Consider the following 56,335-nt stretch of genomic DNA (forward strand, 5'->3'; position numbering starts at 1 on the left):
CTTGGCCCGCCCAAACCGTCTCTATGGTGGCCCCGTCGGCCCCTCGCGACGCTAGGTCGAAAATCCCGCCAGGGCCGGAAGGCAGCAACGGTATCGATCGACGCGGGCGCCGAGGTCAGCCGGCGGGGTCGCCACCCTTTCAGCCTTTGAAAAAGTGACGCCGCTGCCGAAGCAGTGGTCGCGCCCGGCTACGGCTGTGACTGACTGGAGCAAGCCCGGCGTGCAGGACCAGGGCTGCGTGAGTCCGGCCGCTTCTGGCTTTGATCTCCGCTCACCCCAACCCCCGCTCCGCGCCCCGGCCCTTGCGTTGCCGCAAAGGCACGCATCGGATCGCGAACCCATGGTTCGCAAACACGCCTCTTCGTCCCGCAGGCTACGGCTGGACGCCTGATGGACCTCTGATCGACTGAACGTCACCAACGCCTGTGGCTGCAGCCTTGCCGCGTATCCGGCGTAAATTCCGGGCGATGCCGGCTCAAACGTCTACCGGCTGCCGCATCACGGCAGGTCTTCCAGCGCCACCTGCGCTGCAGTGGGGGCTGCCAAGGCCACGCACTCGCCGGGCATCGCCACGCGGTGGCCGCGTGCGCGCAGTGCCTGGCCGTCGGCGGCGCTGGCGTAGTGGTAGAGCATCATCCGCGCCCGGGTTGCCGCGTCGTACTCGCGTTCAAGGTCATCCACGCCGGTATGCGACGGGTTGCCGTGCAGGCCGCAGTCGTGGGCGATCAGCTCATTGTCCGCAGCGTACCGGGCCAGCATTTCCGGAATCGGGCGGGTGTCACCGCTCCATACCAGCGCGCCCTGCAACCGCAGCCCATAAGCGGTCTCGGGCCAGTGGTGGCGCACCGGGAATACTTCCAGCCGTACGCCTTCATGCCAGAACGCATCGCCAACGACGATCAACTGGAAGGCATCCCAGAAGTTGGCACCGCCTTCGGCCAGCACATTCGGGTAATCAGCAACGCGACGATGCAGCAGCGGCACCACGGTCGCCGGCACATACAGCCGCACCTTGCCGCGCCGCTGGCGGTTGAAATAGGCATCCACGAACAGGCGCTCGAAACCGGCCACATGGTCCAGGTGGATATGCGTAACAAACACCGCATCGGGCAACGCGCCGTAGTGCGTGCGGTAGGCCGTCAGCCCTTCGCCACCGCAGTCGATGGTCAGCCACGGCCTGCCATCGCGCTCGATCACCGACATCGGCGACCCCAGCTCGACCGCCGAGGCATTGCCGACGCCCAGAAAACGCAATGCCCAGCGCATCAGGTGCCCCGGTTCCAGGCCAGATCATAGGCACGACGCAGCCGTGCGAAATCCTTCTCCACGTCCTCGCGGCTGCGTTCACCACGCAGTTTGAGCAACGAACGCAACAGGCGTTTGAGGTTGCGCTCGCGCCAGCGGGTGGCGGGGATGCGCAATACGCCGCGGTCGAAATCGATCAACCAGCCGTGGCCGGTGGCGTCGAACAGGATGTTGTGCGCGTTGAGGTCGGCATGGTCCAGCCCCGCGCGGTGGAAACGGGCGATCAGCCTGCCGGTTTCCTCCCATGGCGCACCACGGCCGGCTACCAGCGCGCGGTCGGCCAGCGAGCGGACGTTCTCCAGCCGCTCCATCAGGATCGCAGCGCGGTAGGTCACGCCTTCGCGCATGTAGAACGCGGCCAGCGGCCGCGGCACCGGCAATTTGTGCTCGATGAGTTTGCGCATGAGCCGGAACTCGGCAAAGCTGCGCGTGCGGTCCGCGCCCTGCCACAGGTAGCGGTCGCGGCTGAGCTTGGCGGCAACACCGCCGCGCAGGTAGTGCCGCAGCACGCATTGGCCAAACGGCGCATCGACAAACCAGGCGCCGCCGCGGCCACCCTCGCCCACCGGGCGCGCCCTGCCATCCCAGTGCGCAGGTGAGAACAGCGCTGGATCAGCTTGCCGCAGGCGCTGGCGGTCGAACAGAATGGCGCCGTATCCACGACCTTCGCGGCACGGCGTCAGGGCTTCATTGGCGTCGAATGCGACCATTCCCAGCGAGTCTAACAACACATGCCTGCATCGTCCTCCCCACTGTGCCTCTTGCGTCTCTCGGCGCTGGGAGATGTGACCCATGTCGTCCCGCTGGTTCACACGCTGCAGCAGGCACGGCCGGGGCTTGAGCTGCACTGGGTGATCGACAAGGCCGGCCACAAGCTGCTCGATGGCCTGCCCGGCATCACCTTCCATGTCTACGACAAGAAAACCGGCATAGCCGGCATGCGTGCGCTGCGCGCCGAGCTGCCCCCGGCACCGTTCGACGCGCTGCTGCAGATGCAGGTGGCCTTCCGCGCCAACCTGCTTTCCGCCTTCATCCCGGCCCGGCGCCGCATCGGGTATGACAAGGCCCGCTCCAAGGACCTGCACGGCCTCTTCATCAACGAACGCATCCCGGACCGCTCCGGCATCCATGTGCTCGATGCCATCGGCAGCTTCTGCGAACCGCTGGGCATGAAGCAGACCCAGGTGCGCTGGGACCTGGCAACACCGCCGGAAGCCCACGAGTGGGCCGCCGCGCAATGGGATGACGACGGTCGCCCGGTGCTGATGATCTCGCCCTGCTCCAGCCACCAGCGCCGCAACTGGTACGCCGACCGCTATGCCGCGCTGGCCGACCATGCCGCCGCGCAGGGCTGGCGCGTAGTGCTGTGTGGTGGCCGCAGCGAACTGGAGCGCAGCACCAGCGACGCCATCATCGCAGCGATGCAGCACCCGGTGCTGGACCTGGTCGGCAAGGACACGCTCAAGCAGCTGCCGGCGTTGCTGGCCCGCGCCTCATTGCTGGTCACGCCCGACTCCGGCCCGATGCACATCGCCAATGCGGTGGGCACCAAGGTGCTGGGCCTGCATGCGGCCAGCAACCCGGAGCGCAGCGGCCCGTACTCGGATCGCCGCTACTGCGTGGACCGCTACGACGACGCCGCGCGCCGCTACCTCAACAAGCCGGCCAGCCAGTTGAAATGGGGCACCAAGATCGAGTTCAACGATGTGATGTCGCTGATCAGCGTGGACGACGGCATCGCCGCATTTGAGCGTTATCGCGCCGATCACCCGCACTGAGCATCACCTGCCCCAACGTAAACGCAAAAGGCCGCCCGATGGGCGGCCTTTCAGCATCACAGCCTGCGCAGCGGATTCAACTGGCGCGGTAGTCCTGGTAGGACTTCTCTTCCACATAGCTGGAACCCAGCGCCAGGTTGATGGCCTTTTTGATGCGCGCGCGCTCATCGTTCTGGATGTAGACGCTGCGCGCCAGCTGCACGAAGGCATCGTCGAAAGCCTGCGCCTTTTCCTTCAGGCGGATGTCGTCCTCGATATCCCACAGCCGCTCGTTGACCGCCTTGAGGTCATCGCGCAAGGCGCTGATGTCCTGCGCGGCAGCCGGATGCGAGGCCCAGGTGCGGTCCAGTGCCGACAGCTCATTGCGCACGTTGGCCAACTTGGCCGCATCACTCATGCGCTCGGACTTGATCTGCAGGATCGAGATCTTGTCGAGCAGCTCGCCAAAGGAAACGGGGACAAGGATTTCGGACATGGGAAGTGCCTGGATGACGAAGTGCACAGTTTAGCCCGTCGCTGAGAACAACCCACGGCTTTGCCACCCCGCCTGACCGCCCTGCTCCGGCCCACCACGGGCAGGCATCACCCCTTCGGCCCCGACTATCGCCCCATGCCGGTGGCTGTGGCCTGGTTCTCCTGCTGGTGTTGTTCCTGCAGTTGTGTGGCCTGGGATTGCTGACCCGGCTCGCGACTGAGCGCCGCGTAGTTCTGCATCGACTCCGCAACCGGAGTTTGCGCCGCCTGTCCGGTGGGCATGACCGCAGGCAGGTGCGCAGGGTCATCCAGCCTCCCCTGCACCAGGAAAACGTTGTAGGCGGCTGGCCGTTCCGAAGTCGCGTTGCTCAGCAACACATGGTCCACCTGCTTCAGCCCGTTGCCCTTTGCCAACACCACCAGGCTGGCAGTCATCCGCTCGCTGGTCTCGTCGAATTCGCGCCCGTAACGTGCGTCCAGCGCGGCCACACCATCGCGGATCTGCCGATACAAAGGGTCGGCCTGCATGGCAGTCATTGCCGGGGACGGCACTGCTTCGTACCGAGGCGGCACCGGCGCGCCCGCGTGGGACTTCTCCATTGGCTGCTCGGCGGTGGTCCGCACGCTCTGTTGCAGGCCACCGTTGCCGGTGGAGGAAACCCGCCCCTGTGCCTGATCGATTTCCCCCGCGGTGGTCACAGCTGCAATGGTGTAGGTCTTGCCGTCAGCGCCCCGACACAGACTGGCAACAGGGCTGTCCACGTCGTAACCGCCGTTGGTGTTGCGCTGTACCAGCAGGCCAGTGGTATCGGGATCCAGCCCCAGCTTGGCCTGTGTGGCCTGGACTGCGAGCGCACTCGCCGCCAGTTGTTCCGCACTCGGGGCTACCCCCACGGCTGCATAGGCGCCCTGCAATGCGTCGCGCATGCGCTCATCGGCCGTCATCGGCGACGGCTTCTGTATGACCTGGGGCGGCGGCAACGTCGCCTCCATCACTTCGCGGGTGGCGTCCAACTCGGCGCGCAGGTTCCCGCGGGCAGTGGATACGTAAAGACTCCCCTCGCTGATCCAACGGCCGTCCGCCTGGCGCTGATAGCGCTTGTCGTCGGAGGCGGTCAATGCGTCCAGATCGGTGCGTGCCTGCTGCACAGCCTCGGGTATCGAGCCATGGGCCGCCCAGTCATTCTGGGCATAGGCTGCTTCATAGCGGGCCGCAATCGCCGGTCGGCTGTTGGCTGCATTATGTAGCACGACCTGGGCAGCGGCCTGATCGAGTTCGGCTGCTCGCTCCGGACTTGCCACATCAATGCGCGTCTGGTGATAGCCACGCTCGTATACGGCAGTGACCACTTCGCGTCGCCACTGCTCGCCATCGGCCGAGCGTTTCCACTGCGCCGGATACCAGCTGTGCGAGTCGCTGACATTGGCCGGTTGCGTGAACGGGTCGCGCTGACTGGGCGGGCTACCCAATATCAATTCCACTGACTCACTGGTTGCCTGGTAGTTCAGCCGGCTGGCAAGGGCCGGCGACGCTTGCAGTTGACCACGCGTCGGGTTGCCGACGCCGTCGTTGCTGCTGTCAACAGGCGCGGGGCGCCGCCAACCCTGATCAGGATGATCCGGATCATACGTCCACCTGTTTCCCTGGCTGTCGGCCTGGTTGTAGATGCGGCGGTTGTCCGTCCACTCGGCAATCTTATCGCCCGCGAATGCGCCCGCTATCCCGCCGATGGCGCCTGTGACCAGCAGACCGGGACCGGATTCGACGCCTGCGACCACACCGGCCACCATGCCCAGGCCTGCGCCCGTAAAGCCGCCTACACTGCGTGCGCCGAAGTGGATCAACCCTGACTCTGCGGCGGTGTCATTGCCCTCGCCACGCAGTCGGCTATTGGTCCGCAAAGTCTCAGCAGCGTCATAGGCTTCCAATGCCAGGCCAGCGATGCCCAGTGCAGCGCCCGCGCGGATACGGGTGGGGCGAACACGGACCGTGTGATCAATATCGACGATTTGCCGCACCTGGCGGTCAAGCCCCTCAACCAGTTGGGCTTCGCTGCGTTCTGTCAGCAGATTCCCTCGCGCGGGCGGAGAAACCTTGTCATTGTGGGACAGCGTCTGCGGCAGATCACGGTGCCAGGCCTGCTGCTCCTGCCAGCCATCGCGCAGCTGATGGGTGATGGCGGGATCTCTCAGCCGTGCATCGCGCGCCTCCTGCAATGCAGCCCCAGGCAACGTCGGGTTGGTATGGCTGTCGTACAACTCCTGGCCTTCGCGATTGAAGATGCGAATTTGCACATCGGTGCGTTCGTGCACCATGTTCAGGCTATTGGGCAGCTTCTCGTAGATCGCATCGCGAGCACCAGCGGGAACGTAACGACCATAGCCTTTGCTGTCGAGATTTCCAGAAAAACGTTGCTCAACCCCGAGTTCGCTCTCCAGCTTTGGAGATGCAATGGCGCGCACCTCCACCGTGTAGCCCTTCGACTGCAGATCGTTGATCAGTTCAGACGACCACTCGCCGTTGCTCAGCGTGGTGTCGAAGATCAGGTTTCTCTTGCCCGCAACGGTGGCATCCAACAGCTCGTCAGACCACGCACTGGCATCAGAATGGGTGTACGAGGACCACGTGTAGGGATGGTTATCCCGGAGTCTCTCAATATCGGGATGGTATTGGCGCAGTTCATCGGGGTCGACAAGAACAGCATCGCCCTTCAGCTCCTGAATCGCAGCGTTTACTAGCCCTCCCTTTCCCGAACCGGGCTGCCCCCCCAGAATGATTGCCCTTGGATTTTCATGCGAAATCGAGCTATTCAGACCACTGCCAGGAAGCACTTCCTGTTGAAAAATTCTTGTGTGGTTCTCGAAATCAAGTTCGCCGTCAGGAGAGCTCATTCAGGGAATCTCGCTCTTGGCCCGGAAATAATCTGAAAACCCTACGTCTCCAAGCCACACGATTTTTGACCGGGCGCGGAACATCAATGACTTCTTCGCTGCCGCCCGCTCAATCACAGCCGGATCGCCACTGGCTTCGGCCGTCCGCAGTTCTGCACGAGCTTCGTCGATGAAGGAATCCAGCGCACCTTCCAGTGCCCAAATTGCCTGTTCAAGCATTGGGGTGCCTTTGAACGGCTCTTCGACTACGCGATTCAAATCGGATTGCAAGGTTTGGATATGCTCAGGGTAGTCCTTGAGCATGTCGCGCAGCCGTTGCGGTACGGGAGGCAGAGAAGCGTGTCGCATGACAGATCCTTGGTGCGATGTGCGGAGCTTCCGTTTAGTTCAACGGACTACTCGATGAGTGGGCGGAGTATAGGCACCAGCGATCAACTGCCGCCGTGAAGGTGCGCTGCCACAAGGGTTGGCCAAGCTCGATCCGAGCCCTACCAGGCCCCTGATTCAACATCGCTTCTTCGTGTGTCAGCGGCCGCTGAAACCTGCCGCCACAGCGGTGATGGGCACCGGAAGCTCGGCCAGGGCCGCTGCACCGCCGGATAGAGGGCAGCGGCCAGTTTCGGCGATGCCCGAGATGCTGAAGAATCTTCACCACGTCCGAGCCGGTAACCGAAGCCAGCATCAAACGCATCGTCGACAAACCGGGGGTACGCCACGATGCCCTACCCTCTGCGTGCCGTTTGAACAGCAGCGCGCGCCAAACCCATTGAAGCGCGTGTACAGGAACCGGGGCAGATCGCCCCGACATTCAGGAGGACCCACATGGCGGTGCCGCAGAACAAGCAGGAGCTGCTGGAGGCGATCAGCACAACGCACCAGAAGCTGATGGCCGATCTCGCCAGCGTGCCTGCGCATTACGCAAGAGAAGCGACGCTCGAAGGCCACGCCCAGGGCACCTGGATGAGTGTTTCGGATCTGGTCGCGTATCTGATCGGCTGGAATCTGCTGGTTCTGAAGTGGTGCGATGGCAAAGCCAGAGGAGTGCCGGTGCACTTTCCCGAGGCGGGCTATAACTGGAGCGAGTTGGGCCGCCTGGCACAGAAGTTCTATGCCGACCACGCTGACATCGCCTATCCCGATTTGCTTGAGCTGTTTGCCAAGGTGCACGCCCGCATTGTGGCCCTGGTCGAGCAGGAAACCGACGCCTCGCTGTACGCCGCGCCCTGGTACGGAAAGTACACCCAAGGCCGCATGATCCAGCTCAATACCTCCTCGCCCTATGCCAATGCCCGCGGCCGGCTGCGCAAATGGAAAAAGGCCAACGCAATCACCTGACAGGCCCCCAGCCCAGGCAGCCGCGCATCCATCTTCAGGCGGTAGCGATGTGATGCAGGGTCTTTCGGGCCGGCTCCGCAGGGCTGCACTGCACAGAAGTGGTGGCAACACAGGCAGGCAAGGCGGCTGTGCAGCTGGTCGACCCGCCGGGGCTAACCCACTCTTCCCCCCGGACAAAAAGAAAAGGCCACCCGATTGGGCAGCCTTTTCTTCTTGATCTGGCGGAGAGGGGGGGATTCGAACCCCCGAGGCGCTATAAACGCCTGCCTGATTTCGAGTCAGGTACATTCAACCGCTCTGCCACCTCTCCAGATGGTCCCGGCGAACCGGGCCGCAAATGATAAGGGGCATTGGCAATGCCGACAAGCGCTTTTTCACGGTGACTGGCCAAATGCCTTGGCTGGCAACCTTTCCCGGAGCTGGCCGGCCTTGCGATGAGGCTTGCTGTCCTACTCCATGAACGCGATGATGCGTTGCCATCCTGCCGACTCCTTGGCCCATCCGGGCATCCATGATCGAATTCGGACACCTCAGCCACGTCGGCCTGCGCCGCCAGCTCAACGAAGACACCTACTACGGTGACGGGGAGCTGGGCCTGTGGCTGGTTGCCGACGGAATGGGCGGCCATGCCTGTGGCGAGGTGGCCAGCGCATTGGCGCGGGAAACCATCGTGCGTGAAATCCGCAGCGGCACCGCACTGGTCCAGGCCATCCGCATCGCCGACGAGGAAATCATCCGCACCTCACGCCGGCGCAACGACAGCCTGCCGATGGGCACCACCGTGGTCGCTGCACGCGTACAGGGCAACCGTTTTGAAGTGGCATGGGTCGGCGACAGCCGCGCCTACCTGTGGCGCGACGGCAAGCTGGCCCAGCTCAGCCAGGACCACAGCTATGTGCAGGAACTGATCGCACAGGGCAGCCTGACCGCCGAGCAGGCGCGCGCGCACCCACACCGCAACGTGGTCACCCAGGCGCTCGGCGTCACCGACCCGGCCCATCTCAATGTGGCTACGATGACCGGCGAGCTGCGCCCGGGCATGCAACTGCTGTTGTGCAGCGATGGCCTGACCGAGGAAGTGGATGACCACAACCTCACCGAAGCCCTCGCCCATGCCGACTGCAGCGCCCAGGAATGCGTGGACGCACTGGTCGCCGCCGCACTCGATGGCGGCGGCTCGGACAACATCACTGCCATCCTGGTCCGCTGCCACTGAGGCAAATCAGCGGCTGTAGGAGCGCCTTAAGGCGCGAAGCCAAGCATGTTTACGGCGGATCCGGCACCTGCAACTGCAACCGGATTACCGCAGTTGCTGATTGACTGATGCATCCACCGCATGCACTTCGCGGCCGTGGCCGCTCCTACACCAGGCAATCCACCGAGCCGCCTTTACGCTGTCCCGGTCGGCTCCGGTGCACGCTCGCCGTCCCACCAGGCGTGGCCACCCTTTTTGCGCAGCCGGGCCAACCGTGCCTCGTGCGCTTCCAGCTCCGATGCGGTAACCACCACGCGCGGACGCGGCAGCAGCGCGGAGGCATCGAACGTCTGCACACTGCCGGCAGCACGCGGGCGCTCCGTTTCCGGCTGGCCAAAACCAATTTCCTCCTGGCCGGAGGTCAACGCGATATAGACGTCGGCCAGGATCTGCGCATCAAGCAAGCCGCCGTGCAACTGGCGATGCGAGTTGTCCACACCCAGACGGCGACACAGCGCATCCAGTGAGTTGCGCTGCCCCGGGAAACGCTCACGCGCCATCGCCAGGGTATCGGTGACGGTCACACGCTCGGCCAGCCGCCCCCTGCCCAGCAGCGACATCTCGTTTTCGAGGAAGCCCATGTCGAAGGAGGCGTTGTGGATGATCAGCTCGGCGCCCTCCACATAGGCCAGGAAGTCGTCGACAACCTCTTCAAAACGCGGCTTGTCGGCGAGGAAGTCCAGCGTCAGGCCGGTGACTTCCTGCGCGCCGGCTTCAAACTCACAATCCGGCTTGAGGTAGCGGTGGAAGTTGTTGCCACTGGGGCGACGCTCAAGCAGCTCCACGCAGCCGATTTCGACCACGCGGTTGCCCTTCTTCCACTCCAGGCCGGTGGTTTCGGTATCAAGAACGATCTGGCGCATGCTCTACCTCAGTTGCTTGCGGCGCCGTCGCGCGCGCGGATTGCTGCATCACGGGCCAGTTGGTCCACCCGCTCGTTGTCCGGATTGCCGGCATGGCCCTTCACCCAGCGCCAGTCGATCTGATGCCGCTGGGTTGCCGCGTGCAGGCGTTCCCACAGGTCGCGGTTCTTGACCGGATCACCGCCAGCGGTCTTCCAGTTGCGCCGCACCCAGCCTGGCATCCATTCGGTGATGCCCTGACGCACATACTGCGAATCGGTAGACAGCACGATGTCACACGGCTCGCTCAGCGTTTCCAGCCCGGCGATGGCGGCCATCAACTCCATGCGGTTGTTGGTGGTGTGCGCCTCCCCTCCCGTTACCTCGCGCTCATGCCCCTTGTAACGCAGCAGCGCTGCCCAGCCACCCGGCCCTGGATTGCCGAGGCAGGCGCCGTCGGTATGTATTTCAATTGACTTCATGTTGTTCCGTTGCTGATTCAGGTCGCCATCGGCCGGCGCCAGCCCACTTGGCTGGCTTTCATCGGCCCGATGAGCGCCTCGGTTCTTTTTTCTGCTTCCAGCACGCACACCGCGCGCAATGCCGGCATGCTCGTCCCGGCCACGGCGCCGCGCGGGCTCCACAGCGGCCCATGATGGCCGATGGACTGGCACCGCAGGCCCTGCCGCTTCATCAGCACCCGGGTACGCGCCACCGACGCGGGCTGCGCGTCCTGCCATTGCCAATGCGCCCGGTAGGGGCTGTAACGGTTAAGTACGGTCATCCACAACCGTCCACCCGGCATCAGTACCCGCGCGCACTCGGCCACCAGCACCGCCAGATCCGCCGGAGCGGCATGCTGAATCACAATCGCGTTCAGGGTTTCTGCCGGCAACGGCAGGGACAAGCCGCAGCGCAGTTCACCCTGCCAGCCAGATCCCTGTGCCAGCCGGTGCAGGCGTACGCCGCGCCCCGGAGGCGCTTGATCCGGCAGCCAGGCGGCGCTGGGCGCCAGCCACAACCAGGGTTGCGCAGGCACGCTGCGCAGCCGTTCCAGCAGGTGCTCGTGCTCCCAATCGCGGATCGCCCGCGCAGCAGCCATCTCAAACCAAGGCGAGACTGACGCTTGACGGGGGGACGGGGCGGCAGGCATTTTCCAATTCTATGCGACTGACCGCCCTGCCTGCATTCCAGGACAACTACATCTGGGCGCTGCAAACGCCCGATGAGCGCACGATATTCGTCGATCCCGGCCAAGCCGGGCCGGTGTTTGAAGCCGCCGCCCAGGGCATGCAGCCGGCCGCGGTGCTGCTCACCCATCACCACGACGACCATATTGGCGGCGTGGCCGAGTTGCGCCAGCGCTGGCCACGGCTGCGCGTCTTCGCCCCGCACGATGAACGGATCGCTGTGGATTGTGAACGGGTGGCCGATGGCGACCGGGTACAATCCTCCGGCTTCGACTTTTCGGTGATGGCGGTTCCCGGCCACACCCGGAGCCACATCGCCTATTTCGGCCACGATCATCTGTTCTGTGGCGACATGCTGTTCAGCCTGGGCTGTGGGCGCATGTTTGAAGGTACGCCCGCCCAGATGCTGGCCTCGCTCAAGCGACTGGCCGCCCTGCCCGCACAGACACGGGTCTGCTGCGGGCATGAATACACGCTGGCCAATGCCGTCTTCGCGCGGCATGTCGATCCCACCAACGCGGCATTGCAACGCCGCCAGAAGGAAGTTCAGGACATGCGCAGCCGCTCTTGCCCCACTGTTCCCGCCGTATTGGCCAGTGAACTGCAATGCAATCCATTCCTGCGCACTGCTGATGCGCACATCCGTGACGCAGTAGCCGCCCGGTTGGGCCGAGCGCCCGCCGATGAGGTGGAAGTCTTCGCCGAATTGCGGCGGTGGAAAGACGGTTTCCGCGCGTGAGGCGGGCCACTCTCTGCCTCGCGCTGGGCATGTTGCTCGGCGTCAGCGCCGCCGCCAGTGCCCAGACGCTGCCCGCCAGCGCCGGGCTTGCCCAGAACATCGCATCCCTCGGCGCCCTGCCGATTGATCCCGCCTCGCTGCCGCCGGCCACCACCCGCAATGGCCGCGAAATCTTCGCCAACTTCCGTGAAGGCCTGGCCGCACCGCAGTGCGATGCCGACGCCACCAGCCCGCGCTGGCGCAAGCAGTTCGCCCATGCGCCGGCGCGACTGGGCAATGTCGAAGACGACGCCCTGCCGCTGTTCGGCTATGTGGTTGATGAACTGCGCGCCGCCGGCCTGCCCACCGAGTTCGCGTTGATCCCGTTCGTCGAAAGCGGCTACCGCCCGGGCGCACGCAACGCCAGCGGTCCTGCCGGGCTGTGGCAGTTCATCGCCACCACCGCGCGCAACCACCGCGTGCCGATGGAAAAGGGCTATGACGGTCGCCTCTCGGCAGTGGATTCCACCCGCGCCGCAGTGCGTTACCTCAAGACCCTGCATGGCATGTTCGCCGGTGACTGGCAGTTGGCGGTCATGGCCTACAACGCCGGCGAGTACCGCATCCTGCAGGCCTTGCGCCGCGGCGGCATGAACGCGCAGAACGCGCGTGCGGCCGAGCTGCCCGGTCTGTCGCCCATCACCTATGCGTATGTGGAAAAGCTGCACGCCCTGGCCTGTGTGCTGGAACAGGCAGAGCGCGAGCCGGACCTGATGGCCTCGCTCAACCGTCCGGTGCCGATTCTCAAGGGCCACACGCTGCCGGCCAATACTTCCCTGGCTAGCTGGTCGGCACAGAACGCGCTGGATCCCTCCCGCATCGCACGGCTGAACCCCGCGCTGACCGGCGCACGCGCCGGTAGCCGCGTACTGGCGCCAGCGTTCATCGGCAGTGGCAATGAAGCTGCGGCGGCTGCTCCGCTGATTGCCGCTACCGACAGCACGCCCACGTCTGCCCCGGCAGCCGGTACTGGCAGCCCCGCACGCGCGGCGACGGTGGCATCGGCCGGCAACACCCGCCGCCACACTGTCCGCAACGGCGAATCCGCGTGGACGATTGCCCGTCGCTACGGCATCTCGGTGAAGACATTGCTGTCGTTCAATGATCTCGACGCCAGCGCGATACTCCGCCCGGGCATGGTGCTGAGGTTTGAAGACGCCCGCTGAGTACATCCCCTATCGCTGCACTCACTGGAAAGCCCGGCCTCACGCCGGGCTTTCTGTTTGTCCCGATCACCGGATCGCCGCCACCTGCACAGAAATGGCGCAACGTCGGCACGCCCTTGCCGGCCTCGTCATCGCTGCAGACTGTGTGGTGCAGGCAGCAGCGCAGCAGAACGGTTTCGTGATTCGTGCGCAAACTCTGCAGGCTGCAGTTACGCCCTCGGCAACGCAGCCTCAAACCGTATCGACCGGCGCCACTTCGGCGGCGACCCAGACGCGGATGCCAGTGGCATCGCAGAACCAGCTGACACTCTCCGCTATGCGGCCGGTGCTGCTTCCGCCTCGGATCCGTGTATCCAAGACGCCCAGCCTTCATCGCTTCCGAAGCAGTACAGCCGCCCAAAAAGAAAACCCGGCCAAAGGCCGGGTTTTCATTCTGATCAACCGCACTCAGATCAGAGCTGCGATTCCTGCACCTGCACCTTGAAGTGCTTGCGCATGCCATCGACGTAAGCCTTGGCCGCCGCTGCACCGTCAATCTGGCTCAGCTGCTGCTTGAGCAGGGTCTGCTGCTGCTCCGGCACTTCAGCGATGTTGCCCGGCGTCACCTTGGTCACCGCGAATACGGCCTGACGCCCGTCTTCCATCGCAACCTTGCCGTAGATTGGCTTGTCCGCCGACACCGGCGGAGCTGCGGTGAACACGGCCTGGTTGGCGGCCGCCGTCGGCATCGGTGCACCGCGCGGCAAGCCCGGTACCGGCAACACCTGCAGCTTCTCGGCTGCCGCCAGGGCCTGCAGGGTCTGGCCGTCCTTCAACTTGGCCAGCAGCGCATCAGCCGCCTTGCTCTGTGCTTCCTTGGTGCGGTTGGCTCGCACCGCGGCAATCACCTGTTCCTGCGCCTGTGCCAGCGGCGTGGCCTGCTCGGGCGTATGCGAGGTAACGCGGATCATCACGCTGTGGTTCGGCGCGATTTCGATCGGATCGCTCACAGTGCCGTCTTCCACCAACGTATCGGAGAACGCAGCCCTCAGCACGGCCGGGATGGTCGCGATGCCATTTGCAGTGGCGTGGGTGAACGGCCCCAGCGTCTGCACCGGCAAGCCCACTTCCTTGGCGGCCGGCTCCAGCGCCGTCGGGTTCTTGTAGACCAGGTCAACCAGACGGCCGCTCAGGTCATTGAAGGCCCGCTCGGTGTCGGCCTGCAGCTGTTCGGCTGCCAGCTGGTCACGCACTTCCTCGAACGAACGGCCCTCACCGCCCTTGATCTCACGCAACTGCAGTACGTGGTAACCAAACTCGGTCTTGATCGGGCCGGCGATCTCGCCTGCCTTCATCGCGAACAGGGCATCTTCGAACGGCTTGACCATCACGCCCTTCTGCACCCAACCCAGATCGCCGCCACCGCTCTTGGAGCCCACGTCATCCGAGTTGGCACTGGCCAGCGCCGCAAAATCCGCACCCGGCTGCTTGGCTTCGGCAGCCAGCTTGGTGGCCTTGGCCTCAGCCGCCTTCTGCGAAGCCTCATCGCTGCCGGCAGAAATCAGGATGTGCGACGCCAGGCGCTCATCAGCGCTGACAAAGCGTGCCTTCTCTTCCTCATAACGGCTGCGCAACGTCGCCTCGTTGGCGGCCGCAACCGCCGGCATGCTCGCGGCATTGAGCTCGACGTACTCGATGGACACGGTTTCAGGCTGCAGGAAATCCTTCGGGTGGCTCTCGTACCACTGCTTGATCTCAGCCTCGCTCACCGGCGCGGTATCCGCCTCGGCCACCGGCAACAGGGCAAACTCGACATCGCGGGTTTCACCCAGCAGCTTCAGCAGCCGCTCGGCCTCGCCCTTGGTGGAAAAACCCGATTCGGCCAGCGCGGTCGGAATGATCGACTGCTGCAGGCTGGTCCGCACCACCTGCTCAAACATGGCCGGGGTACGCGGCGGCATGCTCTGCGCCAACACCATCTTGTACTGGTCCGCATCGAACTTGCCGTCGCGCTGGAAAGCAGAGATGCCCGCAATGTAATCACGCACGGCCGCATCACCGATGACGATGTGCGCATCTTCCGCCGCCAGGCGAACCACCTGCTCATCAATCAGCTGGTCCAGCACAACGCGCTTGTTTTCGACGCTCTCAAACTCACGCGGGTCGAAGTTGTCGCCCTGTTGATCACGGGCATCCATGCGCGCCTGCTCGAAGCGCGCGCGGAAATCTTCCACGCTCACTTCATGGTGGCTCCACAGGAAGGACATCGGCCACCACGACGGCGCCGAACGCCACCAGGATGGCGGTGCCGAAACCTTGGCCACGTTCTGCGAACCGACACCACCGAGGTAGCTGTTGTCGATCACGAACAGGAACGGGATCATCAACAGGCCCATGATCACCGTAACGATCCAGCCTGAGGTCTTGTCGCGAAGTTTCTGCAGCATGGGAAAAATCAGGGCCTATTGGCGAGCCGGGCAGTGTAACCCGCTTCTCCCCCGAGTCCCAACACGGCCTTGGCCGGGCACGGCCAAAAGAAAAAGCCCCCGGCTTGCGCCGAGGGCTTTTGAGACAACTGGCGGAGCGGACGGGACTCGAACCCGCGACCTCCGGCGTGACAGGCCAGCATTCTAACCAGCTGAACTACCGCTCCACGTTTTGACTCGTCCATCAGCGGTAACCCGGTGATGCGCATTCCGAAGAATGACTGGATAAATGGCGGAGCGGACGGGACTCGAACCCGCGACCTCCGGCGTGACAGGCCAGCATTCTAACCAGCTGAACTACCGCTCCGCATTTAACCTGTTTGTTCCCTCTCAGCCGAGGCCTTGAGAAAACAACGCCCCCGATTGCTCAGGGGCGTGTATGAAATGGCGGAGCGGACGGGACTCGAACCCGCGACCTCCGGCGTGACAGGCCAGCATTCTAACCAGCTGAACTACCGCTCCACTTCCAACACTGCTACCGATGATGCTTATTTGGTGGGTGCTGAGGGTTTCGAACCCCCGACCCTCTCCGTGTAAGGGAGACGCTCTACCGCTGAGCTAAGCACCCCTGGTGAGCCGCTTAGTTTACAGCGTCCTTCAGGGCTTTACCAGCCTTGAATGCAGGATTTTTTGCAGCGGCGATCTTGATCTCTTCGCCGGTCTTCGGGTTGCGGCCAGTGCGCTCTGCGCGCTCGCGAACCTGGAACGTACCGAAGCCAACCAGAGTCACCGTGTCACCCTTCTTCAGGGCCTTGGTGATCTCGGCGATGACTGCGTCAACCGCACGGCCAGCTTCAGCCTTGGACAGGTCAGCAGCGCCGGCAACGCCGTCGATCAATTCGGTCTTGTTCATTCTGTAAAACTCCCTTTGCGGCACATCCGCGGAATAGTTGGTGGTCACCGCACGTCTTTGAAGACCAGCGATGACCGGAAGATCATGCAAACACGTCATCGATGAGACAGCAGATGCGTGAGTCGCACTTTTATACCAGCGCCCCCCTACCCGCGCAAGCTGAAAAGCCAGCAATGACGCGGGTTTCAAGGCATTTTGCATTCACACTTCAATGCTTGACGCGCGCTGCCGGAACTGCCTTGGCCTTGCCTCGCACCGTGACGCGCTGCGCACTCTTACGTGCTTTCTTCGGTGCCAGCGGCGACTCCAGTGCGATGTCCAGCACTTCATCAATCCACTTGACCGGCACGATGGTCAGGTCGCGGGTGACGTTGGCGGGAATGTCGGCCAGGTCCTTCCGGTTCTCTTCCGGGATGACGACCGTGCGGATGCCACCGCGCAGCGCGGCCAGCAACTTCTCCTTCAAACCACCAATGGCAGTGACGCGGCCACGCAGGGTGATTTCGCCGGTCATCGCCACTTCGGCCTTCACCGGCACCTTGGTCAAGGTGGACACCAGCGAAGTCACCATCGCGATACCCGCACTCGGGCCGTCCTTCGGCGTGGCACCGTCTGGCACATGCAGGTGCACGTCGTGCTTCTGCAGGAAGTCCACATCGATACCCAGTGCTTCAGCACGCGAGCGCACCACCGACAACGCAGCGGTCGCCGACTCCTTCATCACATTGCCAAGCTGGCCGGTCAACGTCACCGCACCCTTGCCCGGGATCAAGGTCGATTCGACCTGCAGCAGCTCGCCACCGACTTCGGTCCAGGCCAGGCCGGTCACCAGGCCGATTTCGTTCTCTTCCTCGGCGCGGCCGAAGTCAAAGCGGCGCACACCCAGGTACTTGTCCAGATTGCCGGCATCCACCACCACCAGCGCCTTGGATTTCCTGGTGCCCTTCTTGGCCGCCTTCTTCACCGGCTGCGGGCCAGCCAGGGCGAGCTCCTTGACCACCTTGCGGCAGATCTTGGCCACTTCGCGCTCAAGGTTGCGCACGCCGGATTCGCGCGTGTAATAACGCACGATGTCGCGGATGGCGCTGTCCTCGATCACCAGCTCCTCAGGCTTCAAACCATTGGCCTTGAGCTGCTTCGGCGCCAGGTAGCGCGTGGCGATGTTGAGTTTTTCATCCTCGGTGTAGCCCGGGATGCGGATCACTTCCATGCGGTCCAGCAACGGGCCCGGGATGTTGAGCGAGTTCGAGGTCGCCACGAACATCACTTCGCTCAGGTCCAGGTCGACCTCGAGGTAGTGATCGTTGAAGGCATTGTTCTGCTCGGGGTCGAGCACTTCCAGCAGCGCCGAAGACGGGTCGCCACGGAAATCCATCGACATCTTGTCGATTTCATCCAGCACGAACAGCGGGTTCTTGCTGCCGACCTTGTTGAGGTTCTGCACGATGCGGCCCGGCATCGAGCCGACATAGGTACGGCGATGGCCGCGGATCTCGGCCTCGTCACGCACGCCGCCCAGGCTCATGCGCACGAACTTGCGGTTGGTGGCCTTGGCAATGGACTGGCCCAGCGAGGTCTTGCCCACGCCCGGCGGCCCGACCAGGCACAGGATCGGCCCCTTCATCTGCTTCACGCGCGACTGCACGGCAAGGTACTCAAGGATGCGATCCTTGACCTTGTCCAAACCGTAATGATCGGCGTCGAGCGTGTCCTGGGCGACCTTCAGGTCCTTGCGCACCTTGGTGCGCTTCTTCCACGGCACACCCAGCAGCCAATCCAGGTAATTGCGCACCACCGCCGCTTCGGCGGACATCGGCGACATCTGCTTGAGCTTGTTGAGCTCGGCCTTGGCCTTGGCTTCCACCGCCTTGGGCATGCCGGCCTCGGCAATCTTGCGGGCCAGTTCGTCCAGCTCACCCGGCGCATCGTCCAGATCACCCAGTTCCTTCTGGATGGCCTTCATCTGCTCGTTGAGGTAGTACTCGCGCTGGCTCTTTTCCATCTGCGATTTGACGCGGCCGCGGATGCGCTTTTCCAGCTGCTGCACGTCGATTTCGCCATCGACCAGGCCGACCAGCATCTCCAGGCGGTCGCCGACCAGCAGCGTTTCCAGCAGCTTCTGCTTGTCGGTCAGGCGCACGCCGATATGCGCGGCAATGGTGTCGGCCAAGCGCGAGGGCTCTTCAATACCCGCCAGGGTCTGCAGCAACTCCGGCGGCAACTTGCGGTTGGTCTTGACGTACTGCTCGAACAGCGACATCAGCGAACGGGCAATCGCCTCGATCTCGCGTGATTCGCGCGACTCGTTCGCTTCGATCTCGGTGCCGTGGCCCTGCAGCGCGCCGTCCTGCTCATAGACCTTGTCCACGTTCACACGCGACAGGCCTTCGACCAGCACCTTGATGGTGCCGTCGGGCAACTTCAGCAGCTGCAGCACCTGCGCCAGCGTACCGACGGCGTACAGGTCCTCGCCGCTCGGGTCATCGGTCTCGGCGGACTTCTGGGCCACCAGCAGGATGCGCTTGTCCGCTTCCATGGCGCGTTCCAGCGCCTGCATGGACTTGTCACGGCCCACGAACAAGGGAATGACCATGTGCGGGAACACCACCACGTCACGCAGTGGCAGGACCGGCAGGTCGAGAACTTCGAGTTGGGACTGGGCCATGGGGGCGGGCTCCGCAGGTATCAGGAAGGGCCAAATAAAAAAGCCGATGGCCCCGTTATGGGGCCATCGGCGAGGTGTTGCAAGAGGCGTTGGAAGCTGAACATGAACAGGCCTCAGCCCGATTCACGCCCCGCCCATACCGGCTCAGTCGCCAGAGGCGGCCTTGGCCGGTGCCGCCGGGGTTTCATAGATGATGTACGGCTCGGACTTGTTCTCGATGACCGATTCATCCACCACCACCTTGCTCACGTTTTCCTGTGATGGCAGGTCATACATCGTGTCCAGCAGCACCGACTCGACGATGGTGCGCAGGCCACGGGCGCCGGTCTTGCGCTTGAGCGCCTTGCGGGCGATGGCCGACAACGCGTCCGGACGGAACTCCAGCTCCACGTTCTCCATCTCGAACAGCTTCTTGAACTGCTTGGTGATGGCGTTCTTGGGCTCGGTCAGGATCTGGATCAGCGCCGCCTCTTCCAGCTCTTCCAGCGTCGCGACCACCGGCAGGCGGCCGACGAATTCCGGAATCAGGCCAAACTTGATCAGGTCTTCCGGCTCGACCTCGGCCAGCACCTTGCCCACTTCCTGCTTGCGTTCGGCGCTCTTGACCTTGGCACCGAAACCGATGCTGCTGGTGTCCGAGGAACGCTGCTGGATCACCTTGTCCAGGCCGGCAAACGCGCCGCCGCAGATGAACAGGATGTTCTTGGTGTCCACCTGCAGGAATTCCTGCTGCGGGTGCTTGCGGCCGCCCTGCGGCGGCACGCTGGCCACGGTGCCTTCGATCAGCTTCAACAGTGCCTGCTGCACGCCTTCGCCGGACACGTCGCGGGTAATCGACGGGTTCTCACTCTTGCGCGAGATCTTGTCGATTTCATCAATGTAGACGATGCCCTGCTGCGCCTTCTCGACGTCGTAGTCGCACTTCTGCAGCAGCTTCTGGATGATGTTTTCCACGTCCTCACCCACGTAACCGGCTTCGGTCAGCGTGGTGGCATCGGCCATGGTGAACGGCACGTTGAGCAGGCGCGCCAGCGTTTCGGCCAGCAGCGTCTTGCCCGAGCCGGTCGGCCCCACCAGCAGGATGTTGGACTTGGACAGCTCGACGTCGTCGCTCTTCTGACGGCTTTCGATGCGCTTGTAGTGGTTGTACACGGCAACAGCCAGCGTGCGCTTGGCACGGTTCTGGCCAATCACGTACTGGTCCAGGACCTCCAGGATCTCGCGCGGCTTGGGCAGCGAACTGCGTGCCGACTGCGCCTTTTCCTCAAGCTCCTCGCGGATGATGTCGTTGCACAGCTCCACGCATTCATCACAGATGAACACGCTCGGGCCCGCGATCAGCTTGCGTACTTCATGCTGACTCTTGCCGCAGAACGAGCAGTACAGAATCTTGCCGCTGCTGTCCCCGGAACGACCTTGCCGGTCTTCGCTCATGCTTCGCTTACCCAGTTGCGCCCCCTCTGAGGGGGTTCGAATTCGAGAATAGCACAGGGCCGGGAGGACATCAGTCCCGCTCCGACCCTGCAAAAATTGCCGTGTTTTCGGCCACTTGCACCATCAAGACGCTTGGATGGTCTCTTCCGGACGGCGTTCCAGCACCTGGTCGACCAGGCCGTAGGCCACCGCTTCGGCCGCACTCTTGAAGTTGTCGCGCTCGGTGTCGCGGGCAATGGTCTCCAACGGCTGGCCGGTGTGCTTGGCCATCACCTCGTTCAGGCGCGAACGCAGGGTGAGGATTTCACGGGCATGAATGTCGATGTCCGTGGCCTGGCCCTGGAAGCCGCCCAGCGGCTGATGGATCATCACCCGCGAATTCGGCAGCGCATAACGCTTGCCCGGTGCACCCGCCGCCAGCAGCAGCGCGCCCATCGAGGCAGCCTGACCGATGCAGGTAGTGCTCACGTCCGGCTTGATGTACTGCATGGTGTCGTAGATCGCCATGCCCGCCGTGACCACGCCACCGGGGGAATTGATGTAGATGTTGATTTCCTTTTCCGGGTTTTCCGATTCAAGGAACAACAGCTGCGCCACCACCAGGTTCGCCATGTGGTCGTCGATGGGACCGACCAGGAAAATCAGGCGCTCCTTGAGCAGGCGCGAATAGATGTCATAGGCGCGCTCGCCGCGGCTGGTCTGCTCGACCACCATCGGAACCATGTTCAATGCTTTGGTTCGGTTGTCCATTTCGTGAGGCACCTGTTCTGGGGAGGACACACCCCGCGCCGGAGCGCGGGGACGTAACGCCGCCTGTTACTGGCGGATGGCTTCCTGGAACGACAACGCCTGCTCGGTGTGCTGGGCACGCTCGGCGATCCAGTCGATGACCTGCTCTTCCATCACGCGGTTCTGCAGGCCAGCCATAAGCTGGGGATCATTGCGGTACATCTCAATGACCTGGTCCGGCTCTTCGTAGGTGGAGGCGATCAGGCGCATGGTTTCGTTCAGGCGCTTCGGGTCCAGGCGCAGTTCGTTCTTGCGGGCCACTTCACCGACCAGCAGGCCGACCAGCACGCGCTTGGAGGCCGCATCCTTGAAGCCTTCATGGGCATCGGCCGGGACCTGGCCCGGGTTGCCGCCCTGGCGGCGGATGGCTTCCACCTGCTGGGCCAGCATCGAACGGGCTTCATTCTCGACCAGACGCGGCGGCAGCTCCACCGAGGCGTAGGCGGCGATCAGCTGCTCGCCAACCTCGCGACGCAGGCGGTTCATCAGCGCGCCCTTGAGCTCACGCTCCAGGTTGGAACGGATGTCGGCGCGGAACTGCTCCACATCGCCGTTCTTGACGCCAAAGCTCTTGATGAAGGCCGCGTCCACTTCCGGCATTTCCTGCTCGGAAACCTCGGTGGCCTTGACCGTCACCTGGACCGTCTTGCCGGCCAGCGCGGGCACGCGCCAGTCCGCCGGGAACGCGACATCCAGGGTCTTTTCCTCGCCCTTGGCCAGGCCAACCAGGCCCTGCTCGATCTGCTCGAACATCATGCCCTGGCCGATGATGATGGTGCCCTTCTCGACACCTTCGGCCGGCAGGCGCTCTTCACCGGCCTGCGACCAGGTTTCCAGGCCGACCAGGTCACCTTCCTGGGCGCCGCGTGCCACCGGCTTCCAGGTGCGGCGCTGGGCGCGCAGGTTCTCGATCATCTGGTCGATGTCGGCATCGCTGATTTCAGCGGTGTGGCGCACGACGGTCAGCTTGGTGACGTCGACATCGCCGAAGTCCGGGATCAGCTCGACGGTGGCCACGAAGTCGAATTCACCTTCACCGGCCTTGTCGATGCGCGGGTTGCCGGCAATGCGCAGCTCGTGCTGGCGCAGCGCGGCATCGAAGGTTTCACGCAGCAGGCCATCCATCGCCTCGGCACGCACCTGCGGCCCGAAACGCTGCTCGATCACCTTGGCCGGCACCTTGCCCGGGCGGAAGCCCTTGATCCGTGCGGTGCGCGAAATCTCGCCCAGACGGCCATTGATGTGGCTCTGCAGACGGTCTTCCGGCAGCGAGAAGCTCAGGCGGCGTTCCAGGTTGCCGGTGGATTCGATCGAAGCTTGCATGTGGACTCCTGCCACCGGAGGCATCCCCGGCACGATGTGATGGTTGAAACGATTGTGAGTGCGCGGGTCTGCGCCGCAGCCCTTTAGTTTGGCCGATATCGCCCGTCACCGCCAGCGTTGGCGGGCATGCAATGACGACGGAGAGCGCCCCAGGAAGGCTGGGAAGACCGGGCAATGGTGCGAAAGGGGGGACTCGAACCCCCACGCCTTGCGGCACTGGAACCTAAATCCAGGGCGTCTACCAATTCCGCCACTTTCGCAAAGCCGGTTCAGGTCGCCATTGTTGCAGGCACGCCCACAAAGCGGAAGCCGGCAACAGGGCGGATAAAGAAAAGCCACCGGATCGCTCCGATGGCTTCAAACTGGTGGGCTGTCAAGGATTCGAACCTTGGACCTATTGATTAAGAGTCAACTGCTCTACCAACTGAGCTAACAGCCCTGAAACTTCGGTGCGGATTTTACCCCGGGAGGCTTTTCTGGCACCAGCCCAAAACACCGGGCTTACATTAATAAGGAAAAAGCCACCAGATTGCTCTGGTGGCTTTTTTGATTTGGTGGGCTGTCAAGGATTCGAACCTTGGACCTATTGATTAAGAGTCAACTGCTCTACCAACTGAGCTAACAGCCCTGAAAATCAGGGAGCGAATCTTACCGCACCCTTCTTTTTTTTGAAACCCCGGATTTCACTCCGTTGTCTCTTTTGTTCAGTGGGGTGGCTGAGGGGATTCGAACCCCCGACCACCGGAATCACAATCCGGTACTCTAACCAACTGAGCTACAGCCACCACTGAAAACAACAACTCACCTACCGCTTGCACCAATTGGCGCGCCCGACAGGAATCGAACCTGTAACCGCCGGCTTAGAAGGCCGGTGCTCTATCCAGTTGAGCTACGGGCGCTCTGAACCGGATCATCGCAATCCAACGCGCATTGAGTGCATTGGATGGTCGGGGTAGAGGGATTCGAACCCCCGACATCCTGCTCCCAAAGCAGGCGCGCTACCAGACTGCGCTATACCCCGGCGGTGAATCTCTCGGGTCACCCCGTGAAGTCGGCTATTGTCCAAACTGCGGCCGATTCTGTCAACGACAATTTTCACTTCCGTGGATACAGGTATGCTTTTGCACTGTACCCACCTACTCACCCCGCCACGGAGCACGGCATGCGCAGCGGTAATCCAGCCCTTTCAGAATCCACCTTCCTCGACCTTGGCAGCGGCAGCGTGGTCTCACGCGGCGCCGATGCGATGACCATCAACGGCACTGTCAGCAAGACCAGCATCCTGTTGCTGCTCGCCGTGCTGACAGCCGCTTTCGCCTGGAACAACACGCTCACCGACACCGGCGAACTGGCTGCCGCCGGCCGCCTGTATCTGTGGGGCGGCATGATCGTCGGCTTCATCCTGTCGTTGGTGACCATCTTCAAGAAGACCTGGGCGCCGGTCAGCGCACCGCTGTACGCGCTGGCGGAAGGCTTTTTCCTGGGTTCGATCTCGGCCATCTATGAGGCCCGCTTCAACGGGATCGTGTTCCAGGCGGTGATCCTGACCTTTGGCACGCTGTTCGCACTGCTGTTTGCCTACCGCAGCGGGCTGATCAAGGCCACCGAGAACTTCAAGCTGGGCGTGGTCGCAGCGACCGGCGGCATCGCGCTGGTGTACCTGGCCACCATCGTGCTTGGTTTCTTCAACATCAACATTCCCTTCATCCATGAGTCGGGCCTGATCGGCATCGGCTTCAGCCTGTTCGTGGTGGTGATTGCGGCGCTGAACCTGGTACTGGATTTCGACTTCATCGAAAGCGGCGTGGAAGCCGGTGCACCGAAGTACATGGAGTGGTACGGCGCGTTCGGCCTGATGGTCACGCTGGTGTGGCTGTACATCGAGTTCCTGCGCCTGCTGTCGAAGTTGCAGTCGCGCAACTGAGGCCGCTGCTGCAAGTTGTTTGCGAAGGGCGCCCGTGGGGCGCCCTTTGTTTTTGCGGGTGCTCGAAGCAAAAGCCCTGCCCCTCCCCAACCCTCCCCTGCTGCGCAAGGGAGGGAGCCGAGCTTGGCCCTCCCCTCCGCCTTCGGCGCAAGGGAGGGAGCAAATGAAAACGGAGCGCTTTCGCGCTCCGTTTCATGCACTACCAGAACTACCGCAGTCGCAATCAGATGCGGCTGGCGATGGCCTGGGCAAAGCTCATGGTGGTGCCGTTGCCACCCAGGTCGCCAGTCAGCGAATCCTTGGCTTCCATCGTGGCGACGATGGCCTTGCGCAGGCGCTCGGCATTCTCCGGCTGACCGACGTGATCCAGCATCTGTGCAGCGCCCAGCATCAGTGCAACCGGGTTGGCCTTGCCCTGCCCGGCGATGTCCGGCGCGGTGCCATGCACGGCTTCAAAGATCGCCGCGTCAGCGCCGATGTTGGCACCCGGGGCCAGGCCCAGGCCGCCGACCAGACCGGCACACAGGTCGGAGATGATGTCGCCGAACAGGTTGGTGGTGACGATGATGTCGAACTGTTCCGGGCGCATCACCAGCTGCATGCAGGCGTTGTCGACGATCATTTCCTGGAACTCGATGTCCGGGTACTTGGCCGCGACTTCACGTGCCACGTCCAAGAACAGGCCCGAGGTCGACTTGATGATGTTGGCCTTGTGCACGGCGGTGACCTTCTTGCGGCCGGTGCTCTTGGCCAGCTCGAAGGCGTAACGCACGATGCGCTCGGAACCCTTGCGAGTGATGCGGGTGCCGGAGAACGCGGTCTCGCCGTCGGCCGACACTTCCTGGCCTTCGGCCAGGTAGGCACCTTCGGTGTTCTCGCGCACCGTGATCATGTTGATGTTCTCGTAGCGCGACTTGGTGTTCGGGAACGAGATGGCCGGGCGCACGTTGGCGTACAGGTCGAACTGGCGACGCAGGGCCACGTTGATCGAGCTGAAACCGCCACCGACCGGCGTGGTCAGCGGGCTCTTCAGGGCGACCTTGTTCTTCTTGATCGAATCCAGCGTGGTGGCCGGGATCAGTTCACCGTGCCTTTCCAGCGCGGCCAGGCCTGCATCGGCGAACTCGTACTGCAGCCCGGTGCCGAGCTTGTCGAGCACGAACAGGGTTGCGTCCATGATTTCCGGGCCAATGCCATCGCCACGGATGACGGTGATTGTCTGCGTCATTTTCTTGGGATTCCGAACAGGGAGGAGAGAAAGCGCCCGTCCGGCCAGCTGCCCGGATACCGGCGCGATTGAAATGGTTTCAACTGGCAATTATGCCCGATCCAGCCCCCTCCTCCCAACTGGACCAAGGTATGGGTTCAGCCGTGGTCATGCCCGGCGGGCGCTTCGGCCGCGCCACTTTCCAGCTGGTCCAGGAAGTCCACCGCCCGACGCAGGTGCGGGATGACGATGGAGCCACCAACCACCAGCCCCACCGAGAAGGTCTCGAAGAACTCCTCGCGGCTGACCCCGGCGTCCTTGCACTGGGCCACGTGGTAGCTGATGCAGTCGTCACAGCGCAGCACCAGCGAGGCGACCAGGCCCAGCAGCTCCTTGGTCTTCACATCCAGCGCGCCGGCCTGGTAGGTCTGGGTGTCCAGCGCGAAGAAGCGCCGGACCACCTGGTTGGGCTCGGCGAGGATGCGCTGGTTCATGCGCTGGCGGAATTCGGTGAATTCAGCCAGGCGGTCCTTCTCGGCCGGGCCGCTCATGCCCCCTGCCCGGCCAGCAGCGGCTCCAGCTTTCCTTCGCGGTGCAGCGCCATCATGTCGTCGTAGCCACCGACGTGGACGTCGCCGACGAAGATCTGCGGCACGCTGGTGCGACGGGTGCTGGCCATCATCTTTTCACGCGCTGCCGGATCCAGGTCGATGCGCACTTCGGTCCAGGACTGGCCCTTGCTCTTCAGGAAGTTCTTGGCCGCCACGCAGTACGGGCAGACAGCGGTGGAGTAGATGGTGATCTCCGGCGCGCCGCTGGCGCCATTGCTTTCGTTGCTCACAAGGAAACTCCTGACTGGAAACAATGTCCATATATGGTAGCGGCGGACTGGTTTTTCGACGCCATCAACAGAACACTGCGGGTTAACCTGTGCTTCACATCGTTCGCCACATTCCCCGTCATTCTCCGCCCAGCCTTTTCCGGAGCCACCGCTTGCGCACGCTTCTGCTCGCCACCGCCGTCACTCTGGCCCTGGCCGTTCCACCGTCCTTCGCCGACGACACCAAGCTGCCGGACATCGGTTCGTCGGCCGGGGAGCTGCTGACCCCGGCCCGCCAGGCCGAGTACGGCGGAATGATGCTGCGCGAGCTGCGCAATTACGGCTACCTGCTGGACGACCCGCTGGTGAATGACTGGCTCGGCACCATGGGCACGCGGCTGGGCTCCAACAGCGCCCAGCCGCAGCAGAAGTACACCTTCTTCATGATGAAGGACCGGCAGATCAACGCCTTCGCCACCCTGGGCGGCTATATCGGCATGAACGCCGGCCTGGTACTGACCGCCGAGCGCGAGGATGAAGTCGCCGCGGTGCTCTCGCACGAAATCGCCCACGTCACCCAGCAGCATGTGCTGCGCGGCGTCGAGCGGGCACAGCGCGACCAGATCCCGATCCTGCTGGGCATGCTGGCGGCCGTGGTCGCCGCGCAGCAGGCCGGCGGCAACTCCTCCGGCGACGCGACGATGGCGGCCATCACCTCCGGCATGGGGCTGATGCAGCAGCGCCAGATCAACTACACCCGCTCCAACGAATCCGAGGCCGACCGCCTGGGTATCCGTACCCTGGCCCGTAGCGGCTACGACGTGGATGCGATGGCCGGTTTCTTCGAGCGCATGTCCGCGGCAATGCGTGGCAACCAGGGCGGTTATTCGACCCCGGATTTCCTGCGCACCCACCCGGTCAACATCACCCGCATCAGCGAAGCCAAGGCGCGCGCCGAGCAGATGAAGAAGGACACGGTGCTGCTGACCACGCAGACCCCGACCGGCGTGCGCCAGGAGCGGGTCAACCCTTCCGAGCCCGACGCCAGCCGCGACCCGCTCGGCAGCCAGGGCAACCCGCTGCTGCCCGCCGGGCTGCAGTTGAACCTGCCCGATGCCGGCCTGCCCCGCGGCGTGACCGGGGGCTTCGACTGGGCACGCGAACGCCTGCGCGTGCTCAGCGCGCCCACGCCGTCCGAGCTGGTGCGCGAATACGAAAACCTCAAGCGCGGCCAGAAGGACGGCCTCACCGACCCCCAACGCTACGGCGTGGCGATTGCCCGCCTGCGCGACGGCGGCCCGGCCGCCGCTCAGGCATTGCAGGAACTGCGGCAGTTGCAGTCCGAACACCCGGACAACCTGTGGGTGACGCTGGCACTGGGCGAGGCCGAATCGCGCAACGGGCAACATGCCGATGCCAACCGCCGCTTCGACGCCCTGCTCAAGCACCTGCCACAGAGCCGCCCGGTGGCACTCACCTACGCCGGCGTCCTCAACGAACAGGGGGGCGAGGCGGCCGGCAAACGCGCCCAGGCCATGCTGCGGCCGTTGTTGGCCAGGAGCAGCGATGATCCGGTCCTGCAGAGCACCTTTGCCCGCGCCAGCGAACTGGCCGGCGACGGCGCCAGGGCCAGCGAAGCCTACGCCGAAGCCGCCTACCTGAACGGGCGCCCGGAGCAGGCACTGCTTCAGTTCCAGGCCCTGCTCAAGCGCCCGGAACTGGATTACGTGAGCCGCGCACGGGTGGACGCGCGCATCGAATCAATCATGCCCACGGTCCTGGAGATGCGCCGCCTGGGTGTGCGTGACCCGGATATGTCACGCAACTGACGCCATCCTGCATGGTCGGCAACCACTGTATCCGGCCAATGTCACAAACTCGTCATCAAACCGTAGTCTACTGAGCGCACCCCCCGCTTGATGGGCTCTACGGTAGCTACGACGTGCTCAAACGCATCCTGATTGTCGATGACGAACCCGCGATCCGTGACATGGTCGCCTTCGCCCTGCGCAAGGGCGAGTACGAGCCGGTGCATGCCGGCGACGCCATGGAGGCACAGACCGCCATTGCCGACCGCGTCCCGGACATGATCCTGCTGGACTGGATGTTGCCCGGCACCAGTGGCCTGGAGTTGGCCCGGCGCTGGCGCAAGGAAGCACTGACCCGCGATGTACCGATCATCATGCTCACCGCCCGTGGCGAAGAAAACGACCGGGTCGGCGGCCTGGAAGCCGGTGTCGATGACTACGTCGTCAAACCGTTTTCGGCACGCGAACTGCTGGCGCGCATCCGTGCAGTGATGCGCCGCACCCGCGACGATGACGAAGATGGCAGCGTGGCCGTGGGCAACATCCGCATCGACGGTGCCGCGCACCGCGTGTTTGCCGGCGATGCCCCGGTGCCGATCGGCCCGACCGAATACCGCCTGCTGCATTTCTTCATGACCCACCCCGAGCGCGTCTACACCCGTTCGCAGTTGCTTGACCATGTCTGGGGCGGCAGCGTGTATGTGGAGGAACGCACCATCGACGTGCATATCCGCCGCCTGCGCAAAACCCTGGAACCCTTTGCCGCTGAAGACATGGTGCAGACCGTGCGCGGTGCCGGTTACAGGTTCTCGGCTTCAACTTGAGCCGGCCGGCCCGGCTCTCTGCTTGATGCTATAACTCAGGCTCCTCCGTCAGTTCCACTTGCAGCACGCAGAGAACGCAATGCCCCGCAAATTCCGATCCGCCTGGTTGAAGACACTGGCCACCGTGGCCGTGCTGTTGCTGTTGGCCGGGTTGTTGGGAGTGTTGGCCGGACACCCGGCATTGGCCGTGGCATTGGCAGCACTGGCGATACTGGCGTGGCATTACTGGCGGCTGCGGAAAGTGCTGTTGCGGCTCACCGCACGCCAACGCTGGGAAACCTCCGAAGGCACCGGCGTGTGGAACGAACTGGACCGACTGCTGTACCGCAACCAGCAGGAAATGCGCACCCGCAAGCGGCGCCTGATCGACATGCTGCGCAGCTACCGCGCCGCCGCTGCCGCCCTGCCCGATGCGGTGGTGGTGGTGGACCGCAACACGCAGCGCGTGCAGTGGTTCAACGAAGCGGCCACCAGCTTGCTCGGGCTGCAACACCCGGCCGACATGGAGGCCGCGCTGGTCGAGCGCCTGCAGCCGCTGCCGCTGGCGCATTGGCTGGCCGGCGGCCGCAATGCCGAGCCCATCCTCGATGCGAACTCCCCCGTGGATCCCAGCATCCGCCTGCACCTGCGGCTGATTCCGTATTCGGATCACCACTGGCTGCTGGTGGCGCGTGATGTCACCAAGCTGCTGCACCTGGAACAGGTGCGCCGCGACTTCGTTGCCAATGTCTCGCATGAACTGCGCACGCCACTGACCGTGGTGCACGGTTACCTGGACATGATGGACCCGGAAGATTTCCCCGACACCGGCCCGATGCTGGCCGAAATGCGCAGGCAATCGCAGCGCATGGCGCAGTTGGTCGAAGACCTGCTCACCTTGTCGCGGCTGGAATCGCAGCAGCACACCGAACTTGAAACCGTGCCGATGACCTCGATGCTGGCCTCGCTGCGGCGCGAAGCACAGGCGCACAGCCAGGGCCGCCACACCATCACCGTTGAAGACAACGCAGGCGTGGACCTGGCCGGTTCCAACAAGGAACTGCACAGCGCGTTCTCCAACCTGCTGACCAATGCCGTGCGTTACACCCCGGCCGGCGGCAGCATCTCGCTCACCTTCACCCGCGAAGGCCAGGGCGCCGTGCTGTCGGTGACCGACACCGGCTATGGCATTCCCGCCACCCACCTGCCGCGCCTGACCGAACGCTTCTACCGCGTGTCGAGCAGCCGTTCGCGCGAAAGCGGCGGCACCGGCCTGGGGCTGTCCATCGTCAAGCACATCCTGGGTTTGCACCAGGCACGGCTGGACATCCGCAGCGAGGTCGGCAAGGGCAGCACGTTTGCCTGCCACTTCGATGCCGAACACGTGCGCCCACGCAGTTCCACCTCCACGACCGCCCCCATGGAAGACTTCCCGGCATGAACCCTCCCGCCCCTGCCCCAGCCGTCATCGCTCCCGATCCGCTGCGTGACCCGGCGCTGTACATCAATCGGGAACTGTCTCAGCTGGACTTCAACTTCCGCGTGCTGGCACAGGCAATGGACGAACAGGTGCCCTTGCTTGAGCGCCTGCGTTTCCTGTGCATTTCCTGCACCAACCTGGATGAGTTCTTCGAGATCCGCGCCGCGGCGGTGCGTCACGCACAGGAGTTCGGCCTGCCGCCGGCACCGGACGGCATGAGCCCGCAGGCCATCCTCAGTGCCATCCACGACCGCGCCGCCGAACTGGTGGACCAGCAGTACCGCTGCTGGAATGAAGTGCTGCGGCCGGCGCTGGCCGAGGCCGGCGTCGGCATCCTCGCGCAGAAGGCATGGACCACGCGCCAGCACCGTTGGCTGCGTGCCTACTTCCGCAACGAGATCATGCCGGTGCTGTCACCGCTCGGACTGGATCCGTCGCATCCGTTCCCGAAGATCCTCAACAAATCACTGAACATCGTCGTCGTGCTCAAGGGCACCGACGCCTTTGGTCGCGCCGGGCACCTGGCGCTGGTGCGTGCACCGCGCTCGCTGCCACGCATCATCCAGTTGCCCGAATCGCTGGGCGGCCCGCAGAACTTCGTCCTGCTGTCGGCGGTGTTGTCGACCTTTGTCGATGAACTGTTCCCGGGCATGGAAGTACAGGGCGCCTACCAGTTCCGCGTCACCCGCAACTCCGAGCTGGTGGTGGACGAGGAAGAAGTGGAGAACCTGGCGCTGGCGCTGCGCGATGAGCTGGTGGACCGCGGTTATCGCCCCGCCGTGCGTTTGGAGATCGCGCACGACTGCCCCAAGCCGATCATGCAGACGCTGCTGCAGAATTTTGGCCTGTCGGAAAACGCGGCGTACCGTATCAACGGCCCGGTCAACCTCAACCGCGTCATCCAGGTGTATGACCTGCTGCAACGGGCGGATCTGAAGTACCCGCCGATGGTGCCACGCGTGCTCAAGACGCCCGAAGGCATCTTCGAAATGGCCGCACGCAACGACATCCTGCTGCACCACCCCTTCGATTCCTTCAGCACCGTGCTGGATTTGATCCGCGAAGCATCGGTGGACCCGAACGTGCTGGCGATCAAGCAGACGCTGTACCGCACCGGCAAGGACTCGGGCATCGTCGAGGCGCTGATCCAGGCCGCACGCAACGGCAAGGACGTGACCGTCGTGGTCGAGTTGCGCGCGCGTTTTGACGAAGAAGCCAACCTTGGCCTGGCCGACCGCCTGCAGGACGCCGGCGTGCAGGTGGTGTATGGCGTGGTCGGCTTCAAGACCCATGCCAAGATGCTGCTGATCGTGCGTCGCGAAGGCCGCAAGCTGCGCCGCTACGTGCACCTGGGCACCGGCAACTACCACAGCGGCACCGCCCGCGCGTACACCGACCTGAGCCTGATCACCGCCGATGCGGACATCGGCAATGACGTGCACCTGTTGTTCCAGCAGCTGTCCGGGCTGGCGCCGAAGATGAAACTCAAGTGCCTGCTGCAGTCCCCCTTCACCCTGCATCCGGGCCTGATCAAGCGCATCGAGCGCGAGACCACGCTGGCACTGGCCGGCAAGCCCGGTCGCATCATCGCCAAGATGAATGCCCTCAACGAGGCGCAGGTGATCCGTGCGTTGTATGCAGCCTCGCAGGCCGGCGTGCAGATCGACCTGATCGTGCGCGGCGCCTGCACCCTGCGCCCGGGCGTGGAAGGTGTGTCGGAGAACATCCGCGTGCGCTCCATCGTCGGCCGTTTCCTGGAGCACAGCCGCGTGTACTGGTTCGGCAACAACGGCGCGCCGGAGTTGTATTGCGCCAGCGCCGACTGGCTGGAGCGCAACCTGCTGCGCCGGGTGGAAACCTGCTTCCCGGTCCTGGACAACGACCTGGCCCGCCGCATCTACCGCGACGTACTGCAGAACTACCTGGACGACAACCTCAACGCCTGGGAGCTGCAGGCCGACGGCCGCTACCGCCAGTGCCAACCGGCAGCCGGCCAGCCGCCGCATTCGGCCCAGCAAACCCTGCTTGAGGGGCTTTGAAGCGGGAGTTTGGGGGCGAAGTGAGGGGCTGATAACAGCCAACGCAACAGCCCCCTTCCCCAGCCCTCCCCCTTGCCTGCGGCAAAGGGAGGGGGCGGTTGTGCATGTGCTTGGCAGTTCCCAGTAAAAGCCGCTCTTACCCCCTCCCTTTCGCGCAGCGAAGGGGAGGGCCGGGGAGGGGTGCCGTTGCTACCGCGGTTGCTATTGCTGGCAACGCAATCATCCCGTTATTCGCTCCTCACTCCTCATCACCCGCTCCTGGCATTACCATTCACCCATGCCACAGTCCTCCATGACTCCCCCGCCCTTGCAGGACGGCGACCTGCTGGCCGCCATCGACCTGGGTTCCAACAGTTTCCACATGGTCATCGCGCGCTACCTGCTTGGGCAGCTGCGGGTGGTGGATCGCCTGCGCGAAACCGTGCGCATGGCCGACGGCCTGGATGGCAAGGGCGGCCTGTCGCCCGAAGCCCGCCAGCGCGCGCTCGAATGCCTGGCCCGTTTCGGCCAGCGCATCCGCAATATTCCGCCCTACCGCGTGCGTGCCCTGGCCACCAACACCGTGCGCCAGCTGCGCTCGCCGCTGTCGTTCCTGATGCCGGCGGAAACCGCGCTGGGCCACGCCATTGAAGTGGTCAGCGGCCGCGAGGAAGCACGCCTGATCTACCTCGGCGTTGCCCATGCCCAGCCGCCCAAGGCCGGCCAGCACCGCCTGGTGATCGACATCGGCGGCGGCTCCACCGAATTCATCATCGGCGAAGGCATGCAGACACTGGAGCGCGAAAGCCTGCAGGCAGGCTGCATCGCCAGCACGCGGCGCTTCTTTCCCGGCGGCAAGCTCAGCAAGAAGCGCTGGAAAGACGCGCTGACCGAAATCGGCGCCGAGTTCCAGCCCTTCGCCAACAAGTACAAGGCACTGGGCTGGCAGGAAGCACTGGGCTCGTCCGGCACGCACAAGGCCATCAGCGAAATCTGCGCGGCGATGAAACTGAGCAAGGGCGCGATCACCGCCGAAGCCCTGCCGCAGCTGCGCGAAGAACTGCTGCGCGCCAAGCAGATCGACGACATCAACCTGCCCACGCTGTCCAGCGAACGCCGGCCGATCATCGCCGGCGGCGTGCTGGTGCTGGAAGCCGCGTTCCAGGCCCTCGGCCTGCAGAAGCTGCTGGTCAGCAAGGCCGCCATGCGTGAGGGCATCCTCTACGACATCATGGGCCGCGCCAGCGACAACGACCCGCGTGACGAATCGGTGGCCGCGCTGACCAAGCGTTACGGCATCGACGAAGCCCAGGCACAGCGCGTGGAAGCCACCGCACAGCGGCTGTTCGAGCAGGTCGCGGACACCTGGAAGCTGGATTCGGACGATGCCCGCATGCTCGGCTGGGCCGCGCGCCTGCACGAACTGGGGCTGATGATCGCGCACAGTGGATATCACACGCACGGCAGTTATGTGATCGAGCATTCGGACATCGCCGGTTTCTCGCGCCAGGAGCAGCAGATGCTGGCGGCGCTGATCCGCACCCACCGCCGTGGCATTCCGAAGAGTGCCTTCGAGGCCTTGCCGGACCGCCTGCTGCTGCCGGCCAAACGCACCGCCGCGTTGCTGCGATTGGCCGTGCTGATGCACCGCGCACACGAGCCGGACCCCATCCCGACGCTGGAGTTGTCTGTTGACGGCAACACGCTGTCGCTGGTGCTGTCCAAGGACTTCATCGATGCCCGCCCCCTGCTGCGCGCCGACCTGGTCGGTGAGGCTGAAGGCATGGCCGGCCTGGGCATCAGCTTCCGTCCGTTTGTGGCCTGATTCCCTGCACTGACGGCGTGCGCGGCGGCGCATACCGCTCGGGGACCTGCACTTCACCGTCCTGCCTTGGCCGCCGGTTCAATGGAAGGGCGGACGCTGGTTCCTGCAGAAGACGGGCAATCCCGCGCCCGTCATCCAACCGGAACATTCCCGACACATTGCCGCCATGACGCACGCGCATTCTGCGGGAAAACCGGGAGGCTGCCATGCGCTACGCCCTTGTCACCGAGACCTATCCGCCGGAGGTCAATGGCGTTGCCTTGACCGTCCAGAGCCTGGAACAAGGATTGCGCCGGCGCGGTCACGACGTGGAACTGATACGGCCGCGCCAGGCGCAGGACAGCACCGCCGAGCATGAAGTACTGGTACGCGGCGCCGCCCTGCCCCGCTATCCCGGCCTGCGCTTCGGCCTGCCGGCCCCGCTGCTGCTCACCCGTCATTGGCAACAGCACCGACCCGATGCCATCTACATCGCCACCGAAGGCCCGCTGGGCTGGTCGGCGATGCGCAGCGCCCGCCGGCTCGGCATTCCGGTGGCCTCCGGGCTGCACACGCGCTTTGACGAATACCTGCCCGACTACGGCGCCGCATGGCTGCAGGCAGCTGCGTTGGGCTGGATGCGCCGCTTCCACAACCAGGCCGACGCCACCCTGGTGCCTACCGCGGAGTTGCGTGACTTCCTCCGGGAGAACGGTTTTGCCCGTGCGCGACAACTGGCGCGCGCCGTCGATGCCAGCCAGTTCGACCCGTGTCGTCGTGATCCGGCCCTGCGCGCGGAATGGGGGATCGAAGGCGCCGGGCTGGCGGTGATCCACGTTGGCCGCATTGCCCCGGAAAAGAACCTCGGCCTGGCCGTGAAGGCCTTCCGCCGCATCCAGCAGGTGCGGCCGAAGGCACGCTTTGTCTGGGTTGGCGACGGCCCGCAGCGCGAGAAGCTGGCCTACGAGAATCCGGACTTCATCTTCTGCGGTGTCCAGCGCGGTGATGCCCTGGCCCGCCACTTCGCCAGCGGCGACCTGTTCCTGTTCCCCAGCCGCAGCGAGACCTTTGGCAACGTCACCCTGGAATCGATGGCCAGCGGCTTGGCAACGGTTGCCTTCAACTACGGCGCCGCACGCGAACATCTGCACAGCGGCCACAACGGAGTTGCCGTGGAAACCGACGAGAACTTCATTGCCGCGGCCGTGCAACTGGCCAACGACGAAGAAATGCGCACCACGCTGGGTGCCAATGCCAGCCGGGCAATGCAGCGGCTGCACCCGGAACAGGTCGTTGCCGAATTTGAAGCCCTGCTCGACGAACTGGCCCGCCGGAGACACGCCCATGCCACAGCTGCCGCCTGAAGGTATCGCCGCCCGCGAAGCACACTGGTGCCGTCGCGCCAACCGCTACGGCCGCCGTCGCGGCATCCGCATCGTGTTCTCGACCCTGAGCCGGCTCGGCGACGGCGTGTTCTGGTACGTGCTGATGGGTGCACTGGTGCTGGCCGATGGCCTGGACGGCCTGCAGGCTTCGGTGCACATGGCCGCCACCGGCGTTGTCGCATTGACGATGTACAAGCTGCTCAAGCGCTGGACCCGGCGCCCCCGTCCGTTCGCCGCCGACCTGCGCATCCGTGCCTGGGTGGCGCCGCTGGACGAATACAGCTTCCCCTCCGGGCATACGCTGCACGCGGTGTCCTTCACCGTCGTGGCCCTTGCGTACTACCCGTGGCTGGCGCCGCTGCTGGTGCCGTTCACCGTGGGTGTGGCGCTGTCGCGGGTGGTGCTGGGCCTGCATTACCCCAGCGATGTGCTGGCCGCCACCGGCATTGGCCTGCTGCTCGGCACCGCCTCACTGCAGTTGTGGCCACTGCCCCTGTGATCTGGCCCTACAATGCGGGGCATGACCACGTTGTTCATCTCCGATCTGCACCTGGACCCCAGCCGTCCAGCCATCACCGAACTGTTCCTGCGCTTCCTGCGTGAGGACGCGCCCCAGGCCGAGGCGCTGTACATCCTGGGTGACCTGTTTGAAGCCTGGATCGGTGATGACACTCCTTCCAGTGCCGCCGATGCCGTTGCCACTGCCCTGCGCGAACTGCATGAGAGCGGCGTGCCGGTGTACTTCATCCGTGGCAACCGCGACTTCCTGCTGGGCAACGATTACGCCGCACGTGCCGGCATGCGCATCCTGCCCGACCCGGCGGTGATCGAGCTGTACGGCAAGCCGGTGATGCTGCAGCACGGCGACCTGTTGTGCACCGATGATGTCGCCTACCAGGCATTCCGTGCGCAGACCCGCGACCCGGCCTTCATTGCCCAGTTCCTGTCGCAGCCACTGGAAGCACGCATCGCCTTCGCGCAGAAGGCACGCGCCGCCAGCCAGGCGCACCAGTCGGAAATGAAGCAGGAAAACCGCGGCCAGTTCGAGACCGTCACCGATGTGGCACCGGCCGAGGTGACCGCCACCTTCCAGCGCTATGGCGTGGACACGATGATCCACGGCCACACCCATCGCCCGGCCATCCACACCGTACAGGCCGGTGAACGTACCTGTACCCGCATCGTGCTGGGCGACTGGTACGAACAGGGCTCGGTGCTGCGCGTGGACGCGGATGGCTTCCGTCTGGAAGCGCTGTAAGCAACGCAGCGACACATAGTGCCGAGCCGCGCTCGGCACAGGCGCATCGAGAGTGCATCCACGTCGGGGCTGACGCAGCGCTGCTCGTTTCGTTACGAAGGGCTGCCCCTTTCAAACCCTCCCCTTCGCGGTGCGAAAGGGAGGGCTGATCGTCGTTGTGCCTGTGTCGCCCTTACGGCGCTTCCACCGGCACCGCCGGGTCGCGTGCACAGCCCTTGAAGGTGTCCTTGCCGAGTACGAATTCGGCACTGAACGGATGGCTCAGGTCGGACATGCCATCGGAGCATTCGCCGCGCTTGATGGTCAGCGCGAACGCGGCATCACCCTCGCCGCCTGCCACCTTCAGCACACCGTCCTTCATGTCACGCACGCCCTCGAACAGGCGCGGCGCGTCCATGGTTTCCGGCGTGGTGTACGACAGTTTTCCGCCTTCCACACGCACGCCCCAGAACGGCTCCGTACCGGAGGCCTGCAGGGTTGCCGGGAATTCCTCCGCTGCGGCAACCGGAGCCTGCTCGGACACGACCGGCGCGGTTTCCGCTTCCGGCGCCGCCGGCGCCTGCTGCCTGCAGCCCGCCAGTGCGGCCACCAATGCCAAGCCGATGTACATCTGTTTCATGAAACGCTCCTCGTTGTTTGCCGGTGAATTGTGCCCATCTGCGCTTGTACCTGCCGTGAGAGGCGCCTGTTGCCGGTCACAGCCGCGGGTCGGCAATGTCCACGGTGATGTAGCGCTCACGCGCGCCGCGGGCGATGCGACAGGCCACGCTGACATCCTCCCCGCCCGCACGAATGAAAGCCTCCACGTACAACGTGTTGCCGCGATCGTGATACGACGCGCGCCATTGATAGGTGGGGATATCCCTGGCCACATACCGCGCTTCGACTTCCTGCCGGCACAACGGCACCAGTTCACTGGCCTGTTCGACCGTGCGTTCGTCAGCGGGGTTCTGGGCAACGGCAAGCAACGGGGACAGCGCAAACACAACGGTCAGGCAACGCAGCATGGCGGACACTCCCTGTGTGGTCGCGCCGATGGTCGGATGCCTTGCCGGGCGCGTCAATCGGACCGGGGCGCGGTCGCCGGGCGTGTTCAGCACGCAGCCGGAGTGTGGCAGCCCGGGTAAGCGCAGTGCGCGCGGGTTACGGATAGAAGGCGTGGTTTGTCCGGGAAGGTTTGCTGGGATTTCATCCCAGCCTACGGGCCGCAGGGTGCGCCGTGTTACTCAGCCGGCTTGTTCAACCAGGTTGGCCAGTTCGTCATCGTCAAAGCCGGCCAGCAGGCGCGCTTCGACGTTGAACGGGCCGCGCAGGTAGCCGTGGGCGTACTCGTGCAGCAGTTCCTTGAAGCGTGTACGCGGCTCGACACCTGCACGCGCGCAGTACCAGCGGTACCAACGTGAGCCGGCCGCGACATGCGCGACTTCTTCGCGCAGGATCACTTCCAGTACGTCGGCTGTGGTTTCATCGCCGAGTGAACGCAGCTTGGTGATCATCGCCGGAGTGACATCCAGACCGCGCGCTTCCAGCACGCGCGGCACCAGACCCATGCGCGCCAAACCATCGTGCGCGGTCTTCTCGCACATTTCCCACAGGCCGTTATGTGCGGGGAAATCGGCATAGTCGTGGCCGTGCGCCAGCAGCCGTTCGCGCAGCAGCATGAAGTGCCGCGATTCGTCATCGGCGCAACTCACCCAGTCGGCGTAGAAGCTGCCCGGCAGTCCCCGGAAGCGGTACACCGCATCCCAGGCCAGGTCGATGGCGTTCAATTCAATGTGCGCGATGGCATGGATGAAGGCCGCGCGCCCTTCCGGTGAACCGAAACCACGCCGCACCAGATCACGCGGGTGCACCAGCACCAGCTGTGCGGGGCGGCCAGGGGTGCGGATGGGCTCGGGATCGAGCGCCTGCGCCGGTACCTTCAATGTGCCGGCGCGGTAGCGTGCGGCGTAGTGCTGGGTCAGTGCGACTTTTTCAAGCGGATCGGACGCGGCCATGCAGATGCAGGCGGCGTCGAGCAGGGAGAAGTCACTTCCTTCGTGATGCCGGAACTGCATGTCGGCAGTCGTGTGTGCTTGTTGGAATGTCATGGGCACTTGCGCATCACGGTTTCGTTGCCTCCCCTCTCCCCAACCCCTCTCCCACAAGGGGAGAGGGGCATCAGGATCTCAAGCGCGGCGCAGCTTCTTGGCTTCGTCCGAGCGCAGTTGCTGGATACGCTCGAAGTAACCCGGCTCGATGCCGGTCACGTACTTGCCGTTGAAGCAGGACGAATCAAACTCCTTCAACTCCGGGTTGCCTTCGCGCACCGCCGTTTCCAGGTCTTCCAGGTCCTGATAGACCAGCCAGTCGCAGCCCAGGTGCGCTTCAATTTCCTCGACGCTGCGGTTGTGGGCGACCAGTTCTTCGGCGGCCGGCATGTCGATGCCGTAGATGTTGGGGTAACGCACCGGCGGCGCCGCGCTGGCCAGGTAGACCTTGCGCGCACCGGCGTCGCGCGCCATCTGCACGATCTGCTGGCTGGTGGTGCCACGCACGATGGAGTCGTCCACCAGCAGCACCACGCGGTTGCGGAATTCCAGGTGGATGGGGTTGAGCTTGCGGCGCACCGACTTCTGGCGCTCGCCCTGGCCCGGCATGATGAAGGTGCGGCCGACGTAGCGGTTCTTGACGAAGCCTTCGCGGTATTTCACGCCCAGCACGTTGGACATCTCCAGCGCGGCATCGCGCGAGGTGTCCGGGATCGGGATGATGGTGTCGATGTCGTGGTCCGGGCGCAGGCGCAGGATCTTCTCGCCCAGCTTCTGGCCCATGCGCATGCGCGCCTTGTGCACCGACACGTTGTCCATCATCGAATCCGGGCGCGCGAAGTACACGTATTCGAAGATGCACGGGGTCTGCTGGGTATTGGCCGCGCACACTTCGGTGAACAGCTCGCCGCGCTCGGTGATCACCACCGCTTCGCCCGGGGCGACATCGCGCACGCGCTCGAAACCGAGCACATCCAGCGCCACCGACTCCGACGCAACGATGTACTCGTCACCTTCCACATGGCTGCGCTTGCCCAGCACCAGCGGACGGATGCCGTGCGGGTCGCGGAACGCCACCAGGCCCAGGCCCAGCACCACGCTGACCACCGCATAGCCACCCTTGCAGCGGCGGTGCACGCCGGCCACGGCGCGGATCGCTGCTTCCGGGGTGAGCATGCGCTGCGCGTCCAGCTCGTAGGCAAACACGTTCAACAGCACTTCGCTGTCCGAATCGGTATTGATGTTGCGGCGATCGGCCTCGAACACCTGGCGGCGCAGCGACTCGGTGTTGATCAGGTTGCCGTTGTGCGCCAGCGCAATGCCGTAAGGCGAGTTGACGTAGAACGGCTGCGCCTCGTCGGTGCCTTCCGAACCTGCGGTCGGGTAGCGCACATGGGCAATGCCGATGCGCCCCTGCAGCAGCGCCATGCGGCGCTCATCAAACACATCACGCACCAGCCCGTTGGCCTTCTCGACACGCAGACGCGTGCCATTGGCGGTGGCGATGCCCGCGGCATCCTGGCCGCGATGCTGGAGGACGGTCAGGCCGTCATAAAGCTGCCCGGCGACGTTCTGGTTGCCGACGATTCCGACGATGCCACACATGTTGCGCGATCTCCGCTGGGCGCAGGCGCCCGGTTAACGTGAAGGTGGCCGTGCCTGGCCGCGTACCTCGACCCGGTTGGGATCGGGTTGATCCTGGCGCACCTGCGCCGGATCGATATTGGAGGGCAACGCCCTCGTCGGGTCCGCGGATGGGCCTGCATCCGGGTGCGGCTGCGGATCATTGGCTGATCCGGCATCCACGCCCGTCGGCGGCCATCCATCGCCCGCGTCTGCTTCGTTCGGTGCCGCATTATCGCCTGTGAGCACCGACTTGCCCAAGTCCATCAGCGCCATTCCCGGCAACTCGGGCAACGGCGGGGGCTGGGGCAATTTGCTCCGCAGCCAATCGACCGACGGCTGCAGCCACGGCAGCACGGCCGATTGACGCCAGGAGGGCTCCTCGGCCATCGAGGTAAAACCCATCAGCAGAACAGCCAGTACCGCCAGCAGCACGCCGCGCAGCGCGCCCAGACAAAGCCCCAGCAGGCGGTCAGGGCCTTTCAGCAGCACGGTCGAATTCACCACGCCCCGCAGCATCCAGCTGACAAGTGTCATGGCCAGAAGGGCGCCGATGAACACCAGCACGTAGCCACCGATGTACTCGCCCGGCGACGGCGCCAGGCCGGCGGCCAGCATCTGGGCCGCCTGTTCACCAAAGTTGAAGGCACTCCAGCCGGCCACCAGCCAGGACGCGACCCCCAGCACGGTGGCCAACAGGCCCCGGATCAGGCCGAACAGCGCCGAAAGGCCGATGATCGCCAGCAGCACCACATCAACCACGGCACGCCCCCATCGGACAGGCCGGCACGCCGTGGCTTACAGCAAGGGGTTCGGGCTGCATCAGGGATGCGGGCGAACCATGCCGGCGATGCCAACCTTGGCCGCGACCTGGGCCTTGAGCTGCTCGGCCTCGGCACGGTTGGCCACCGGCCCGACACGCACGCGGTTGAGCGTGCCGTTGTCTGTACGCACCTGCTCGACAAAGGCGCTGAAACCGGCCGCACGGGCGCGGTCACGCAAGGCGTTGGCATCGGCGGCCTGGCCGAATGCCCCCAGTTGCACGGCAAAGCCGACGTTGCTGGCAGCCGGAGCCGCAGGCGTGCGCACTTCCGGCTTGGCCGCAGGTGGCGGCGTGGCGGCAACCGGCTTGGGCGCCTCGGGCTTGGGCGCCTCGGGCTTGGGCGTGGGCTTGGGTGCTTCAGGCTTGGGCGTCGCGGCAACCGGCCTGGCCGGTTCCGGCGGCAATGCCTCGGTGCGCACCGGCGCGGTGCTCGGCGCGGCCGTGGCGGTGCTGGCCGCCGGGGTTGTGGCAACGGCGGCCGGCGCTTCGGCACTGGCGTCGAGCACCACCACCTGCGCGTTCACGTCGTTGCGCACCTTGCCCGCTTCCAGGCGCACCAGCTCGGCCTGCGCGCGGTCCGCGTATGGGCCAATGCGCACGCGCCAGGCCGGGCGGCCGTTGATGGTGTCGGCCTGGCGGAAGCCCGGCAGGCTGGATTTCTTCAGATGGGCGATCACCGCGTCGGCATCGGCCTCGCTGGCATAGGCGCCAAAATTGACCGCGTAGTTGCCGGCAGCCGCCGACGGCGGCAGAGCGCTGCCCGATTGCGCAGGCGCAGTGGCCGGCGCGTCCGGCTGTGCAGCCGGCATGCCAAGCGCGCCCGCAGCCGAGGCCGACGGCGCCACCAGCGGCAGTTCACGGGTTTCAAACTGGCCATCGCCAGGGGCGGCGGGCGCGGTCAACGGCACGTCCTGCGTACCGCTGTCCGGTGCCGGCCCCTTGACCAGCATGGGCAGGAAGATCACGGCCAACGCCACCAGAACGATGGCACCAATCAGTCGCTGTTTCAGAGGAGTATCCACAGATGGCGTATGAGCGGCGCGGCGGAATGCCTTGGCGATTATATGCGTGGTGTCCGGCCTGCGTTCTCAGCCAGCTGAACGAAGCACCGGCAGCGCTTCGGCCACGGTATGGAATGAGCCGAACACCAGCACCCGGTCGCCCTCGCGGGCCTGCGCCAGTGCGGCATCCAGCGCGGCAGCAACGCTGTCGGCCAATTCGGCGGTGGCAGCCGTGCTGTCCTGCAGGCGCGCACGCAGCTGCTGGGCGGTCTGGCCACGCACGCCTTCCAGCCCGGCCAGGTACCAGGCATCGACCTGGGCCTGCAGTGCCTGCACCACGCCTGCGGCGTCCTTGTCGGCCAGTGCCGCGTACACCGCCAGGGTGCGGCCGGCAGCCGGCCTTGCGCTCAACGCTGCTGCCAGGGCCGTGGCGGCCTGCGGGTTGTGGCCGACATCGACCAGCACCTCAATGCCATTGCGCTGGAAACGCTGCAGGCGCCCGGCGATCTGCGCTTCAGCCACGCCCTTTGCCCAGGCGTCGCGCGGCACCGGCTTGTCCAGCGCGCGCAGCGCGGCGATGGCAGCAGCAGCGTTGGTACGCTGGATCGGCGCCCACAGCGCCGGCTGCGGCAACTCGATACGGAAGGACACATCGCGCCAGGCCCAGTGTTCGGCGTCGATGGCCTCGGCAAAGAAATCGCTGCCACCGCGGATGGCATTGGCACCCAGCACATAGGCACGACGCAGCACGCTCGACGGCGGGTCAATCTCGCCCAGGATCACCGGCTTCCAGCCGCGGATGATGCCGGCCTTCTCCGCACCAATGGCTTCACGGTCACTGCCCAGCCAATCGGCGTGGTCAATATCCACGGTGGTGATCACCGAGACATCGGCATCAATGATGTTGACCGCATCCAGCCGCCCGCCCAGCCCGACTTCAAGCACGGCCAGATCCAGGCCGGCCTGCTGGAACACCCACAGCGCGCACAGCGTGCCGTATTCAAAATAGGTCAGCGGCGTGTCGCCACGCGCGTCCTCCACGGCGTTGAAACCGGCCACCAGCGTGGCGTCATCGGCATCGACGCCATTGATGCGTGCGCGCTCGTTGTAACGCAGCAGGTGCGGCGAGGTGTAGGCGCCCACCTTCCAACCGGAAGCACGCGCGATGGATTCGATGAAGGCAACCGTCGAGCCTTTGCCATTGGTGCCGCCGACCACGATGCTGCGCTCACCCGGCTGCCCCAGTTGCATGCGCGCGGCGACTTCACGCACGCGCTCAAGCCCCATCGCGATGGATTGCGGGTGCTGTTGATCGATATGGGCAAGCCACTGTTCAAGCGTGGCGGGACGTGCGGAAGACATGCGAGTGCTCTCTGGATCAGGATGCTGGCCAAGCCGGCCGGCAGCGCGTTGCGCGCGGGGAAGGCGCACATGATACAGCGGCGGCTTCGCCCGCCCGCCAAGCTTCCCGGCATGTCAGGGCCGGGAGCGTAGTGCCGGGCCATGCTCGGCAGGGGCTTCACCAGCAAGCCACCAGCCCGGGGTTGTAGGCGCGGTGTAAACCGCGACGCCACAGCAAAATCAGACGCGGTAAAGCCAACCCCTCCCCAGCCCTCCCCTTGCCTACGGCAAAGGAGGTGGCGTAGTGCCGAGCGTGGCTCGGCAGGGTTTTATCGGTAGCGCCTCTACCCCTCCCCAACCCTCCCCCGCGCGATGCGCAAGGGAGCGAGCCAAGCGGGTTACAGCGCGCGGTGCTTGGCTTCACCGAAGAACGGGGTGTGGTGGGCACAGTCGTTCAGGCGCACCACTTCCAGGTGCTCCACGTCCGGGCCTTCAAGCAGGTTGAGCGTGGTCGGGGCCTGGCGGAAGGTCCACAGCTTGGCAATCGGCAGGCCCAGAATCCTGCACAGGATCACGCGGTTGACCGCGTCATGCGCGACCACCAGCAGGGTGTCGTCCTCGCCCAGGCCTTCAGCGGCCTTGGTCAGGCCGCGCCAGCTGCGGTCCAGCACCTGGCGCAGCGACTCGCCGCCGGGCATCAGCACGGTATCGGGTTCCTCGCGCCAGGCGCGCAGGCGGGCCGGGTCTTTGTCGTTGATCTCGCTGGCGAGCAGGCCTTCCCACTCACCGTGGGCGATTTCCTGCAGGTCCGGCTCGGTCAGCAGCATCGCTGCACGGGCGCTGCCCAGTGCCGCCTTGGCGGTGGCCTGGGCGCGGCTCAGCGGCGAGGCGACGGCGCGGGTGATCTGCACATCGGCCAGCCGCTCGCCCAGGGCCTTGGCCTGGGCTTCGCCCACCGGCGAAAGGGGAATGTCGATCTGGCCCTGGTAGCGGCCTTCGGCGTTCCACGGCGTTTCGCCGTGACGGGCAAGCAGGATGCGCATGCAGCAAGTTCCATTGTTGTGTGGGGCCCGCCAGGTGAATGCGGCGGGAGGCGCATCATAGCCCGGCCGTGCACCAAAGCCGCCCACGGTTACCTTCGATACGGATCCGCGCCCGCCGCCACATGACGGAACAGTTTGTTGCCGCAGTTGGCCCTGCCATGGGCAACAACAGCACCGATGGCACGGTTGCAGGTCAGGAAGAGGCGTTACCATGCCCCTTCCCTATCGGTGGCACGGTGTGAGTTCCGCACGAGGGCCAGCAACCTCCACGCCCCCGACGCGGCATGAGCAGCTCCCCTACTTCTCCGAAGCAGCCAAATCCCAGGTTCTGGAACGAACCCCGCAACCGCTGGGCCGCGGCGCTGGTCAGTGCGTTGCTGCATCTGTTGATGCTGTTGCTGTTGCTGCATTCCCGGCCGCCGGTGGTTTCCACGCCGGACGGCGCGTCCGGTGGCGGCCGGGTCAAGGTGGATTTCGTCGGTGACGCCGCCGCGCCGCCGCAGCCAGTGCAGAAACCGGCACAACCCAAACCGCGCCAGACGCCCCGCACGCAGAACACGACGCAGACCCCGCGCCGCAGCGAGGCCCGCAAGCCAGTGCCGGAGGCCCGCTACATCGAGCCGCCGCCCGCCCCCGAGCAGGAACAAAGCCAGCCCGCCGAACAAGCACAGGCCGAACCCACGCCGGCGCCTGCGGCTGCGCCATCCGGCAGCGCGACGCGGCGTCCGCAGACCTGGACCGGACGCCCGCCCGGCATGCTGGAAAGGCCGGCCAATCCGGACGACAGCGGGCGCTCCACCGGACAGGGCAACCAGAGCGGCCGGATGATCGACCGCAGCGGCGGCGAGCCAGCGATGGAAGTGGGTGGCTATCAGATCATCTATGACCTGCTCAGCGAGGAGAAACTGCGCGCCTGGATGGCCGGGGCCAAGGAGGTCAACGGCAAGAAGGAGCTCTCGATTCCGCTGCCGGGCACCACCTACCTGATGGTCTGCCCGGCCGAAGTCGCCCTGCGCCGGGGTTCCAGCAAGTGCCGCATGCTGCAGGCCGGCTCACCGGAACTGCAGGACATTGGCGATGCCCGGCAGTTCGTCATCGTGATGTATGTCTATCGCTACGGCGAACTGCTCTGGCGCGGGCCGGGGCCGTACCGCTGAGTTCGCCTGCCCGGCTGCAGGAGCGGCCTTGGCCGCGAAATCCGCAGCAACGAAATGACAGGCATGCCCTCGATTTGAAGCACCACGGGCTTCGCGGCCAAGGCCGCTCCTACCGGGGGCGGTTCAACCGTGGCATCAGCGACGACACGGTTGCCCGCACACGAAAAAGCCCGGGCAGTTTCCTGCCCGGGCTTTTGTTTGAACCGCTGCTCGAAGTTACTTCGAGGCGGCGTCCATTTCCTTCAGCAGCTGCGGCGCCGGTGCCACTTCCTGCATGATCCAGCGCATGTAGCGCTCGTCCACCGAGATCATGCGGGTCATCACCGGGTCGAACACCCAGTTGCTGGCGACCGATTCCCAGATGCCGTCAAACGCCAGGCCGACCAGGCGGCCGTGTGCGTCCAGCACCGGCGAACCGGAGTTGCCGCCGGTGATGTCCAGGTCCGACAGGAAGTTCACCGGCACGCTGCCGATGCGCGAATCTTCCAGGCCGCCGTAACGCTTGGCCTTGACCGCGTCGATCAGCGCCTTCGGCGAATCGAACGGATCAGCGCCGGTTTCCTTGGCGACGATGCCTTCCAGGTCGGTGAAGGCCGGCTGCACCTTGCCGTCCAGGCCGGTGTAACCCTTCACGTTGCCGAAGGTGATGCGCAGCGACAGGTTTGCGTCCGGGTAAACGAACTCGCCCTGGGTCTTCTTGTAGTCGGCAATGGCCTGCAGGAACAGCGGGCGTGCCACCAGTTCCTCGCCCGTGCGCAGCTTGCGCTGGTGTTCCAGTTCCAGCAGCGCCGGCATCACCGCCACCGCGTACTGGATGGCCGGGTCATTGCTGGCCTCGAACGCGGCCTTGTCGGCGTTGAGCCACTTCAGGCGTTCGTCCAGGTTGCCCAGCTTGGAGCCGTCCAGACGCGCAACGGTGTCTTCGACCGCCGCAGCGTCGCTGCCGCCGATCCACTTGTCGAACGCGGACAGGTGCTGGCCGGCCGGCAACTGCACGTACTGCTGCAGCCAGTACTGCTGGAACTGGCGGTCCATCGCCGCCACGTAGCGGCGGTCCATCTGCTTCAGGCCGCCTTCGATGGCCGGCAGGTCGCGTTCCTGGTAGCCCTCTTCGCGCTGCGCGTCCGGCTTGGCCTTTTCGATGGCCAGGCGGTACAGGCGCACGGCGGTGCCCAGCGTGCCGGTGCGGTTGAGCATGGCCAGGTTCAGGTCACGGGCCTGGTTGGCACGCGACTGCTGGCCCAGCGCCTGCAGCTGTGCGAACGCGTCCAGCGCCGGCTTGCCGGCGGCGCCCTGGCCGCGCAGCCATTCCAGCACGGCGGTTTCTTCGCGCTGCTTGTGGGCAAGAACGCCATTGCGCTTGAAGCCGTCCAGCTGGCCGTCGTAGTTCTTGCTGGTGTTGTTCCAGCCGGCCATGTTGGCGGCGTACTTCACCGCGATGTCCTGGTTGTCCTTGCTGGCGGCCTCGACCAGCGCAATCTGGTCCTTGTAGGCCTTGGCGATGGACGGGTAGGTCCAGTTGGCGGTGTTCTCGAACTCGCTGACCAGCGCGTAGCGGTCAGTACGGCCCGGGTAACCGGCCACCATCACGAAATCACCCTCGCCCAGCGGCTGGTTGGCCAGCTTCAGCCAATGCTTGGGCTGGTACGGCACGTTGTCGGCAGCAAATGCGGCCGGCTTGCCGTCCTTGCCGACGTAGGCGCGGTAGAAGGAGAAATCGCCGGTGTGGCGCGGCCACATCCAGTTGTCGATGTCACCGCCGAACTTGCCGACGCTGCCCGGGGGCGCATAGGCCAGGCGCACGTCCTTGATTTCCATGTTCTTGAACAGGCGGTAGGTGTTGCCACCGGAGAAGCTGTACAGCGTGCAGCTGTAGGCGTCATCGGCTTCGCACTGGGCGATGGCCTGCTTCTCGAAGGCTTCCAGCGCCTGGGTGCGTTTGAGCGGGTCGTTGCCGGCGCCGGCGATGGCGGCCTTGGCCTGCGCGGTGACGTCGGTGATGTCGTCCAGCACGTAGATGCGGGCGTTCGGGCCGGCGCTCAGTTCGTCCTTGAAGGTCGGCGCGTTGAAGCCGTCCTTGATCAGGTTGTTCTCGGCCGTGGAGTTCAGCTGGATCGAGCCATAGGCGCAGTGGTGGTTGGTCACCACCAGGCCCTGCGGCGAGACGAAGCTGGCGGTGCAGCCACCCAGCGCGACCACTGCGCCCATCGGGTCGCCGGTGAGGTTGGCCAGCTGCTGCGGGTCAAGCTTCAGGCCGGCCTGCTTCAGCGGGCCGGCGATCTCCGGCAGCTGCTGCGGCACCCACATGCCTTCAGCGGCCTGGGCAGCCTGGGCCAGGCCCAGCCCGGCGACGATGGAAAACGCAAGCAAATTCACGCGCATGAGGCAGTTCCGAAAGGTTGGAACGGCCGATTGTAACGATTGGAACCACCCACTTCCCCTGCCATCGGTCAGTACGGGACGGTTACGCCCGCAAGCATATAATTGCGGCTCTTTTTCACACTGCGGTTTTCCTGCAATGGCACAGACGATGAAGGCGCTGGTGAAGCGCGAAGCAAGCAAGGGCATCTGGATGGAAGAGGTGCCGGTGCCCACGCCCGGCCCGAACGAAGTGCTGATCAAGCTGGAAAAGACCGCCATCTGCGGCACCGACCTGCACATCTACCTGTGGGACGAGTGTAGCCAGCGCACCATCAAGCCGGGCCTGACCATCGGCCACGAGTTCGTTGGCCGCATCGCCGAAATCGGCCCGGGCGTGACCGGCTATGAAATCGGCCAGCGCGTTTCGGCCGAAGGCCATATCGTCTGCGGCCACTGCCGCAACTGCCGTGGCGGCCGCCCGCACCTGTGCCCGAACACCGTCGGCATCGGCGTCAACGTCAATGGTGCGTTTGCCGAATACATGGTGATGCCGGCCAGCAACCTGTGGCCGATCCCGGACCAGATCCCGTCCGAGCTGGCCGCCTTCTTCGACCCCTACGGCAACGCCGCGCATTGCGCGCTGGAGTTCGACGTGATCGGCGAGGACGTGCTGATCACCGGCGCCGGCCCGATCGGCATCATCGCTGCCGGCATCTGCAAGCACATCGGCGCACGCAACGTGGTGGTCACCGACGTCAATGATTTCCGCCTGAAGCTGGCCGCCGACATGGGCGCCACGCGCGTGGTCAACGTCGCCAACCAGTCGCTGAAGGAAGTGATGGCCGAACTGCACATGGAAGGCTTCGACGTGGGCCTGGAAATGAGCGGCAACCCGCGCGCCTTCAACGACATGCTCGACTGCATGTACCACGGTGGCAAGATCGCCATGCTCGGCATCATGCCCAAGGGCGCCGGTTGCGACTGGGACAAGATCATCTTCAAGGGCCTGACCGTGCAGGGCATCTACGGCCGCAAGATGTACGAGACCTGGTACAAGATGACCCAGCTGGTGCTGTCCGGCTTCCCGCTGGGCAAGGTGATGACCCACCAGTTGCCGGTGGATCGCTTCCAGGAAGGTTTCGACCTGATGGAACAGGGCAAGGCCGGCAAGGTCGTGCTGAGCTGGAACTGATCGACTCGCCGTAGGCTGGGATGAAATCCCAGCATCGGCAAGGATCGGCAACAGGTAACGCACGGAAGGCGCCGCAAGGCGCCTTTCGTGCATCTGCAGCGCTCGTGGGAGCGGCCTCGGCCGCGAAACACGCACCCACGAAACAACCGGCCTGTTTGCGACCGGCAGCATCCTCAGCCTCGCGGCCAAGGCCGCTCCTACCGAGAACGGCCGCTCCTACAGAATCCGGACAAGAAAAAGGCGCCCTGCGGCGCCTTTTTCTTTACACATCACACCTGGATCAGGGCACGTCAACGGCAATGGTGAACACCACGCCCGGCTTGTAGGTGTCCGATTCGCGACGCAGCAGCGAAGCATCCGAACCGAAGGTGTCGTAGTAACCCAGCGTGGCGGTCGCCGGGCCGAAGGCCTTGGACACCGAGATCGAGCCGTCGTAGTAGTCCGCACGGCGCGGCCACTCGTTGGCCTTTTCCTTGATGGTGGTGTAACCGGCCGAGGCGCCGATGGAGAAACCGCTGTCGCCGATGTCGTAGCTGGCTTCCAGGGCGCTGTAGGTCTGCTTGGCGCCGGTGTTGCTGTAATCGTTGGCGTAGCCCAGCAGGCCACTGACGGTGACCGGGCCGCTCCAGGTGACCTTGGCCAGGTATTCGTTGTAATCGATGTCGCCGTAGCCGCGGGAGGCGCCTTCGTAGGTGTAGCGGTTGACGCCCAGGTCGATGTTCCAGCTGTCGGTCAGGTCCTTGCTCCAGCCGATGTTGTAGTCGACTTCAAAGTTCGGGCCACCGTCACCGAAATCGACATTGGAACCCCACACCCCCACGTACAGGCCGAACGGGGCGGTATAGGTGGCCTCGGCCTGGAACGCCGGGCCGTTGTCGGTCTGCGAGACACCGCGGAACACGTAGTCGGTGGTCACGCCGAAGCTGGCACTGAACGGCGAAGTCGATTCCTCGCTCTCCTGGGCGCTGACGGCAAAAGGAACGGACAACAGGGCGGCGCAGGCAACGGCGACAAGGCGCTTGCTGTGCATCATGCGAATCTCCAGGAAATGGGGGAAAGCGAACCGGAACAGCGTCCGGTTCACGAATTTTTAACCACAATGATATTGCAGCGCAACATCCCGTGTCCCCATTCGCCGTATTCAGCTCCCTGCAGCAGCAAATATCCCGAAGCGGCGCGCGCCCAGGCGGATCGATTCACCGCTGGCATACGCCGGGCTGCCGGCCGGCAACTCGACCTCCACCTCGGCCGCCAGCCCATCCAGCCGGGCGCGCAGGCGCTGCCGCGCGCCGCTGCGCTGCACCGTGCCGACCGTGGCCTGCCAGTCGCCATCCGCTGCCACGACCAGATCCTCCGGCCGCACGAACACCTCCAGCGCCACGGCCTCCGGCAGCGCACCGCTGCGCGGCCAATGCGCACCCGCCACCTCCAGCGACTCACCGTGCAGCCGCGCCGGCAGCCGGTTGGCCTCACCGACAAAGCCATAGACGAACGGCGAGGCCGGCTGGTCATACACCTCGCCCGGCGTGCCGACCTGTTCGATACGGCCGCGGTTGAGAATGGCGACGCGGTCGGCCAGTTCCAGCGCCTCTTCCTGATCGTGGGTGACGAACACCGTGGTCAACCCGGTGCGGTCGTGCAGCTCGCGCAACCAGCGGCGTAGATCGCGACGCACCTGTGCGTCCAACGCACCGAACGGCTCATCCAGCAGCAGCACGCGCGGCTCGATCGCTAACGCGCGCGCCAATGCCACGCGCTGACGCTGACCGCCGGACAGTTGCGTCGGGTAGCGCCCGCCCAATCCATCCAGTTGCACCAGCGACAACAGTTCTTCGACCCGCGCTTGGATACGCGCCTTCGGCCAGCGCTCGGCACCACGCCGCACTTCCAGACCAAAGGCGATATTGCTGCGCACGTCCAGGTGCTTGAACAAGGCGTAATGCTGGAACACGAAGCCCGCGCGGCGCGCCTGCACGCTCAGGCCGGTGGCATCTTCGCCATCAAACAGAATGCGACCCTGCTCAGGTTGTTCCAGCCCGGCAATGGCGCGCAGCAAAGTGGTTTTGCCCGAACCGGACGGCCCCAGCAAGGCCAGCAGCTCTCCGCTGTGGATATCCAGGCTGACACCATCGAGTGCGGCGAACGCGCCGAAACGCTTGCCCAGTTGTTGAATGCGGATGTTCATCGTTTCACCTCAATGGCGATGCGCGGCGGCCAGCGATTGGCCGTGGCGCCATTCCAGGAATGTCTTGACCACCAGCGTCAGCAACGCGGTGATGGCCAGCAGTGATGCGCAGGCAAACGCCGCGCTGTAGGCGTATTCGTTGTAGAGAATTTCAACGTGCAGCGGCAGCGTGTTGGTGCGCCCGCGGATATGCCCGGACACCACCGACACCGCACCGAACTCACCCATCGCCCGCGCGCTGCACAACAACACGCCGTACAACAGGCCCCAGCGGATGTTGGGCAAGGTCACCTTCCAGAACATCTGCCAGGCATTGGCACCCAGCGTCAGCGCCGCCAGCTCTTCATCACTGCCCTGCTGCTCCATCAGCGGCATCAACTCGCGCGCGATGAACGGGAACGTGACGAACACGGTAGCCAACACAATGCCGGGAATGGCGAACACGATGCGCGGCAACTGCAGCAGCGTTTCGCCCAACACCGGCAGGTGCAGGCGCACGCCCTCTTCGATCCACGGCCAGAACCAACCTTCGCGGCCGAACAGCAGAATGAACACCAGGCCCGCGACCACCGGCGACACCGAGAACGGCAGGTCGATCAGAGTCACCAGCCAGCGCTTGCCGGGGAACTGATGCTTGCTCACCACCCACGCCGCCGCCACGCCGAAGATCAGATTCAACGGCACCACGATGGCGGTGACCAGCAAGGTCAGCTTCACCGCCGACCAGGCATCCGGCTCGCTGATCGCCACCCAGAATGCCTGCATGCCACCGCGCAGGGCTTCGACAAACACCAGCAGCAACGGCAGCAGCAGGAACGACAACAAGAACCCCAGCGCGCCGAGGATCAACAACACCTGCACCCAGCGCGGCTCGCTGGTCACCCGCTGCGCATGCGCTGCATTGCGCTGCACTGCCTGCGCCGGCAACGCCAACACCTGTTCGTTCATCGTGCCCCCCTGCGCTGCAGCCACGCCTGCAAACTATTGACCAGCAGCAGCACCGCGAAGGACAACAGCAGCATGGCCCCGGCAATGGCTGTGGCGCCGGCGTAGTCAAATTCTTCCAGGCGAATGGTGATCAGCAGCGGCGCGATCTCGGTGACGTTGGGCAAGTTGCCGGCAATGAAGATCACCGAGCCGTACTCACCCACACCGCGTGCGAAAGCCAATGCAAAGCCGGTCAACATGGCCGGCCACAAGGTCGGCACCACCACCCGCACGATGGTCTGCAGGCGGCTGGCGCCGAGCGTTGCCGAGGCTTCTTCCAGCTCGCGCTCGGCTTCGGCCAGCACCGGCTGCACGATGCGCACCACGAACGGCAAGCCCACAAACACCAGCGCGACAATGATGCCCAACGGGGTATAGGCAACCTTCAAGCCCAACGGCTCCAGCCAGCGCCCGACCCAGCCCTGCCCGCCGTACAACGCCGTCAATGCGATGCCGGCCACGGCCGTTGGCAAGGCGAATGGCAGGTCGATCATTGCGTCGAACAGGCGCCGGCCCGGGAACCGATACCGCACGAACACCCAGGCCACCCAGGTGCCCATCACCGTATTGAACGCGGCCGCCGCCAACGCCGTGCCAAAACTCAAACGCAGCGCAGCGAGCACACGCGGCTCGCTCCATATCTGCCAGATACCGGCCGGGCCCAGCCCCGCTGCCTTGAGGAACACCCCGGCCAACGGGATCAGCACGATCAGCGCCAGCCAGAACAAGGTGATGCCCATGCCAAGACCAAAGCCGGGCAGAACCCGGCGTTGGCGCCGCGGGTGCGGCAAAACCACAGTTGCGTTTGTACTCACCGTTTACTTGCTCGCCTGGATCTGGTCGAAGATGCCGCCGTCGGCAAAATGCTCGGACTGCGCTTTCGCCCAGGACCCGAAGGCCTGGCGGATGGTCACCAACGGCACCTGCGGGAAGCGTGCGACATCGGCGCGGTCGGCATATTCGGGGTGACGCGGACGGTAGTAATGACGCGCGGCAATGCGCTGGCCCTCCGGCGAGTACAGGTATTGCAGATACGCCTGCGCCACTTCACGGGTGCCGTGACGGTCGACATTGCGATCCACCAGCGCCACCGATGGCTCGGCCACGATCGACTGCCGCGGCACCACGATCTCGAACTTGTCCGGGCCCAGTTCTTCCTGTGCCAGGAACGCCTCGTTTTCCCAGGCCAGCAACACGTCACCGATGCCACGCTGCACGAAGGTGGTGGTGGCGCCACGCGCGCCGGTATCGAGCACCGGCACGTTGCGGAACAAGGCGCGCATGTAGTTGAGCACCTTCTCGCGATCCCCCTTGAAGATGTAATCCCCGTAGGCCCACGCCGCCAGATAGTTCCAGCGCGCACCGCCGGAGGTCTTCGGGTTGGGCGTCACCACCGACACGCCGCTGCGCAGCAGGTCAGGCCAGTCACGGATCGCCTTCGGGTTGCCCTTGCGCACCAGGAACACGATGGTCGAGGTATAGGGCGCGCTGTTGTCCGGCAGGCGCTCTTCCCAGTTGTCCGGCAGCAGCTTGGCCTTTTCGGCGATGGCATCCACGTCATAGGCAAGGGCCAGGGTCACCACGTCGGCTTCGATGCCATCAATCACCGCACGCGCTTGTTTGCCGGAGCCGCCATGCGAGGTTTCGATGCTGACGTTGTCGCCCTTGGTCTCTTTCCAATGCTTGGCAAAGGCTGCATTGAAGTCGCGGTACAGCTCGCGGGTCGGGTCGTAGGACACATTGAGCAACTGGATGTCACGCGCAAATGCAGCGCCTGCGGTCACCGTCAGCGCGAAGGCCAGTGCTGCAATGCCGGTGCGGGAAAGAAAGGAATGTTTCATGAAGATTCTCCGTCAGAAGGAAACTTGCAGGCGCGAGAAAACGGCTTTTTCATCCGGCAGCGTGGTGCCACCGGCGGCAGCGTCAAAGCTGCTGTGCAGGTAGTTGGTTGCCAACTTGAGGTTGGCGGTCAGGTACCAGTTGGCCCCCACCGTCCACGAGCGGACATGCGATGCCGAGGTGGTCGGGTCGGCATAGAACGGGAACGCAGCACGGTCGATATCCAGCGCGCCGTAACGTGCGGTCAGCTCGAACGCCCCCAGGCCACCGTTGACGCCGAACGGACGTGACGGCGTCACCCCGCGATAGCTGGCGTCTTCGCCGGTCAGCACATAGTTGGCCGTTGTCTGCCAGGCGCGATGTTCCAGTTGCTTGCGCCGTGCATCCCGCGAGACTTCCTGTTGCGAGACGATGTATTCGGCCTGCAGGCCGAAGCCATTGCGGTAGAACCAGCCCTGCGGCGACCAGCGCAGCGTGTCGCCATCAGCGCTCACCGCACTGCGGTAACTGAAGAACGTGGTCTGCGCCGACGTGCGGTAACGCGGCAGGAAATTGTTGCCGCTGCCATGCTTCTGCCCGGCACTCGCGCCGAGGCCGAAACCCAATCCGGCCCACACGCTTTCCGTGCCCTTGAAGGGCTCAAAGAACACGCGGCCGGCGTACTCGAAGTCATCATCGGGGTTGCTGCTCACCGCATCGCGGCCATCCACGGTGCCATTGAATACGCCCAGCGCGTAGCTGAATTTTCCTTTGGCCACCTCGCCCTGCAGCTGTACGCCAAGATCGCGGTTGGGTGCCAGTTCGCTGGCCAGCGCGCGTTCCACATCCACCAACGCGGCGGAGGACTGCAAGCGCTCCAAGCCCACCGGCGAAGTGAACTTGCCCACACGCAGCATGTACGCCGGGTTGAAGCGCAGGTCGGCATAGGCATCGACGATGCTGGCACTGTCACCGGCAAACTCCGGGGTGAAGCGGTAAGCGACCAGCTTGCCGAGCGAGCCTTCCAGCGTTGGCCGCGCGGTACGCAGCAGGAAGGTGTCGTTCTGCTTGCTGTCGCCCAGGAACACCCGCGCATCGCCCTGCAGCAAACCGCGCAGCTTCAACTCATAGTTGCCGTCGCCGGACTTGAACGACGCCCCTTTCTGGTCGATGGCGATCTTCGGCGCGGCCTTGGCGCTGGCCACGCGTTCCTCCTCCTGCAGTTCCAGGCGGCGTTCAAGGATGCGCAGGCGCTGATCCAGATCCGCCAGCCCCGCGCCTTCAACCGGCGCACCGTCAGATACCCCGGCCAGCCGCTCCAAACGCTCCAGCCGCTGCTGCAGCTGTTCCACGCTCAGTTGCTGGGCCTGCGCCGGTGACCACGCCCCACACACCAGCCCGGCCAGGCTGAGGGACAACAGCTTCCTGGTCGGCAAGGTGAACGGGAGGCGTTGGGCGGTCATCGGTAGCTCCTGTGAAGGTTGGGTGGAGCGTCGATGCTGCAGGCGCACACCCAAGCGGAGAAATGACTTCGGGCGCGGCGCTTATAGCCATCGCGCATGACCCCAGCGGCAAACGCGGCGGACGGCTAAAATCGGGGCTCCTTTCTGTCCGCAAGACCCTGCCATGACCGCAAATGCGAACACCTCCCCGCTCACCCGGCATTACGCCGATGAACTGGACGCCATCCGCGCGCAGGGGCTGTTCAAGTCCGAACGCATCA

50 protein-coding genes, 11 tRNA genes and 1 other RNA gene (1 of these 62 cut by a window edge) are annotated in these 56,335 nt (G+C 64.7%); 19 read left to right on the plus strand and 43 right to left on the minus strand.

Going from position 1 to position 56,335, the window contains the following annotated elements:
- Positions 1 to 32 precede the first annotated feature (32 nt).
- Positions 33 to 129: signal recognition particle sRNA small type (ffs, locus tag ACVOLO_RS05090), an RNA gene on the plus strand.
- A 369-nt stretch (positions 130 to 498) separates the two neighbouring features.
- On the opposite strand, the gene ACVOLO_RS05095 is transcribed toward ffs, so the two are convergent.
- Complete coding sequence (locus ACVOLO_RS05095; protein WP_481569204.1) at positions 499 to 1,266, minus strand: MBL fold metallo-hydrolase; 768 nt, start codon at positions 1,264 to 1,266, stop codon at positions 499 to 501.
- The gene (locus ACVOLO_RS05100) at positions 1,266 to 2,015 is read right to left on the minus strand and encodes a 3-deoxy-D-manno-octulosonic acid kinase (protein WP_481569205.1); all 750 of its coding nucleotides are present in this window, start codon (positions 2,013 to 2,015) and stop codon (positions 1,266 to 1,268) included. Before ACVOLO_RS05100 ends, ACVOLO_RS05095 begins: the two co-directional genes overlap by 1 nt.
- 21 nt (positions 2,016 to 2,036) lie before the next feature.
- On the opposite strand from ACVOLO_RS05100, the gene ACVOLO_RS05105 reads away from it, so the two are divergent.
- Entirely contained in the window at positions 2,037 to 3,083 is a 1,047-nt protein-coding gene (locus tag ACVOLO_RS05105; protein WP_481569206.1) for a glycosyltransferase family 9 protein, read from the plus strand.
- Between the two features lie 76 nt (positions 3,084 to 3,159).
- Here the strand turns inward: ACVOLO_RS05105 and ACVOLO_RS05110 are convergent, their stop codons facing one another.
- The 3 genes from ACVOLO_RS05110 to ACVOLO_RS05120 all read right to left on the minus strand — a co-directional run bounded on the left by ACVOLO_RS05110 (position 3,160) and on the right by ACVOLO_RS05120 (position 6,797).
- Complete coding sequence (locus ACVOLO_RS05110) at positions 3,160 to 3,558, minus strand: DUF6165 family protein (protein WP_481569207.1); 399 nt, start codon at positions 3,556 to 3,558, stop codon at positions 3,160 to 3,162.
- 125 nt (positions 3,559 to 3,683) lie between these two features.
- Entirely contained in the window at positions 3,684 to 6,449 is a 2,766-nt protein-coding gene (locus tag ACVOLO_RS05115) for a zeta toxin family protein (RefSeq protein WP_481569208.1), read from the minus strand.
- The gene (locus ACVOLO_RS05120; protein ID WP_481569209.1) at positions 6,450 to 6,797 is read right to left on the minus strand and encodes a hypothetical protein; all 348 of its coding nucleotides are present in this window, start codon (positions 6,795 to 6,797) and stop codon (positions 6,450 to 6,452) included.
- Positions 6,798 to 7,271: 474 nt separating this feature from the next.
- Here ACVOLO_RS05120 and ACVOLO_RS05125 point away from each other — a divergent pair, with 474 nt between their 5' ends.
- Positions 7,272 to 7,784 carry a ClbS/DfsB family four-helix bundle protein gene (locus ACVOLO_RS05125; RefSeq protein ID WP_481569210.1) on the plus strand — a complete coding sequence of 171 codons (513 nt, stop codon included), beginning with the start codon at positions 7,272 to 7,274 and terminating at the stop codon, positions 7,782 to 7,784.
- 219 nt (positions 7,785 to 8,003) lie between these two features.
- On the opposite strand, the gene ACVOLO_RS05130 is transcribed toward ACVOLO_RS05125, so the two are convergent.
- A tRNA-Ser gene (locus ACVOLO_RS05130) sits at positions 8,004 to 8,094 on the minus strand.
- A 201-nt stretch (positions 8,095 to 8,295) separates the two neighbouring features.
- Here ACVOLO_RS05130 and ACVOLO_RS05135 point away from each other — a divergent pair.
- Entirely contained in the window at positions 8,296 to 9,000 is a 705-nt protein-coding gene (locus ACVOLO_RS05135; RefSeq protein ID WP_481569211.1) for a PP2C family protein-serine/threonine phosphatase, read from the plus strand.
- Between the two features lie 173 nt (positions 9,001 to 9,173).
- Here ACVOLO_RS05135 and dnaQ read toward each other — a convergent pair whose 3' ends face one another.
- From dnaQ to ACVOLO_RS05150, 3 genes are read right to left on the minus strand one after another with little or no spacing between them, the layout of a single operon-like run.
- Positions 9,174 to 9,902 carry a DNA polymerase III subunit epsilon gene (gene dnaQ / locus ACVOLO_RS05140; RefSeq protein ID WP_481569212.1) on the minus strand — a complete coding sequence of 243 codons (729 nt, stop codon included), beginning with the start codon at positions 9,900 to 9,902 and terminating at the stop codon, positions 9,174 to 9,176.
- Between the two features lie 8 nt (positions 9,903 to 9,910).
- On the minus strand, positions 9,911 to 10,363 hold the full coding sequence (gene rnhA / locus ACVOLO_RS05145) for a ribonuclease HI (RefSeq protein ID WP_481569213.1): 453 nt from the start codon (positions 10,361 to 10,363) through the stop codon (positions 9,911 to 9,913).
- Positions 10,364 to 10,380: 17 nt separating this feature from the next.
- Positions 10,381 to 10,983, minus strand: a complete 603-nt coding sequence (locus ACVOLO_RS05150) for a class I SAM-dependent methyltransferase (protein WP_481569214.1) — start codon at positions 10,981 to 10,983, stop codon at positions 10,381 to 10,383.
- Positions 10,984 to 11,045: 62 nt separating this feature from the next.
- Between ACVOLO_RS05150 and gloB the strand changes: the two genes are divergently transcribed.
- Genes gloB through ACVOLO_RS05165 form a run of 3 tightly spaced genes read left to right on the plus strand, consistent with a single transcriptional unit; the run spans position 11,046 to position 13,499 of the window.
- Positions 11,046 to 11,810: a hydroxyacylglutathione hydrolase gene (gene gloB, locus ACVOLO_RS05155; RefSeq protein WP_481569215.1), complete on the plus strand. Its 765-nt coding sequence runs from the start codon at positions 11,046 to 11,048 to the stop codon at positions 11,808 to 11,810.
- A complete protein-coding gene (locus ACVOLO_RS05160; protein ID WP_481569216.1) occupies positions 11,807 to 13,015 on the plus strand; it encodes a lytic transglycosylase domain-containing protein in 1,209 nt (402 codons plus the stop codon). The genes gloB and ACVOLO_RS05160 overlap by 4 nt, the downstream gene beginning before the upstream one ends.
- Positions 12,999 to 13,499: a hypothetical protein gene (locus tag ACVOLO_RS05165; protein ID WP_481569217.1), complete on the plus strand. Its 501-nt coding sequence runs from the start codon at positions 12,999 to 13,001 to the stop codon at positions 13,497 to 13,499. The genes ACVOLO_RS05160 and ACVOLO_RS05165 overlap by 17 nt, the downstream gene beginning before the upstream one ends.
- On the opposite strand, the gene ACVOLO_RS05170 is transcribed toward ACVOLO_RS05165, so the two are convergent.
- The 16 genes from ACVOLO_RS05170 to ACVOLO_RS05245 all read right to left on the minus strand — a co-directional run bounded on the left by ACVOLO_RS05170 (position 13,468) and on the right by ACVOLO_RS05245 (position 23,565).
- Positions 13,468 to 15,441: a peptidyl-prolyl cis-trans isomerase gene (locus ACVOLO_RS05170; RefSeq protein ID WP_481569218.1), complete on the minus strand. Its 1,974-nt coding sequence runs from the start codon at positions 15,439 to 15,441 to the stop codon at positions 13,468 to 13,470. The two genes, ACVOLO_RS05165 and ACVOLO_RS05170, sit on opposite strands and share 32 nt — an antisense overlap.
- Before the next feature lie 129 nt (positions 15,442 to 15,570).
- A tRNA-Asp gene (locus ACVOLO_RS05175) sits at positions 15,571 to 15,647 on the minus strand.
- A gap of 63 nt (positions 15,648 to 15,710) precedes the next feature.
- Positions 15,711 to 15,787: transfer RNA gene (locus tag ACVOLO_RS05180), tRNA-Asp, on the minus strand.
- Positions 15,788 to 15,865: 78 nt separating this feature from the next.
- A tRNA-Asp gene (locus ACVOLO_RS05185) sits at positions 15,866 to 15,942 on the minus strand.
- Positions 15,943 to 15,973: 31 nt separating this feature from the next.
- Positions 15,974 to 16,048 (minus strand) — tRNA-Val (locus ACVOLO_RS05190).
- Between the two features lie 12 nt (positions 16,049 to 16,060).
- On the minus strand, positions 16,061 to 16,333 hold the full coding sequence (locus ACVOLO_RS05195; protein WP_481569219.1) for an HU family DNA-binding protein: 273 nt from the start codon (positions 16,331 to 16,333) through the stop codon (positions 16,061 to 16,063).
- 208 nt (positions 16,334 to 16,541) lie between these two features.
- Positions 16,542 to 18,998 carry an endopeptidase La gene (lon, locus tag ACVOLO_RS05200; protein WP_481569220.1) on the minus strand — a complete coding sequence of 819 codons (2,457 nt, stop codon included), beginning with the start codon at positions 18,996 to 18,998 and terminating at the stop codon, positions 16,542 to 16,544.
- A 144-nt stretch (positions 18,999 to 19,142) separates the two neighbouring features.
- Positions 19,143 to 20,432, minus strand: a complete 1,290-nt coding sequence (gene clpX, locus ACVOLO_RS05205; RefSeq protein ID WP_481569221.1) for an ATP-dependent Clp protease ATP-binding subunit ClpX — start codon at positions 20,430 to 20,432, stop codon at positions 19,143 to 19,145.
- A 123-nt stretch (positions 20,433 to 20,555) separates the two neighbouring features.
- Positions 20,556 to 21,182: an ATP-dependent Clp endopeptidase proteolytic subunit ClpP gene (clpP, locus tag ACVOLO_RS05210; RefSeq protein ID WP_481569222.1), complete on the minus strand. Its 627-nt coding sequence runs from the start codon at positions 21,180 to 21,182 to the stop codon at positions 20,556 to 20,558.
- 66 nt (positions 21,183 to 21,248) lie between these two features.
- Positions 21,249 to 22,544, minus strand: coding sequence for a trigger factor (gene tig / locus ACVOLO_RS05215; RefSeq protein WP_481569223.1), 1,296 nt, complete (start codon positions 22,542 to 22,544; stop codon positions 21,249 to 21,251).
- Positions 22,545 to 22,719: 175 nt separating this feature from the next.
- A tRNA-Leu gene (locus ACVOLO_RS05220) sits at positions 22,720 to 22,804 on the minus strand.
- A 103-nt stretch (positions 22,805 to 22,907) separates the two neighbouring features.
- Positions 22,908 to 22,983 (minus strand) — tRNA-Lys (locus tag ACVOLO_RS05225).
- A 113-nt stretch (positions 22,984 to 23,096) separates the two neighbouring features.
- A tRNA-Lys gene (locus ACVOLO_RS05230) sits at positions 23,097 to 23,172 on the minus strand.
- A gap of 80 nt (positions 23,173 to 23,252) precedes the next feature.
- Positions 23,253 to 23,329, minus strand: a tRNA-His gene (locus ACVOLO_RS05235).
- A gap of 37 nt (positions 23,330 to 23,366) precedes the next feature.
- A tRNA-Arg gene (locus ACVOLO_RS05240) sits at positions 23,367 to 23,443 on the minus strand.
- Between the two features lie 45 nt (positions 23,444 to 23,488).
- A tRNA-Pro gene (locus ACVOLO_RS05245) sits at positions 23,489 to 23,565 on the minus strand.
- A gap of 141 nt (positions 23,566 to 23,706) precedes the next feature.
- On the opposite strand from ACVOLO_RS05245, the gene ACVOLO_RS05250 reads away from it, so the two are divergent.
- Positions 23,707 to 24,468, plus strand: a complete 762-nt coding sequence (locus tag ACVOLO_RS05250) for a Bax inhibitor-1/YccA family protein (RefSeq protein ID WP_481569224.1) — start codon at positions 23,707 to 23,709, stop codon at positions 24,466 to 24,468.
- Positions 24,469 to 24,691: 223 nt separating this feature from the next.
- On the opposite strand, the gene ACVOLO_RS05255 is transcribed toward ACVOLO_RS05250, so the two are convergent.
- From ACVOLO_RS05255 to grxC, 3 genes are all read right to left on the minus strand, one after another.
- Positions 24,692 to 25,696 carry an isocitrate dehydrogenase gene (locus ACVOLO_RS05255; RefSeq protein WP_481569225.1) on the minus strand — a complete coding sequence of 335 codons (1,005 nt, stop codon included), beginning with the start codon at positions 25,694 to 25,696 and terminating at the stop codon, positions 24,692 to 24,694.
- A gap of 137 nt (positions 25,697 to 25,833) precedes the next feature.
- Positions 25,834 to 26,226 (minus strand): carboxymuconolactone decarboxylase family protein, encoded by a 393-nt coding sequence (locus ACVOLO_RS05260; RefSeq protein ID WP_481569226.1) that lies wholly within the window; start codon positions 26,224 to 26,226, stop codon positions 25,834 to 25,836.
- Positions 26,223 to 26,516 (minus strand): glutaredoxin 3, encoded by a 294-nt coding sequence (gene grxC / locus ACVOLO_RS05265; protein ID WP_481569227.1) that lies wholly within the window; start codon positions 26,514 to 26,516, stop codon positions 26,223 to 26,225. Before grxC ends, ACVOLO_RS05260 begins: the two co-directional genes overlap by 4 nt.
- Before the next feature lie 152 nt (positions 26,517 to 26,668).
- Here grxC and ACVOLO_RS05270 point away from each other — a divergent pair, with 152 nt between their 5' ends.
- The 8 genes from ACVOLO_RS05270 (at position 26,669) to lpxH (ending at position 37,051) form a co-directional block, all read left to right on the plus strand.
- Positions 26,669 to 28,324, plus strand: coding sequence for a M48 family metalloprotease (locus ACVOLO_RS05270; protein ID WP_481569228.1), 1,656 nt, complete (start codon positions 26,669 to 26,671; stop codon positions 28,322 to 28,324).
- A 113-nt stretch (positions 28,325 to 28,437) separates the two neighbouring features.
- Positions 28,438 to 29,127, plus strand: coding sequence for a phosphate regulon transcriptional regulator PhoB (phoB, locus tag ACVOLO_RS05275; protein ID WP_481569229.1), 690 nt, complete (start codon positions 28,438 to 28,440; stop codon positions 29,125 to 29,127).
- 79 nt (positions 29,128 to 29,206) lie between these two features.
- The gene (gene phoR / locus ACVOLO_RS05280; protein ID WP_481569230.1) at positions 29,207 to 30,547 is read left to right on the plus strand and encodes a phosphate regulon sensor histidine kinase PhoR; all 1,341 of its coding nucleotides are present in this window, start codon (positions 29,207 to 29,209) and stop codon (positions 30,545 to 30,547) included.
- Positions 30,544 to 32,625 (plus strand): polyphosphate kinase 1, encoded by a 2,082-nt coding sequence (gene ppk1, locus ACVOLO_RS05285; RefSeq protein ID WP_481569231.1) that lies wholly within the window; start codon positions 30,544 to 30,546, stop codon positions 32,623 to 32,625. The genes phoR and ppk1 overlap by 4 nt, the downstream gene beginning before the upstream one ends.
- Positions 32,626 to 32,902: 277 nt before the next feature.
- The gene (gene ppx / locus ACVOLO_RS05290) at positions 32,903 to 34,429 is read left to right on the plus strand and encodes an exopolyphosphatase (protein ID WP_481569232.1); all 1,527 of its coding nucleotides are present in this window, start codon (positions 32,903 to 32,905) and stop codon (positions 34,427 to 34,429) included.
- Between the two features lie 206 nt (positions 34,430 to 34,635).
- Entirely contained in the window at positions 34,636 to 35,772 is a 1,137-nt protein-coding gene (locus ACVOLO_RS05295) for a glycosyltransferase family 4 protein (protein WP_481569233.1), read from the plus strand.
- On the plus strand, positions 35,753 to 36,292 hold the full coding sequence (locus tag ACVOLO_RS05300) for a phosphatase PAP2 family protein (protein ID WP_481569234.1): 540 nt from the start codon (positions 35,753 to 35,755) through the stop codon (positions 36,290 to 36,292). The genes ACVOLO_RS05295 and ACVOLO_RS05300 overlap by 20 nt, the downstream gene beginning before the upstream one ends.
- Before the next feature lie 21 nt (positions 36,293 to 36,313).
- On the plus strand, positions 36,314 to 37,051 hold the full coding sequence (lpxH, locus tag ACVOLO_RS05305; RefSeq protein WP_481569235.1) for a UDP-2,3-diacylglucosamine diphosphatase: 738 nt from the start codon (positions 36,314 to 36,316) through the stop codon (positions 37,049 to 37,051).
- Between the two features lie 172 nt (positions 37,052 to 37,223).
- Here lpxH and ACVOLO_RS05310 read toward each other — a convergent pair whose 3' ends face one another.
- The 8 genes from ACVOLO_RS05310 to ACVOLO_RS05345 form a co-directional block, all read right to left on the minus strand.
- Positions 37,224 to 37,670, minus strand: coding sequence for a COG3650 family protein (locus ACVOLO_RS05310; protein ID WP_481569236.1), 447 nt, complete (start codon positions 37,668 to 37,670; stop codon positions 37,224 to 37,226).
- Positions 37,671 to 37,746: 76 nt separating this feature from the next.
- Positions 37,747 to 38,058: a hypothetical protein gene (locus tag ACVOLO_RS05315; protein ID WP_481569237.1), complete on the minus strand. Its 312-nt coding sequence runs from the start codon at positions 38,056 to 38,058 to the stop codon at positions 37,747 to 37,749.
- 219 nt (positions 38,059 to 38,277) lie between these two features.
- Positions 38,278 to 39,108 carry a ferritin-like domain-containing protein gene (locus ACVOLO_RS05320; protein ID WP_481569346.1) on the minus strand — a complete coding sequence of 277 codons (831 nt, stop codon included), beginning with the start codon at positions 39,106 to 39,108 and terminating at the stop codon, positions 38,278 to 38,280.
- A gap of 111 nt (positions 39,109 to 39,219) precedes the next feature.
- Positions 39,220 to 40,686 (minus strand): amidophosphoribosyltransferase, encoded by a 1,467-nt coding sequence (purF, locus tag ACVOLO_RS05325; protein ID WP_481569238.1) that lies wholly within the window; start codon positions 40,684 to 40,686, stop codon positions 39,220 to 39,222.
- A gap of 33 nt (positions 40,687 to 40,719) precedes the next feature.
- A complete protein-coding gene (locus tag ACVOLO_RS05330; RefSeq protein ID WP_481569239.1) occupies positions 40,720 to 41,466 on the minus strand; it encodes a CvpA family protein in 747 nt (248 codons plus the stop codon).
- Positions 41,467 to 41,526: 60 nt separating this feature from the next.
- On the minus strand, positions 41,527 to 42,549 hold the full coding sequence (locus ACVOLO_RS05335; protein ID WP_481569240.1) for an SPOR domain-containing protein: 1,023 nt from the start codon (positions 42,547 to 42,549) through the stop codon (positions 41,527 to 41,529).
- A 66-nt stretch (positions 42,550 to 42,615) separates the two neighbouring features.
- Complete coding sequence (folC, locus tag ACVOLO_RS05340) at positions 42,616 to 43,890, minus strand: bifunctional tetrahydrofolate synthase/dihydrofolate synthase (protein ID WP_481569241.1); 1,275 nt, start codon at positions 43,888 to 43,890, stop codon at positions 42,616 to 42,618.
- 377 nt (positions 43,891 to 44,267) lie between these two features.
- Positions 44,268 to 44,912, minus strand: coding sequence for a histidine phosphatase family protein (locus ACVOLO_RS05345; protein WP_481569242.1), 645 nt, complete (start codon positions 44,910 to 44,912; stop codon positions 44,268 to 44,270).
- Between the two features lie 284 nt (positions 44,913 to 45,196).
- Between ACVOLO_RS05345 and ACVOLO_RS05350 the strand changes: the two genes are divergently transcribed.
- Positions 45,197 to 46,069, plus strand: coding sequence for a type II toxin-antitoxin system RelE/ParE family toxin (locus ACVOLO_RS05350; protein WP_481569243.1), 873 nt, complete (start codon positions 45,197 to 45,199; stop codon positions 46,067 to 46,069).
- Between the two features lie 216 nt (positions 46,070 to 46,285).
- On the opposite strand, the gene ACVOLO_RS05355 is transcribed toward ACVOLO_RS05350, so the two are convergent.
- The gene (locus tag ACVOLO_RS05355; RefSeq protein ID WP_481569244.1) at positions 46,286 to 48,451 is read right to left on the minus strand and encodes a S46 family peptidase; all 2,166 of its coding nucleotides are present in this window, start codon (positions 48,449 to 48,451) and stop codon (positions 46,286 to 46,288) included.
- Positions 48,452 to 48,587: 136 nt separating this feature from the next.
- On the opposite strand from ACVOLO_RS05355, the gene tdh reads away from it, so the two are divergent.
- Positions 48,588 to 49,622 carry an L-threonine 3-dehydrogenase gene (gene tdh, locus ACVOLO_RS05360; RefSeq protein ID WP_481569245.1) on the plus strand — a complete coding sequence of 345 codons (1,035 nt, stop codon included), beginning with the start codon at positions 48,588 to 48,590 and terminating at the stop codon, positions 49,620 to 49,622.
- Between the two features lie 280 nt (positions 49,623 to 49,902).
- Here tdh and ACVOLO_RS05365 read toward each other — a convergent pair whose 3' ends face one another.
- The 6 genes from ACVOLO_RS05365 to ACVOLO_RS05390 form a co-directional block, all read right to left on the minus strand.
- Complete coding sequence (locus ACVOLO_RS05365) at positions 49,903 to 50,655, minus strand: TorF family putative porin (protein ID WP_481569246.1); 753 nt, start codon at positions 50,653 to 50,655, stop codon at positions 49,903 to 49,905.
- A 108-nt stretch (positions 50,656 to 50,763) separates the two neighbouring features.
- Positions 50,764 to 51,807, minus strand: coding sequence for a sulfate/molybdate ABC transporter ATP-binding protein (locus ACVOLO_RS05370; RefSeq protein WP_481569247.1), 1,044 nt, complete (start codon positions 51,805 to 51,807; stop codon positions 50,764 to 50,766).
- Positions 51,808 to 51,816: 9 nt separating this feature from the next.
- Complete coding sequence (gene cysW / locus ACVOLO_RS05375; RefSeq protein ID WP_481569248.1) at positions 51,817 to 52,755, minus strand: sulfate ABC transporter permease subunit CysW; 939 nt, start codon at positions 52,753 to 52,755, stop codon at positions 51,817 to 51,819.
- Entirely contained in the window at positions 52,752 to 53,609 is an 858-nt protein-coding gene (gene cysT / locus ACVOLO_RS05380; protein ID WP_481569249.1) for a sulfate ABC transporter permease subunit CysT, read from the minus strand. Before cysT ends, cysW begins: the two co-directional genes overlap by 4 nt.
- A 3-nt stretch (positions 53,610 to 53,612) precedes the next feature.
- A complete protein-coding gene (locus tag ACVOLO_RS05385; RefSeq protein WP_481569250.1) occupies positions 53,613 to 54,635 on the minus strand; it encodes a sulfate ABC transporter substrate-binding protein in 1,023 nt (340 codons plus the stop codon).
- 12 nt (positions 54,636 to 54,647) lie between these two features.
- Positions 54,648 to 56,075, minus strand: coding sequence for an OprO/OprP family phosphate-selective porin (locus ACVOLO_RS05390; protein WP_481569251.1), 1,428 nt, complete (start codon positions 56,073 to 56,075; stop codon positions 54,648 to 54,650).
- Between the two features lie 163 nt (positions 56,076 to 56,238).
- On the opposite strand from ACVOLO_RS05390, the gene kbl reads away from it, so the two are divergent.
- A protein-coding gene (gene kbl, locus ACVOLO_RS05395) for a glycine C-acetyltransferase (RefSeq protein ID WP_481569252.1) crosses the window boundary here: on the plus strand, positions 56,239 to 56,335 show its 5' portion. Its footprint extends 1,118 nt past the window's final position; the window shows 97 of its 1,215 coding nt (coding positions 1–97); its start codon is at positions 56,239 to 56,241; the stop codon falls past the right edge of the window.

It is taken from the genome of Stenotrophomonas sp. STEN056 (genome assembly GCF_056759635.1).

Coding starts and splice junctions, on each gene's coding strand:
- tig (WP_481569223.1), bottom strand. CDS start 22,544: ATGCAAGCTTCGATCGAATCCACCGGCAACCTGGAACGCCGCCTGAGC.
- ACVOLO_RS05125 (WP_481569210.1), top strand. CDS start 7,272: ATGGCGGTGCCGCAGAACAAGCAGGAGCTGCTGGAGGCGATCAGCACA.
- ACVOLO_RS05295 (WP_481569233.1), top strand. CDS start 34,636: ATGCGCTACGCCCTTGTCACCGAGACCTATCCGCCGGAGGTCAATGGC.
- ACVOLO_RS05370 (WP_481569247.1), bottom strand. CDS start 51,807: ATGAACATCCGCATTCAACAACTGGGCAAGCGTTTCGGCGCGTTCGCC.
- clpP (WP_481569222.1), bottom strand. CDS start 21,182: ATGGACAACCGAACCAAAGCATTGAACATGGTTCCGATGGTGGTCGAG.
- ACVOLO_RS05115 (WP_481569208.1), bottom strand. CDS start 6,449: ATGAGCTCTCCTGACGGCGAACTTGATTTCGAGAACCACACAAGAATT.
- ppk1 (WP_481569231.1), top strand. CDS start 30,544: ATGAACCCTCCCGCCCCTGCCCCAGCCGTCATCGCTCCCGATCCGCTG.
- ACVOLO_RS05100 (WP_481569205.1), bottom strand. CDS start 2,015: ATGGTCGCATTCGACGCCAATGAAGCCCTGACGCCGTGCCGCGAAGGT.
- ACVOLO_RS05250 (WP_481569224.1), top strand. CDS start 23,707: ATGCGCAGCGGTAATCCAGCCCTTTCAGAATCCACCTTCCTCGACCTT.
- ACVOLO_RS05385 (WP_481569250.1), bottom strand. CDS start 54,635: ATGAAACATTCCTTTCTTTCCCGCACCGGCATTGCAGCACTGGCCTTC.
- ACVOLO_RS05195 (WP_481569219.1), bottom strand. CDS start 16,333: ATGAACAAGACCGAATTGATCGACGGCGTTGCCGGCGCTGCTGACCTG.
- lon (WP_481569220.1), bottom strand. CDS start 18,998: ATGGCCCAGTCCCAACTCGAAGTTCTCGACCTGCCGGTCCTGCCACTG.
- ACVOLO_RS05315 (WP_481569237.1), bottom strand. CDS start 38,058: ATGCTGCGTTGCCTGACCGTTGTGTTTGCGCTGTCCCCGTTGCTTGCC.
- ACVOLO_RS05350 (WP_481569243.1), top strand. CDS start 45,197: ATGAGCAGCTCCCCTACTTCTCCGAAGCAGCCAAATCCCAGGTTCTGG.
- purF (WP_481569238.1), bottom strand. CDS start 40,686: ATGTGTGGCATCGTCGGAATCGTCGGCAACCAGAACGTCGCCGGGCAG.
- ACVOLO_RS05320 (WP_481569346.1), bottom strand. CDS start 39,108: ATGCAGTTCCGGCATCACGAAGGAAGTGACTTCTCCCTGCTCGACGCC.
- phoR (WP_481569230.1), top strand. CDS start 29,207: ATGCCCCGCAAATTCCGATCCGCCTGGTTGAAGACACTGGCCACCGTG.
- ACVOLO_RS05110 (WP_481569207.1), bottom strand. CDS start 3,558: ATGTCCGAAATCCTTGTCCCCGTTTCCTTTGGCGAGCTGCTCGACAAG.
- ACVOLO_RS05365 (WP_481569246.1), bottom strand. CDS start 50,655: ATGATGCACAGCAAGCGCCTTGTCGCCGTTGCCTGCGCCGCCCTGTTG.
- gloB (WP_481569215.1), top strand. CDS start 11,046: ATGCGACTGACCGCCCTGCCTGCATTCCAGGACAACTACATCTGGGCG.
- ACVOLO_RS05345 (WP_481569242.1), bottom strand. CDS start 44,912: ATGCGCATCCTGCTTGCCCGTCACGGCGAAACGCCGTGGAACGCCGAA.
- ACVOLO_RS05300 (WP_481569234.1), top strand. CDS start 35,753: ATGCCACAGCTGCCGCCTGAAGGTATCGCCGCCCGCGAAGCACACTGG.
- tdh (WP_481569245.1), top strand. CDS start 48,588: ATGGCACAGACGATGAAGGCGCTGGTGAAGCGCGAAGCAAGCAAGGGC.
- clpX (WP_481569221.1), bottom strand. CDS start 20,432: ATGAGCGAAGACCGGCAAGGTCGTTCCGGGGACAGCAGCGGCAAGATT.
- folC (WP_481569241.1), bottom strand. CDS start 43,890: ATGTCTTCCGCACGTCCCGCCACGCTTGAACAGTGGCTTGCCCATATC.
- ACVOLO_RS05170 (WP_481569218.1), bottom strand. CDS start 15,441: ATGCTGCAGAAACTTCGCGACAAGACCTCAGGCTGGATCGTTACGGTG.
- ACVOLO_RS05135 (WP_481569211.1), top strand. CDS start 8,296: ATGATCGAATTCGGACACCTCAGCCACGTCGGCCTGCGCCGCCAGCTC.
- ACVOLO_RS05120 (WP_481569209.1), bottom strand. CDS start 6,797: ATGCGACACGCTTCTCTGCCTCCCGTACCGCAACGGCTGCGCGACATG.
- cysW (WP_481569248.1), bottom strand. CDS start 52,755: ATGAACGAACAGGTGTTGGCGTTGCCGGCGCAGGCAGTGCAGCGCAAT.
- ACVOLO_RS05105 (WP_481569206.1), top strand. CDS start 2,037: ATGCCTGCATCGTCCTCCCCACTGTGCCTCTTGCGTCTCTCGGCGCTG.
- ACVOLO_RS05255 (WP_481569225.1), bottom strand. CDS start 25,696: ATGACGCAGACAATCACCGTCATCCGTGGCGATGGCATTGGCCCGGAA.
- ACVOLO_RS05355 (WP_481569244.1), bottom strand. CDS start 48,451: ATGCGCGTGAATTTGCTTGCGTTTTCCATCGTCGCCGGGCTGGGCCTG.
- ppx (WP_481569232.1), top strand. CDS start 32,903: ATGCCACAGTCCTCCATGACTCCCCCGCCCTTGCAGGACGGCGACCTG.
- ACVOLO_RS05390 (WP_481569251.1), bottom strand. CDS start 56,075: ATGACCGCCCAACGCCTCCCGTTCACCTTGCCGACCAGGAAGCTGTTG.
- ACVOLO_RS05310 (WP_481569236.1), bottom strand. CDS start 37,670: ATGAAACAGATGTACATCGGCTTGGCATTGGTGGCCGCACTGGCGGGC.
- dnaQ (WP_481569212.1), bottom strand. CDS start 9,902: ATGCGCCAGATCGTTCTTGATACCGAAACCACCGGCCTGGAGTGGAAG.
- rnhA (WP_481569213.1), bottom strand. CDS start 10,363: ATGAAGTCAATTGAAATACATACCGACGGCGCCTGCCTCGGCAATCCA.
- ACVOLO_RS05260 (WP_481569226.1), bottom strand. CDS start 26,226: ATGAGCGGCCCGGCCGAGAAGGACCGCCTGGCTGAATTCACCGAATTC.
- ACVOLO_RS05095 (WP_481569204.1), bottom strand. CDS start 1,266: ATGCGCTGGGCATTGCGTTTTCTGGGCGTCGGCAATGCCTCGGCGGTC.
- lpxH (WP_481569235.1), top strand. CDS start 36,314: ATGACCACGTTGTTCATCTCCGATCTGCACCTGGACCCCAGCCGTCCA.
- ACVOLO_RS05150 (WP_481569214.1), bottom strand. CDS start 10,983: ATGGCTGCTGCGCGGGCGATCCGCGATTGGGAGCACGAGCACCTGCTG.